The sequence below is a fragment of the Thermostichus sp. MS-CIW-40 genome (assembly GCF_054058315.1).
The window spans coordinates 54,181-105,182 of the sequence record NZ_JBSSAC010000005.1; the positions used below are offsets into that span (position 1 = coordinate 54,181).

Annotated in this window: 44 protein-coding genes and 1 tRNA gene; 20 read left to right on the forward strand and 25 right to left on the reverse strand. The window is 59.8% G+C overall.

Annotated features, from left to right (window positions below; translation table 11 throughout):
* Window positions 1-128: 128 nt before the first annotated feature.
* Window positions 129-677 (reverse strand): hypothetical protein, encoded by a 549-nt coding sequence (locus ACVWXF_RS03030; protein WP_457473592.1) that lies wholly within the window; start codon window positions 675-677, stop codon window positions 129-131.
* A gap of 555 nt (window positions 678-1,232) precedes the next feature.
* On the opposite strand from ACVWXF_RS03030, the gene ACVWXF_RS03035 reads away from it, so the two are divergent.
* Window positions 1,233-2,216: a PhoH family protein gene (locus tag ACVWXF_RS03035; RefSeq protein WP_011433889.1), complete on the forward strand. Its 984-nt coding sequence runs from the start codon at window positions 1,233-1,235 to the stop codon at window positions 2,214-2,216.
* Window positions 2,213-2,938 (forward strand): HAD-IA family hydrolase, encoded by a 726-nt coding sequence (locus tag ACVWXF_RS03040; RefSeq protein WP_457443925.1) that lies wholly within the window; start codon window positions 2,213-2,215, stop codon window positions 2,936-2,938. The genes ACVWXF_RS03035 and ACVWXF_RS03040 overlap by 4 nt, the downstream gene beginning before the upstream one ends.
* On the opposite strand, the gene ACVWXF_RS03045 is transcribed toward ACVWXF_RS03040, so the two are convergent.
* Genes ACVWXF_RS03045 through ACVWXF_RS03055 form a run of 3 tightly spaced genes read right to left on the reverse strand, consistent with a single transcriptional unit; the run spans window position 2,916 to window position 5,625 of the window.
* A complete protein-coding gene (locus ACVWXF_RS03045; protein WP_457443927.1) occupies window positions 2,916-3,731 on the reverse strand; it encodes an alpha/beta fold hydrolase in 816 nt (271 codons plus the stop codon). The two genes, ACVWXF_RS03040 and ACVWXF_RS03045, sit on opposite strands and share 23 nt — an antisense overlap.
* Window positions 3,728-4,477: a lysophospholipid acyltransferase family protein gene (locus ACVWXF_RS03050; protein WP_414413352.1), complete on the reverse strand. Its 750-nt coding sequence runs from the start codon at window positions 4,475-4,477 to the stop codon at window positions 3,728-3,730. The genes ACVWXF_RS03045 and ACVWXF_RS03050 overlap by 4 nt, the downstream gene beginning before the upstream one ends.
* Complete coding sequence (locus ACVWXF_RS03055) at window positions 4,477-5,625, reverse strand: cob(I)yrinic acid a,c-diamide adenosyltransferase (protein ID WP_041436711.1); 1,149 nt, start codon at window positions 5,623-5,625, stop codon at window positions 4,477-4,479. Before ACVWXF_RS03055 ends, ACVWXF_RS03050 begins: the two co-directional genes overlap by 1 nt.
* Window positions 5,626-5,835: 210 nt before the next feature.
* On the opposite strand from ACVWXF_RS03055, the gene ACVWXF_RS03060 reads away from it, so the two are divergent.
* The 5 genes from ACVWXF_RS03060 (at window position 5,836) to ACVWXF_RS03080 (ending at window position 10,902) form a co-directional block, all read left to right on the forward strand.
* Entirely contained in the window at window positions 5,836-6,738 is a 903-nt protein-coding gene (locus ACVWXF_RS03060) for a PLP-dependent cysteine synthase family protein (protein ID WP_011433884.1), read from the forward strand.
* A 168-nt stretch (window positions 6,739-6,906) separates the two neighbouring features.
* Window positions 6,907-7,677, forward strand: a complete 771-nt coding sequence (locus ACVWXF_RS03065; RefSeq protein WP_457473593.1) for a hypothetical protein — start codon at window positions 6,907-6,909, stop codon at window positions 7,675-7,677.
* 210 nt (window positions 7,678-7,887) lie between these two features.
* Entirely contained in the window at window positions 7,888-9,006 is a 1,119-nt protein-coding gene (cax, locus tag ACVWXF_RS03070) for a calcium/proton exchanger (protein WP_414351337.1), read from the forward strand.
* A 38-nt stretch (window positions 9,007-9,044) separates the two neighbouring features.
* On the forward strand, window positions 9,045-10,262 hold the full coding sequence (locus ACVWXF_RS03075) for a hypothetical protein (RefSeq protein WP_457473594.1): 1,218 nt from the start codon (window positions 9,045-9,047) through the stop codon (window positions 10,260-10,262).
* 130 nt (window positions 10,263-10,392) lie between these two features.
* A complete protein-coding gene (locus ACVWXF_RS03080; RefSeq protein WP_457440702.1) occupies window positions 10,393-10,902 on the forward strand; it encodes a mechanosensitive ion channel family protein in 510 nt (169 codons plus the stop codon).
* A gap of 96 nt (window positions 10,903-10,998) precedes the next feature.
* On the opposite strand, the gene ACVWXF_RS03085 is transcribed toward ACVWXF_RS03080, so the two are convergent.
* Both ACVWXF_RS03085 and ACVWXF_RS03090 read right to left on the reverse strand, forming a co-directional pair.
* Window positions 10,999-11,238 (reverse strand): DNA-directed RNA polymerase subunit omega, encoded by a 240-nt coding sequence (locus ACVWXF_RS03085; RefSeq protein WP_011433877.1) that lies wholly within the window; start codon window positions 11,236-11,238, stop codon window positions 10,999-11,001.
* 242 nt (window positions 11,239-11,480) lie between these two features.
* Complete coding sequence (locus ACVWXF_RS03090; protein WP_414409010.1) at window positions 11,481-12,164, reverse strand: DUF2232 domain-containing protein; 684 nt, start codon at window positions 12,162-12,164, stop codon at window positions 11,481-11,483.
* Window positions 12,165-12,751: 587 nt separating this feature from the next.
* On the opposite strand from ACVWXF_RS03090, the gene ACVWXF_RS03095 reads away from it, so the two are divergent.
* The 3 genes from ACVWXF_RS03095 (at window position 12,752) to ACVWXF_RS03105 (ending at window position 16,845) form a co-directional block, all read left to right on the forward strand.
* Window positions 12,752-13,762 (forward strand): ArsJ-associated glyceraldehyde-3-phosphate dehydrogenase, encoded by a 1,011-nt coding sequence (locus tag ACVWXF_RS03095; RefSeq protein ID WP_457473595.1) that lies wholly within the window; start codon window positions 12,752-12,754, stop codon window positions 13,760-13,762.
* Window positions 13,763-13,787: 25 nt separating this feature from the next.
* Window positions 13,788-15,074, forward strand: a complete 1,287-nt coding sequence (gene arsJ / locus ACVWXF_RS03100) for an organoarsenical effux MFS transporter ArsJ (RefSeq protein ID WP_457384258.1) — start codon at window positions 13,788-13,790, stop codon at window positions 15,072-15,074.
* A 139-nt stretch (window positions 15,075-15,213) separates the two neighbouring features.
* On the forward strand, window positions 15,214-16,845 hold the full coding sequence (locus ACVWXF_RS03105) for an alpha-D-glucose phosphate-specific phosphoglucomutase (RefSeq protein ID WP_457473596.1): 1,632 nt from the start codon (window positions 15,214-15,216) through the stop codon (window positions 16,843-16,845).
* Window positions 16,846-16,889: 44 nt separating this feature from the next.
* Here ACVWXF_RS03105 and ACVWXF_RS03110 read toward each other — a convergent pair whose 3' ends face one another.
* From ACVWXF_RS03110 to menA, 4 genes are all read right to left on the reverse strand, one after another.
* Window positions 16,890-20,339 carry a hypothetical protein gene (locus tag ACVWXF_RS03110; protein ID WP_457473597.1) on the reverse strand — a complete coding sequence of 1,150 codons (3,450 nt, stop codon included), beginning with the start codon at window positions 20,337-20,339 and terminating at the stop codon, window positions 16,890-16,892.
* Window positions 20,321-21,499, reverse strand: coding sequence for an LptF/LptG family permease (locus ACVWXF_RS03115; protein WP_457473598.1), 1,179 nt, complete (start codon window positions 21,497-21,499; stop codon window positions 20,321-20,323). The genes ACVWXF_RS03110 and ACVWXF_RS03115 overlap by 19 nt, the downstream gene beginning before the upstream one ends.
* Window positions 21,500-21,576: 77 nt before the next feature.
* Window positions 21,577-23,370 carry an LptA/OstA family protein gene (locus ACVWXF_RS03120; RefSeq protein WP_457473599.1) on the reverse strand — a complete coding sequence of 598 codons (1,794 nt, stop codon included), beginning with the start codon at window positions 23,368-23,370 and terminating at the stop codon, window positions 21,577-21,579.
* Between the two features lie 154 nt (window positions 23,371-23,524).
* Entirely contained in the window at window positions 23,525-24,466 is a 942-nt protein-coding gene (gene menA, locus ACVWXF_RS03125; RefSeq protein WP_457473600.1) for a 2-carboxy-1,4-naphthoquinone phytyltransferase, read from the reverse strand.
* Between the two features lie 343 nt (window positions 24,467-24,809).
* Between menA and ACVWXF_RS03130 the strand changes: the two genes are divergently transcribed.
* Both ACVWXF_RS03130 and thrC read left to right on the forward strand, forming a co-directional pair.
* Window positions 24,810-26,381 (forward strand): isochorismate synthase, encoded by a 1,572-nt coding sequence (locus ACVWXF_RS03130; protein ID WP_457473601.1) that lies wholly within the window; start codon window positions 24,810-24,812, stop codon window positions 26,379-26,381.
* A 116-nt stretch (window positions 26,382-26,497) separates the two neighbouring features.
* The gene (thrC, locus tag ACVWXF_RS03135) at window positions 26,498-27,610 is read left to right on the forward strand and encodes a threonine synthase (protein WP_457384265.1); all 1,113 of its coding nucleotides are present in this window, start codon (window positions 26,498-26,500) and stop codon (window positions 27,608-27,610) included.
* Between the two features lie 117 nt (window positions 27,611-27,727).
* On the opposite strand, the gene ACVWXF_RS03140 is transcribed toward thrC, so the two are convergent.
* The 10 genes from ACVWXF_RS03140 to ACVWXF_RS03185 form a co-directional block, all read right to left on the reverse strand.
* On the reverse strand, window positions 27,728-28,642 hold the full coding sequence (locus ACVWXF_RS03140; RefSeq protein ID WP_457473602.1) for an alpha/beta fold hydrolase: 915 nt from the start codon (window positions 28,640-28,642) through the stop codon (window positions 27,728-27,730).
* Window positions 28,643-28,826: 184 nt separating this feature from the next.
* Window positions 28,827-29,777, reverse strand: coding sequence for a LysR substrate-binding domain-containing protein (locus tag ACVWXF_RS03145; RefSeq protein ID WP_011433865.1), 951 nt, complete (start codon window positions 29,775-29,777; stop codon window positions 28,827-28,829).
* 597 nt (window positions 29,778-30,374) lie between these two features.
* Complete coding sequence (locus ACVWXF_RS03150) at window positions 30,375-31,022, reverse strand: thermonuclease family protein (protein ID WP_457473603.1); 648 nt, start codon at window positions 31,020-31,022, stop codon at window positions 30,375-30,377.
* 450 nt (window positions 31,023-31,472) lie between these two features.
* Complete coding sequence (locus ACVWXF_RS03155) at window positions 31,473-31,946, reverse strand: YqeG family HAD IIIA-type phosphatase (protein ID WP_414329713.1); 474 nt, start codon at window positions 31,944-31,946, stop codon at window positions 31,473-31,475.
* Between the two features lie 24 nt (window positions 31,947-31,970).
* Complete coding sequence (locus tag ACVWXF_RS03160) at window positions 31,971-33,224, reverse strand: RNA-guided endonuclease InsQ/TnpB family protein (RefSeq protein ID WP_457473604.1); 1,254 nt, start codon at window positions 33,222-33,224, stop codon at window positions 31,971-31,973.
* Window positions 33,225-33,356: 132 nt separating this feature from the next.
* A complete protein-coding gene (gene mltG, locus ACVWXF_RS03165) occupies window positions 33,357-34,541 on the reverse strand; it encodes an endolytic transglycosylase MltG (protein WP_457473605.1) in 1,185 nt (394 codons plus the stop codon).
* 102 nt (window positions 34,542-34,643) lie between these two features.
* Entirely contained in the window at window positions 34,644-35,405 is a 762-nt protein-coding gene (gene pyrH / locus ACVWXF_RS03170) for a UMP kinase (protein WP_011433861.1), read from the reverse strand.
* 98 nt (window positions 35,406-35,503) lie between these two features.
* Entirely contained in the window at window positions 35,504-35,653 is a 150-nt protein-coding gene (locus ACVWXF_RS03175; protein ID WP_011433860.1) for a hypothetical protein, read from the reverse strand.
* A 115-nt stretch (window positions 35,654-35,768) separates the two neighbouring features.
* Window positions 35,769-36,104, reverse strand: coding sequence for a TMEM165/GDT1 family protein (locus ACVWXF_RS03180; protein ID WP_011433859.1), 336 nt, complete (start codon window positions 36,102-36,104; stop codon window positions 35,769-35,771).
* 57 nt (window positions 36,105-36,161) lie between these two features.
* Window positions 36,162-36,701, reverse strand: a complete 540-nt coding sequence (locus tag ACVWXF_RS03185) for a TMEM165/GDT1 family protein (protein WP_457473606.1) — start codon at window positions 36,699-36,701, stop codon at window positions 36,162-36,164.
* Window positions 36,702-36,787: 86 nt separating this feature from the next.
* Here ACVWXF_RS03185 and ACVWXF_RS03190 point away from each other — a divergent pair.
* Window positions 36,788-36,860: transfer RNA gene (locus ACVWXF_RS03190), tRNA-Ile, on the forward strand.
* 154 nt (window positions 36,861-37,014) lie between these two features.
* Here ACVWXF_RS03190 and ACVWXF_RS03195 read toward each other — a convergent pair.
* Together ACVWXF_RS03195 and ACVWXF_RS03200 are read right to left on the reverse strand one after the other, a co-directional pair.
* Window positions 37,015-38,220, reverse strand: coding sequence for a D-alanyl-D-alanine carboxypeptidase (locus ACVWXF_RS03195; protein WP_457473607.1), 1,206 nt, complete (start codon window positions 38,218-38,220; stop codon window positions 37,015-37,017).
* Between the two features lie 198 nt (window positions 38,221-38,418).
* Window positions 38,419-38,799: a hypothetical protein gene (locus ACVWXF_RS03200; RefSeq protein ID WP_457473608.1), complete on the reverse strand. Its 381-nt coding sequence runs from the start codon at window positions 38,797-38,799 to the stop codon at window positions 38,419-38,421.
* Between the two features lie 399 nt (window positions 38,800-39,198).
* Here ACVWXF_RS03200 and ACVWXF_RS03205 point away from each other — a divergent pair, with 399 nt between their 5' ends.
* Complete coding sequence (locus ACVWXF_RS03205; RefSeq protein ID WP_011433855.1) at window positions 39,199-39,645, forward strand: Fur family transcriptional regulator; 447 nt, start codon at window positions 39,199-39,201, stop codon at window positions 39,643-39,645.
* Between the two features lie 201 nt (window positions 39,646-39,846).
* Window positions 39,847-42,228 (forward strand): M48 family metalloprotease, encoded by a 2,382-nt coding sequence (locus tag ACVWXF_RS03210; RefSeq protein WP_457473609.1) that lies wholly within the window; start codon window positions 39,847-39,849, stop codon window positions 42,226-42,228.
* Between the two features lie 50 nt (window positions 42,229-42,278).
* Here ACVWXF_RS03210 and ACVWXF_RS03215 read toward each other — a convergent pair whose 3' ends face one another.
* On the reverse strand, window positions 42,279-42,722 hold the full coding sequence (locus ACVWXF_RS03215; RefSeq protein WP_414350977.1) for a phosphomannose isomerase type II C-terminal cupin domain: 444 nt from the start codon (window positions 42,720-42,722) through the stop codon (window positions 42,279-42,281).
* Between the two features lie 197 nt (window positions 42,723-42,919).
* Here ACVWXF_RS03215 and ACVWXF_RS03220 point away from each other — a divergent pair, with 197 nt between their 5' ends.
* The 5 genes from ACVWXF_RS03220 (at window position 42,920) to ACVWXF_RS03240 (ending at window position 47,938) form a co-directional block, all read left to right on the forward strand.
* Window positions 42,920-43,303, forward strand: coding sequence for a 2Fe-2S iron-sulfur cluster-binding protein (locus ACVWXF_RS03220; protein WP_457473618.1), 384 nt, complete (start codon window positions 42,920-42,922; stop codon window positions 43,301-43,303).
* Window positions 43,303-44,616, forward strand: coding sequence for an O-antigen ligase family protein (locus tag ACVWXF_RS03225; RefSeq protein ID WP_457473610.1), 1,314 nt, complete (start codon window positions 43,303-43,305; stop codon window positions 44,614-44,616). The genes ACVWXF_RS03220 and ACVWXF_RS03225 overlap by 1 nt, the downstream gene beginning before the upstream one ends.
* Before the next feature lie 122 nt (window positions 44,617-44,738).
* A complete protein-coding gene (locus tag ACVWXF_RS03230; RefSeq protein ID WP_457473611.1) occupies window positions 44,739-45,884 on the forward strand; it encodes a quinone-dependent dihydroorotate dehydrogenase in 1,146 nt (381 codons plus the stop codon).
* 31 nt (window positions 45,885-45,915) lie between these two features.
* A complete protein-coding gene (btpA, locus tag ACVWXF_RS03235; protein WP_457473612.1) occupies window positions 45,916-46,803 on the forward strand; it encodes a photosystem I biogenesis protein BtpA in 888 nt (295 codons plus the stop codon).
* Between the two features lie 76 nt (window positions 46,804-46,879).
* Entirely contained in the window at window positions 46,880-47,938 is a 1,059-nt protein-coding gene (locus ACVWXF_RS03240; protein WP_457473613.1) for a diguanylate cyclase, read from the forward strand.
* Here the strand turns inward: ACVWXF_RS03240 and ACVWXF_RS03245 are convergent.
* Window positions 47,914-48,765: a vitamin K epoxide reductase family protein gene (locus ACVWXF_RS03245; RefSeq protein ID WP_457473614.1), complete on the reverse strand. Its 852-nt coding sequence runs from the start codon at window positions 48,763-48,765 to the stop codon at window positions 47,914-47,916. The genes ACVWXF_RS03240 and ACVWXF_RS03245 overlap by 25 nt on opposite strands.
* Window positions 48,766-48,801: 36 nt before the next feature.
* Window positions 48,802-50,550 carry a DNA mismatch repair endonuclease MutL gene (gene mutL, locus ACVWXF_RS03250; RefSeq protein ID WP_457473615.1) on the reverse strand — a complete coding sequence of 583 codons (1,749 nt, stop codon included), beginning with the start codon at window positions 50,548-50,550 and terminating at the stop codon, window positions 48,802-48,804.
* Window positions 50,551-51,002 lie beyond the last annotated feature (452 nt).

Sequence of the window (51,002 nt, forward strand, 5' to 3'; positions counted from 1 at the left end):
GGATCCAGCCACCAGTTCACTCATTGTAGGGGATGGGATCCCACCCGGCAACTGCCCCCTGACCCGCCCTGCAAAGACTCCGTCCCGCTATCGCGATCAGCCGGGATCCCTCCTGGGGTTGGGTGAGTCTAGCTCACCACCTGCAGGTAAATATCGAAGCTGCCGCTATTGTCGCCGTAGCTGCCCTTGGCGTCATTGATGTTGAAGGCAATATCCAGGTTGGGATCCAGATCCACCTCTTGGGGCTGCTCTGGCGAGGACTCGAAAACCTGATGGGCCACCAGTTGGGCGTTGGGTTGAAACAGCACAATCCCGTAGCGGCAGAGGCCCGGGTAGCGCCACTCCTCAGGGGTCGGGATCCCTTTGCCAAGGGGCGAGCGGATGCTGGTGGAAAACGAGAAGCCATAGCGCCAAGCCACATTCCTGGGGAAAAAGCGGATACGGCTGGCCCGCAACGGACGCCCTTGCCAGCGTAAAATGTTGCCCGCCTCTTGGTTCACCCGCAGGTCACGGAAAGCCATCCAAGCCTGTAAAGCTTCTTCTTCAGGTTGGATCCCTTCGATGGCCAGGGCCTGGCTCCAATCCAAGTCACTGCCATCGCAGGTGATCTGCCGCGGAATTTGCGCCAAATCCAGTTTTGCCAACCCCAGAGTATCAGACGCAGATTGGGTAAACATCTATCTCTCCTTTTTCCATCTGATTTTTCAAAGTGACTCCAGAAGGGATGAGCCTCTTGCTCAGAAATTGAGGAGTCACAGGGATCCCCAAGAGGAGCCTGGGGAAAGGTTGTAAGAGACCCCCATCCACATCCCTGCTGCTGGATGGAGAATGTCAGATGCACGATGACCAACGGAGTTGAAAACCTCAAGCTCTTGCCCGACCGACGAGAGACTGGGAGTTCAAGCTCCTTTAGCAGATAGATCAACGTTACTTGATGAATAAAAGCTATTCCCGAAAAGATAGCCCTTTGCAATACTTTTTTAGGGAACCTTAGGGAGTTGTTAATTCCCTGTGACTCGGCTGCCAATGAAGGCCGGAACCCAAATCCAGGTTTGCTGCAGATCTTCCAGAAGCTTGTATTTTGGAACACATTAATAGTGTAATCCCCTGTTAAGCACTCTTGCGCTCGACCCCTGGGCTCTGCAGCGGCTTTCCACAGCCCAGAGCGCCCTGACAAGCGTTTTTGGTAAGATCACCCCTACAGGTCTCCCAGGGTGCCCGGCGCCCACGGCATGCACGACAACCCTACTTCCCTCTCTTCTGATTTCGAAGTCATCTCTCTGTCCAATCCTCAACAGGCCATGTCTTTGGCGGGCACTCAGGAGGCCAACCTGAGGTGGATCAGTCGCTCCAGCGGTGCTTCTGTAACGCTGCGCGGACAAGACCTGTACCTGAAAGGCACTCCCCAACAGCGGCAGCAGGTGCGGCAATGGCTAGAATTGCTGAGGCCGCTTTGGCAAACTGGGCACCCCGTCACTGTGATCGATGCAGAGCAAGCTTTTCGCGCCCTCTCCGGACAAGAGGTTGCCGCCTACCAGCAAGCACAAGCAGGGATTTTGGCCCGCACCCGCAAAGGGGAGCTTATCCGACCGAAAACGCCCCGCCAACAGGAGTACGTGCGAGCCATTCGCACCCACGACCTCTGCTTTGGCATTGGACCGGCGGGCACAGGAAAAACCTATCTGGCTGCCGTTGTGGCCATTGCTGCCCTACAAAACCGGGAGTACGAGCGTTTGATCTTGACTCGCCCGGCTGTGGAGGCGGGAGAAAAACTGGGGTTTTTGCCGGGGGATCTGGTGGAAAAGGTGGATCCCTATCTGCGGCCCCTTTACGATGCCCTGTTCGAGTTTATCGACCCGGCCAAGCTACCGCAGTTGATGGAGCAGGGGGTGATCGAGGTGGCGCCGCTGGCCTACATGCGAGGCCGTACTTTGAGCAATGCCTTCATCATTTTGGACGAAGCCCAGAACACCACCCCCGAGCAGATGAAGATGGCCCTCACGCGGCTGGGGTTCCGGTCGCGTATGGTGGTTACCGGGGATCTCACCCAAACGGATCTGGGCAAACATCGCATGTCCGGCCTGGCAGCGGCAGAGCGTATTCTGACAGGGGTAGAGGGGGTTGCCTTTTGCTACTTCGACCAGCGGGATGTGGTGCGCCACCCTCTGGTGCAGCGGATTGTCGATGCCTACGCCCGCTACGAGGGGCAGTCGTGAAGCTGAGGGTGCTCTTTTTCGACGCTGTGGGCACTTTGTTTCGGGTGCGGGGCAGCGTGGGCCAGGTTTACAGCCAGGTGGCAGCGGAGTATGGGGTAAGGGTGGATCCCCAGGCCTTGGATCGCGCTTTTGGCCAAGTTTTTGCCCAGGCTCCAGCCCCGGCCTGCCCAGGATTGACGGGATCCCCTTTGCGGGAGTGGGAGCGGACCTGGTGGCGCCAGGTGGTGCGGGAGACTTTTGCCCGGGTGGGATCCCTGGCTGCCTTCGGAGAGCACCGGTTTGAAGACTTTTTCGCCCAATTGTTTGAGCACTTTGCCGGGGCGGATCCCTGGGAGCTGTATCCCGAGACGCTGCCGGCTTTGCGGGCCCTGCAGCAGGAAGGGATCCGGTTGGGGGTGATCTCCAACTTCGACAGCCGCTTGCCCAGGGTGCTGCAGCAGTTGCAGTTGGATCCCTACTTTTCCACCCTCACCCTCTCCACCCAAGTGGGCTATGCCAAGCCCGATCCCCGCATCTTCCAAGCTGCCCTGGCAGCCCACGGGATCCCCCCCGCAGCCGCCGGCCACATCGGCGACAGCCACCGCGAAGACTACCAGGGGGCAAAAGCAGCAGGCTTGCGAGCCCTTTGGCTGGATCGAGAGGGGAAGGAGAGCTCCTGCCCAGAGCGGATAGAAGATCTGTGGGGATCCCTGTCCATGCTCAATGGGCCGAAGCAGAATTGAGCAGCAGGGGGGTGAAAAGGCCATCCGGCTTGAGCAGGTAACGCCGCAGGTTCATCCGCCGCTCCAGCAGGCAAGCGTGGCCGCTCTGGGGCGAGATTTCTACCTGCGCCTGGGGCAGCCGTTCCGCCAGCCAGCCCACCTCCTGCACCGAGGGCAACAGGCGATCCCGCCCCCCCGCCACCAGCAAAGTTGGCAGGGTCATCGACTCCAGGGGCAGCTTCTCCACAACAAAGGATCCCAGCAAAGCCAAGCGCTGGGCAGCCACTGTGGGCTCAACACTGTGAACCGCCTGGCGCAGCCGCTCCCGATCCGGCGGCTCCATTTGGCTGAGCTCCGCCAAAACCCCCAACCCCCGCTCCGACAACTGGTGATAGAGCCCCGGTGGCAAAAAAGGCAGGAGAACATGCCCTGCCCACCACCAGGGCCTACGTCGCAGCGACGAGGCTGGATTGACCAAAATGAGGCCGCGGCACCGTTCCGGCCATTGGGCGGCCACCAGCAAGGCCAGGCAGGCCCCAAAGGATTCTCCACACAAGTACGCCCCCGCTTCTAGCTGGGATCCCACCCAATCGGCCAGGGTTTCCCAGCTATCCCCCGCTTCCGGGTGGTTCAAACTCAGGGGGCGAATGCGAAACTCCCGCTGCAGAGCCTGCGCCTGCCGGTAAAACAACGTACCTGTGCCATCCATACCGGGCAAATACAGCAGCAGGGGCCGCTCCTGACCGACCGCTCCCGTTGCCGGGCTGACCAAGCTAGAGGCAGATGCTACCGGCTCGCCACTCAACTTTCTCATCTCTCTGCCAATCCCAATCGCACCTGTTCTCGGGCCGCTGCAGTTAGCTCTTGAATGACCTGCATTCGCTCGCGTCGGGATCCCTGGCGCTGCTTCCTGCCCACCCAAAGGGGGGATCCCACCCTGAGCACCACCCGCCGATACAACACCACCGGATGTCCCCCTTCCTGTTGAAATCGGGGTTCAGTGGGGTCAAACCAGCGGAAAAAAGCCATAGGAATATCTACTCCCCGCCATTCTTCCTGCGCCCACACCGCCACCGGCAGAATCGGCAAGGGATCCACCGCTGCCGCCAGCGCCAGGTGGGCAAAACCTGGCTGAAACCGCCCCACCTCCCCAGGCGAGGTCTCACGGGTGATCTGCTCCGCCCCTTCTGGGAAGATCCCCACACCCACCCCCGCTGCCAAACTGGCCTGCGCCTGGCGAAAAAAATGGATTTGCTGTCGGGATCCCTGCTTGAGGGGAATGCAGTCCAAAGCCAGGGCGATTTCCCGCAGCAGCGGCACCTGAGCCAGGTAGTAATGGCAGGCAAAGCGAATCGGTCGGTCCAACCCCGCGATCAGCACCGGCGCATCCAGAAAACTGCGGTGATTGCTCACCACCACCAGCGGGCCGGCGGGAACGTGCTCCTTGCCCTCCACCCACACTTCCGTCTGGAAAAGGGTGAGCAACAACTGGGCCAGAGTCCTGGGGTCTGGAGGCCAAGAGAGAGCAGAATTGGCTGAGAACGCTGCGAAGGATCCCATCAATAGTCCACCCCGCGCCGCAGATCGGCCCCCTGCTCGGCATAGTGCTTGTGGCTCACCATTTCCGAGTGGACAGAGGCCAGCTCAAAGTAAGGTAAGGGGGCATGGCACCGCCCCGTGATGATGATCTCCGTGTCCCGCGGCTTGCGCAGCAAAGCCTGGACAATCGGCTCCACGTCCAGCAGCTCCAGATCCACCGTCGGGTTCAACTCATCCAAGATGATGGTTTTGTACAGGCCAGAAGCGATGGCCGCCCGTGCCAACTCCCAGCCCCGCTCCGCTTCTACATAGTCGATTTCCTGTTGTTTGCCCCGCCAGACAATGGCGTCCCGACCGCAACGCTGGTGATCCACCAAATCGGGGTAGCTTTCCCGCAGGGCCCGAATGGCTGCATCCTCGGTGTAGCCCGTTCCCCCCTTCAGCCATTGCATGATCAGTACACGATGGGAGAGATCCTTACTGATGCCGCGTCCAATCGCCTGCAGAGCCCGCCCCAGAGCGCTGGTGGATTTTCCCTTGCCGTTGCCGGTGTAGATCTCGATGCCGCTGCAAGGGGGTTGGCCGTTTTGGGGATCCGTCGCCCGCCGGACACTGCGCATTTCCGAGTGCAAATCCGCCAGGTCGATAATTTCCTTGGGAGCGCCGCGCCCGGTGATGATCACCTCCATGGCCTCCGGCTTTTGCTTGAGGGTACTGACCACCTCCTCCACAGGCAACAGGCCCAGATCCAGCACCGGGTTGAGCTCATCCAGCACCACCACCGAGTAAAACCCCGACGCCAAAGCCCCTTTGGCCACATCCCAACCGCGGCGGGCCTCCTGACGGTCAAACTTGGTGATCTCATCTGGGCCGAAAAACTCTCCCCGCCCGGTGCGCAATTGATCGATGAGATGGGGGAAGCCTCGCTGCAGAGCCGCAATGGCCGCATCCTCAGCATAGGTTCGGCCTGGCCCCTTGAGAAACCGCACCAGCAACACCCGGCTGGGGGCCGCCTTTTCGATCCCCAAGCCAATGGAACGCAGCACAACCCCTAGGGCCGCCTGGGACTTGCCTTTGCCCTCGCCGTCGTAGACATGGATCTGGCCCCGTCGCCGATCAAACTGCTGGGCAGTCACAATCCCAATTTCTGCCATGCCCCTCCGCGTCATCCTGCTGTGGGAAAATCCCACTTTTCTACCCCCATCTTAGAGCCTACTTGGAGCCTAGCCAGAACTTGGGCAGGAGGGGGAAACTAAAAAGCTCCCAAGAGGCCGGAAAGACCGGGGTAAGATGAGCAATGGTTGTCCAGCCGATGCCTGTCTAGCGAGGGATCCCCCTTGTATCCGACTGCATTTTCTTCTCGCCCGTTACTCCCTGCTGTGGATAGCCCTATTGAGCTGGTGGGGGGGACGCCGCTGATCCGTCTGCGGCGGGTTGCTGCCGATTTGCCCGAATCGGTACGGGTATACGGCAAGGCAGAGTGGTACAACCCTGGGGGTTCAGTCAAGGATCGCCCGGCCCTCAACATGATTCGCGCTGGCGAACGCCAGGGCAAGCTTACCCCCGGCAAGATCATCCTCGATGCCACCAGCGGTAACACCGGCATCGCCTATGCCTGGATCGGGGCCGCCTTGGGCTACAAGGTCAAGCTGGCTCTTCCCGCCAACGCCAGCCCGGAGCGCAAGAAGATCCTGGCTGCCTATGGCGTGGACTTGGTTCTGACGGATCCCGCTCTGGGATCCGATGGGGCCATCGAGAAAGCCCGCGCCCTCTATGCGGAAAACCCCGAGCTTTATTTCTACCCTGACCAGTACAGCAACCCCGCCAACTGGCAAGCCCACTACGAAACCACTGGGGTGGAGATTTGGGAGCAAACCCAGGGGCAGGTCACCCATTTTGTTACCGGGCTAGGCACCAGCGGCACCTGTATGGGGGTGGGGCGGCGCCTGCGAGAGTATCGCCCGGATATCCAAATCATTGCCATGCAGCCCGACTCTCCCTTCCATGGCCTGGAAGGGCTCAAGCACATGGCCACAGCTCTAAAACCCGAGATTTACGATCCCACCCTGCCTGACCAGCACATTGAGATCTCCACAGAAGCAGCCCAGAAAATGGTCAAGCGCTTGGCGTTGGAAGAAGGCCTGCTGGTGGGCATCTCTGCCGGCGCCAATGTGGTGGCAGCCCTAGAGGTGGCCCGTCAGCTCTCCTCTGGAGTGGTGGTGACCATCTTTTGCGACGGGGCTGACAAATATCTTTCCGAGCGTTTCTGGACAGAGGAGTGACATCCTCCCGGCGCTCGTCCTGTGGACAGGGCGCGGGCCACTCTTCCTGTCAGCGGGACGGAGTCCTTGAAGCCTGCACTCTCTCGCTTTGGCGGCGCGGAGCGCTTTGCGTCAGCATGAGTGTGGGAGTATGTCACGTACCTTTAAGGCTGAGCGCAGAGGGATCCCATGGCGATCATCGTCCTGAAAGCCTGGTATTTGGATTCGGTGTTGTCTGCTTCCCAAGTCCAACAGAGGGCCCCCGACCTGCGCCTAAGCCGTACCGGCCTCTTGAAGACGGCAATGCGGGCCGACTTTCTCGACGATGTGGAGCAGGTGAAGGCTTCCGTATGGTGGCAGCGCTACCTGGAAGGAGAGCTGGTGGAGTTTTACATCGAAGGCAGCGGCGCCTACAGCATCTCCAACCTCGATTTGATCAGCCGTGAGATCTACTTTAATAAGCGGGCCACCCTGAACATGACCGAGCCGGTCATCTACTTCTGCGGCCAATCGGATTACCCCGACTCCAGCGCCACTCTGCACCGGGCATTGCAAGCCGTGGTAGAGACCCTCAATCGCAACCACGGGCCGGTTGTGCCCCTACAGCTTCAGGGATCCCTTCCCGCTGAGGCTGAGACCCCGCTCATCGATGCGGCCTTGATTCGCAAGCTCAAGCACGCGCTGCTGGTGGTGGCCGATGTAACCCCTGTGCAGGTGAATGGCCGGGGGCGTCCCCTACCCAGCCCTCAGGTCTGTCTGGAGTTGGGCTATGCCCTGCAATCGAAGCGCCCCGAACAATTGCTGCTGGTACAACTCCCCCGCGACGGCATCGAGGGATCCTTTCCCTTTGAGGTAGAGGGCAGCAGTTTTTTGAAAATCACCGATCCCCAGCGTCTGGTCGATCACCTGGGAGCCGAGATCGCCCGGCAGTTGCAGCGCAACCGGGTTATCTCCCTCTAGCCAGCAGCACCTATCCAACCTCCCCTCGCAGCCGCTAGACTCTTGGAGATGGTCACTCCTGGCCATGGGGGATCTGGCTCCCCGAAACCCAAACAGCCTCCATCGTCGCTACCTTTTCTCCCCTTGTGAACCATGACCCTGGCTAATGCAAATCCTTTGATTTCCCTGGATCGCTCTGCATCAGGTTGGCAGAGAGGTCTGAACAGCATAATGTTCCTGCTGCTGTTGGGGGTTCCCCTATCTTGGGTGGGGCACTTCCGGGGCTGGGATCCCAACCTGGTCTTCCTCTGTGCGGCTTTGGCGGTGGTGGCCTTGGCAAAGTTTATGGGTCAGGCCACGGAAGAGATTGCAGCCTTGACAGGGCCGACAGTCGGGGGGCTGATCAACGCCACCTTTGGCAATGCGGCGGAGTTAATCATCGGCTTGGTGGCACTGCGGGCGGGGCTGGTGGATGTGGTAAAAGCCTCCATCACCGGCGCGATCATCAGTAACCTGCTCCTGGTGGCCGGCTTGGCCATGTTTTTGGGCGGGATCAAGTTTCGAGAGCAGAGCTTTCGACCCGAGGTGGCCCGCATGAATGCCTCGGTGATGAACCTGGCGGTGGTGGCCTTGATCTTGCCCAGCGTGGTCACCTATGCCGATGCCAACTTGGGGGAGATCTCCATCCAAGAGCTATCCACGGCGGTAGCCCTGGTGCTGATCGGGGTTTACGGTCTCACTTTGCTGTTTTCCCTCAAAACCCACAGTTACCTCTACACCCTTCACGAAGCGGAAGCCGCAGAAGATGAGGCGGCCAGTCGCCTGGCCCCCAATCCGGTTTTGCAGGCGGAGGGATCCATTCCCCAAGTGCTGACGGCTCCGCCCGAGGGAGCCGGTTTGGGGTTTTGGGTGCTGGCCCTCTTGGGGTTGACGGTGTTGGTGGCGCTGGAGTCGGAACTGTTGGTGAGCACTCTAGAGGATACGCTGGAACACTTTCACATGACGCCGCTGTTTATGGGGGTGATTTTGTTGCCGATCATCGGCAACGCGGCAGAGCATGCGACGGCGATCACGGTGGCCATGAAAGACAAGATGGATCTCTCCTTCTCGGTGGCGCTGGGCTCGACGATGCAAATTGCCCTGTTTGTGGCACCTCTGCTGGTGCTGGCCGGGGATGTGCTGCATCAGCCCATGAACTTCAACTTCGGCATGGTGGAGTTGGTGGCCATTGCCGTCTCGGTGCTGCTGATCAATTCCGTCAGCAGCGATGGGCGCTCCAACTGGCTGGAAGGGCTACTGCTCTTGGCCACCTATGCCATCCTCGGGATTGCCTTCTTCTTTCTGGAGTGAGGCGTTAAAGTGTTCTGCACCGCTGACGCAAACGGCTCATGCTGCGAAGCTGCGAATGGTGCCCCGCACCGCTGACGGGAACGGTAGGCAGGCCGAAGCCGAGGAAAACGGGATCCCTGTTGTGGCCTCTCCTTTTCGGTGCATCTTTTGCCCTATCCCCCATAGGCGGGCCCGCATGGGGGCAGGAAACTGCCGAAAACAACGGCACCGCCCCCAACCTGCCTTTGCTCAACCGTTTGGATGCCCTAGAAGAGCTGCGGCAAGCGCTTAGCCTCCCCACCTCTTCTATCCAGGCGGAGGCCGTGACGCTGGATGGGCGGCGTTTGTTCGTGTTTACCGCACCGCAGGGGGATCCCGGCAGCCTGCCTCCGGTGTTGCAGCGGGTGCGCTCCATTGAACAAACCCTGCACCAGTTGGCCAGCGCCGGATTCGATCCAGAGGCGCTGCAGGTTGAAGTCACCCTGGACGGCCAGACCAACCAGCCTGTTATCCGGGTGAATGGGCGACATTTGCTAACCATCACCTCCCTCGATGCTCAATTCCAGGGCGCCCAACCCATGGACTGGGCTGAGCAAGTAGCCGGCATTGTCGAGGAAGCGCTGCGCACCTCGCAACGGGAACGGCAGCCTCAATTTTTGCGCCGCCAAGCGGTGATTGCCCTCGGCATCTTGGCTGTGGTAGGGAGCCTGAGCCAGCTCTGCCAGCGAAAACGGCGACGGCTGCAGCAAAAACGCGATGCCCTGCAGACGGAATACCAGGCCATCCAAGCAGAGATTCAGGAGCGCCTAGCGGGGGAAGAGCAGCCGGGCGTGGATCCCGTCTTGGTCGAACAACAGGCCGGACGCAAACGGCAGGAATCCTACTTGGAGCTGCAAATTCGCCTGCTACGCCTGGTGCAAATTAGCCTGTGGGTGGGCGGAGTCGGGGTGAGCTTGGGCCTTTTCCCACAAACGCGACCCCTGCAAACGTTTTTCCTGGTTTCGCTGCGCGGCCCTCTGTTGCGGTTGACAGGGGTGGGCCTGGCCACCTATGGCAGTGTTTGGCTGAGTGGACTGGTACTGGATAACCTCTTTGCTGCCCTGCGCCAAGAGCAAAATGCCCCCACCTATCGCCTCAGCAAACGCCTCAGCACCTTTGCCAGCGTCTGTGACATACTCCCATCACTAACCCTACAGGTACAGCGTGGGCTTCGCGCTTCATCGGGGAGCTACTGCAAGAACCCTCCACGCGCAGACACGGGATGTCCCACCGCGTAGCTGTACCAGATTCCGGCAACGCCGTTTTGTACAGCCATGTTGATTATGGCACAGGATATATACGCCTTTCATCCCGACCCTCCTGCTGTTGCAGAGAGTGCGGGGCTTCCCGGCGGTTTAGCTAACCCAGTTGCGCAACACCGAAGGCAGCTTGATCTCCATTCCCAACAGTGCCATCCGGGTGGTGGAGAACCTCTCCAACGGCTGGTCACGGGTGGATCTGGGGATTGTGATCGCCTATGAAAACGATCTGGAACAGGCAATACGCATCACCGAGCAGGTGGCTCTGCAGATGTACCGGGAGCCAGCTTGGCGGGAAAAAATCCTCGAGCCCCCCGAAATGCACGGTGTCGATGATCTGGGGGAGCGGGGGATCACGTTGCGCATTTGGATCAAGGTGCAGCCCCTGCAGCAGTGGAGGGTGGCGCGGGAATACCGCCGTCGCCTCAAGCACGCCTTCGATCAAGCAGGGATCCAGATTCCTTTCCCGCAGCAGACCCTCTGGTTCCACAGCCCCTTGGAGATGCGCATCCAGGGTCTCAGCCCAGAGGAGACCCACCGCCTGCTGCACCTAATGGAATCGCGGCTCGAGGCTCGCCTGCGGGAAAGGGATCCCGTTGCAAACGACTTGACAAATTGACAAAATAGGCGGCTGCCGAAAGCTTCTACCCTTAGCCGCTCAGCCGGCTAGCAGTTTCAACAGGGCGGTCGCGCCAGCAGGCCGCAAGTCTAGTGACTACTCATCGCCGATGATTTCCGGCTCAGTCAGTTCATCCGACATTTCGATGACAGCGCGGCGGATTGGCTTCATCCAGCCATCTTCTATATCATCCGGATCCTCGTAGCGGCGGCGCTTGGCGCGGTTGGCCACCTGTACCGTGATGCGATAGCGATTTTTGGAAGCGTTGATCAGAGCCTCTACCCGACGCATCAGCTCGTCATTGTCAATAGCCAGTTGATTCTTGCGGGAAGCCATAATCGCAGTCTTAAATCTTGATATCTTGTTGCCACCAGGATCCCAACGAGACTCCGTCCCGCTAACGCGAAAGGACTCCGTCCCGCTACCGCGATCCTAGCAGAGAACCTTCCAGTTCTTGCATTCCTGTAGCGTTGCATGGCAATAGGGTGGGACTTTTGCCAAGAACTCATTTGTCAAGATTTGTCAAGAACTCATTTGTAGAGCAGCTTGCTCTGCTCTTGTACAACTCACAGGGGCTGCTAATCCAGCAAAAACTGTACCCACTTCGGCGGGGGTGGCAGCGGGCAACGAAAGTGCTCCATCACCAGGGCGGCCACCAAATGCACCGTGAATACGTAGATGAGGGAATTGAAGGCAATAAATCCCACCACCACCACCTGAACCATCCAGGGTTCTGCCACCCAGTAGACGCCCCATCGGCTGAGGGACACATCCAGGAGCCAGTTGGTTAGGCCGGTAAGTTGAATGGTTACGTAGATCCAGAGGTTTTCCCCCACCAGTAGGGAGGAAAGCACCAACTGAAAGATCAAGCCCAGGGCGCTGAGCACAGCCCCGCTCACCACCGAGACGTACCAGGAAAGACGCTGCTGCCACAGGCGGGCACACCAATAGCCCAGCAGACCATAGGGAATGACATAGAGAATGCTGCGCGTGGGCCCTATCAGCACCGTCAGCAACAGGCCGGAGACTGCCAGGGCCATTGCCCCTGTGCGGGGATCCCAGCGCATCACCGCCAGCGCCACCGGAATGGGGAAAAACAGGCGCATGAAAGGAGCTAGCGGCGTGTAGCTCAGGATCCAGATCAAGGCTGCCGTACTGGCCAAAAAAGCCGTTTCCACCACCCTCAAAGCCGGAGAACGGGGAGGTGGGGGGGGTAAGGGAGGAAAGTCATCCTGCACAGAAGGCTGAGGCGGCGGGGGCACATCCAGAAAAGCACAACTTTTCCCAGCTTAGCTTGTCGGGGTGTGGGGGTAGCTAAGCCCCGCACTGTACTCGTAGAGTCAGTGTCGAGATACAGATACCCCCACATGGTGTATGGTGGGAGTACTTGCACAAAACGGCTTTTGCCGGAATCTGGTGCAACTACGCGGTAGGGCATTCCGTGTCTGCTCGTGGAGGGTTCTTGCGTAGGCTCCCCGTTCGCGTCAGCGGTGCGTAGCACTTTGAAGCGAGAAGCCCACGCTGTACCCGTAGGGTCAGCGATGGGAGTATGTCACGCCACCGGTTGCCGGGTTGGGCGAATTGTTGCCCAGAGGTGTGGATCTGGACTGCAAATCGGCTACAGGATAGGCCCTGTTGTCGATTGGGGCTGCCTCAGCGGATCCCTTTTGGATTTCAGGACATTCGGCAACATTTCCCAAGGCCAACCGTGAACCGACCCCCATCGGCCAGTCTCTCCTGACCCTACCCATCAACTTGTCTTGAAACGACTAGGGCGTTCTGATAAAGTCGAGGCGGGATTTGCCCTGAGAGAGCGGGATCCCTTCTGGACAAGTCTAGGGTCAATGCTATGGCAGTGCGGGTGGGCATCAACGGTTTTGGCCGCATTGGACGGCTGGTGTTGCGGGCTGCTTGGGGCTGGAAAGATCTGGAATTCGCCCACATCAACGAGATCAAAGGGGGAGCGGCGACGGCAGCCCACCTGTTGAAGTTTGACTCGGTGCAGGGCCGCTGGGCTATCGACATTGAGGGATCCGATAACCGGCTGCGCATCCAAGAGAAAACCCTCACCTTCAGCGAACACAAATCCCCCGGTGAAGTGCCCTGGGCAGAGTTGGGGATCGAGCTAGTGCTGGAATGCTCGGGCAAATTTGTCAAGGCAGCGGAGCTGGATGCCTACTTCAAAGCGGGGGTGCGCAAGGTGATTGTGGCTGCCCCTGTCAAGGACGAAGAGGCCCTCAACATTGTTATGGGCGTCAACGATCACCTGTACGACCCGGCCCGGCACCATTTGCTCACGGCGGCTTCCTGCACCACCAACTGCCTGGCTCCTTTGGTGAAGGTCATCCACGAGGGAATCGGCATTGTTCACGGGGTGATCACCACCATCCATGACGTCACCAATACCCAAACCATGGTGGATGCCCCCCACAAAGACCTGCGGCGGGCCCGCTCCGCTCTGCTGTCTTTGGTGCCCACCACCACCGGCTCTGCTACGGCCATTGGGCTGATTTACCCCGAACTCAACGGCAAGTTGAACGGCATTGCGGTGCGTGTTCCTCTCTTGAACGCTTCCCTAACCGATGCCGTGTTTGAGGTCAGGCGGCCCACCACTGTGGAGGAGGTTAATCACCTTTTAAAAACGGCAGCCGAGGGCCCACTCAAAGGCATCCTTGGCTATGAGGAGCTGCCCTTGGTCTCGGTGGATTTCAAAGGGGATCCCCGTTCCAGCATTGTGGATGCGCCCTCGACGATGGTGGTGGATGGCGCCCAGGTGAAGATCCTGGCCTGGTACGACAACGAATGGGGCTACGCCAACCGCATGGCGGAACTGGCCCGCAAAGTGGCCCGCAGTCTATAGAAACATCTCCCTTGGAGACCTGCCCATGACTTCTGTTTCGACGGCTCAAGCCTCTGCGGTTCGCAACTACGCCCTGGTTACAGCGGCCTATTGGGGGTTCACCATCACCGATGGCGCCATCCGCATGTTGGTGCTGCTGCACTTCCACAAGTTGGGCTTTACCCCGATCCAAATTGCCATGCTGTTTCTCTTCTACGAGATCTTCGGGGTTATTACCAACTTCCTGGGCGGCTGGATTGGATCCCTGTTTGGCCTGCGGCTGACCCTGTATGGGGGCATTGCCATCCAGATCTTCGGTTTGGTGATGCTGGGCGTGTTGAACATGCAGTGGCCGGTCTGGGGCCAGGTGGCCTACGTGATGACGGCCCAAGCTCTGGCCGGGATCGCCAAAGACCTCACCAAGATGAGCTCCAAAAGCGCCATCCGCCTGGTGGTGCCCAAAGAAGCGGAATCCCGCCTGTTTCGTTGGGTGGCTATGCTCACCGGATCCAAAAACGCCCTCAAGGGGGTGGGGTTCTTTGTGGGAGCGGCCCTGCTGCAGATCTTCACCGAAATCTACGGGGATCCCATGGGCTTCCGCATGGCCAACTTTGTCCAGGCGGGGGCGTTGGCTTTGATCTTCTGTTCGGGGGCACTGCTGCCTGCAGACATGGGCAAAATCAAGGCCAAGATCCCCTTCAAGCGGCTGTTTTCCAAGAGCAGAGAGATCAACATCCTCTCGGCAGCTCGCTTTTTCCTGTTTGGGTCGCGGGATGTGTGGTTTGTGGTGGCCCTGCCGGTGTTTCTCTACGACGAACTGGGCTGGACTTTTATGCAGGTGGGCAGTTACATGGCCATCTGGGTGATTGGCTATGGGTTCATTCAGTTTGTAGCACCGCAACTGCTGAGCGGGGGTCGCCCTGGCCGTGCTCCCAAGGCCCGCACCATCCAGATTTGGACCTTCGTGCTGACGGCGGTGCCGGCGATCATTGCCACAGCCTTCATGGCCGGGCTGGCACCGGAGCTGGTGATCACCGGCGGCTTGATCCTGTTCGGGATCGTCTTTGCCTTCAATTCGGCAGTGCATTCCTACCTGGTGCTGGCCTACACGGAAGACGACGACGTAGCCCTCAATGTGGGCTTTTATTACATGGCTAATTCCGGCGGGCGGCTGTTGGGGACGGTAACTTCTGGGATCCTCTTCCAGTTCTACGGATTGGAGGGCTGTCTTTGGTTTTCCACCCTCTTGATCTTGGCGGCGGGGCTGTTCTCGTTGAAATTGCCGGATCCCAGCAAAACCCCGGTGGAGTGGGTGGTTAAGCCAGGGGATTGAGGATGGAGGGCTACCAGCGGAGATCGATGCATCCATTCAACCCATCCACAAATGGGTGGAGGGGAAAGAACTCTGCTCAGCACAAACGAGAGGCCCAACGATGAGATAGTAAAGGAGCAAACAGCTTTTCCGGCAGCCTATGAGCCTGCGCATTGTTCCCACGACGCCCTTCCCTGGCCAGAGACCCGGCACCTCTGGCCTGCGCAAGCCGGTATCGGTGTTTCAGCAGCCCCACTACCTGGAAAACTTCGTCCAATCCATTTTTGATGTCCTAGAGGGATCCGCCGGCCAAACCCTGGTGGTGGGGGGAGATGGCCGCTACTACAACCGCGAGGCCATTCAGATCCTGCTCAAGATGGCGGCGGCCAACGGCATCGGGCGAGTCCTGGTGGGCCAAGGAGGGATCCTCTCCACGCCGGCGGTTTCCTGTCTCATCCGCAAGTACGGCGCCTACGGGGGGATCATCTTCTCTGCCAGCCACAACCCCGGCGGCCCCCAGGGGGATTTCGGCATTAAGTACAACATCGGCAACGGCGGCCCTGCCCCGGAGAAGGTGACTGAGGCCATTTACGCCGGCACCCAGCAGATCCGGGAGTACCGCATCCTGGAAGCTCCCGATGTCGATCTGGATCGCTTGGGCGAGCAACGGCTGGAATCCCTGACGGTGTCCGTCATTGACCCGGTGGCCGATTACTTGAGCCTGATGCAGCGCCTGTTCGATTTCGAGGCCATCCGCGACTACCTGGCTTCCGGGATCCGCATTGCCTTCGACGCCATGCACGCCGTCACCGGCCCCTATGCCCACGCCATTTTGCAGGGATCCCTGGGAGCGCCAGAGGGCAGTGTGCTCAACGGGCAGCCCCTGCCGGATTTTGGCGGCGGACACCCGGATCCCAACCTGGTGCATGCCCGCTCATTGGTGGAACTGTTGTTTCGGGAAGATGGGCCGGACTTTGGGGCCGCTTCCGATGGGGATGGGGATCGCAACCTGATCCTGGGCCGCCAATTTTACGTGACCCCCAGCGACAGCTTGGCAGTCTTGGCTGCCAATGCCCACCGGGTACCCGGCTACCGAGAAGGTCTGGCGGGAATTGCCCGCTCCATGCCCACCAGCCAGGCAGCAGATCGGGTGGCGGCCAAGTTGGGGATCCCTTGCTACGAGACCCCCACCGGCTGGAAATTCTTCGGCAACCTGCTGGATGCCGGCAAGGTCACCCTCTGCGGGGAAGAGAGCTTCGGTACCGGATCCCACCACATCCGGGAAAAAGACGGGCTCTGGGCCGTCCTGTTTTGGCTGAACATTTTGGCCGTTCGACGGCAGCCGGTGCGGCAGATCGTGGAAGAGCACTGGCGCACCTATGGGCGCAACGTCTACTCCCGTCACGACTACGAGGGACTGCCGGTGGAGGTGGCCGAGGCGCTGATGGAAGACTTGCGACGCTCCCTGCCCGGGTGGGTGGGCCAGCGCTTGGGATCCCACACAGTGGCTTATGCCGATGACTTCAGCTACACCGATCCCGTGGACGGCAGCACCACCAGCCACCAAGGGATCCGCATTGGCTTTGAGGATGGATCCCGCATCATCTACCGGCTTTCGGGAACCGGCACCCACGGAGCCACCCTGCGGGTGTACCTGGAGCGATTGGAGCTGGATCCCGCCCGGCATGGCCTGGATCCCCAAGTGGCCTTGGCCGAACAGATTCAACTGGCCGATCACCTTGCCCAGATTCGCGCCCGCACCGGTCGGCAGCAGCCAGACGTCATCACCTAGCCCGTCGCAACAGTGGACAGGGAGCCTTCCCAGGGAAGCGGGGATCAGGGCCTGAGGCCATCCCAGCCGGTCGCGTCGGCGTCGCGGAGCAAAAAGGTGCCGATAGGGGAGGTGATGGGAGAGGTCAGTTGAAAATCTCCCCGCTCTTGGGTGAGGCCCACCGGGCGACTGGGGAAAGCCACCAGGATCCCTTCCAAGCGCAGTGACTCTGCCACCGGATCGTAGGCAAAGCGCAGCTCAAAATCCCGCAGGTCACGGCGGACTTCCACCCGGCGGATCCCTGCTTCCGTCAGGCCCAGGCGGAGCCGCCAGTGGTTTTGCCACTGCGTGCCGAGAGTGGCATCCAGCTCCAGACCATAGGTAGAGATCTGGCCCAACCGGGGATCGTAAACCGCCTGCAGCGCATAGCTGATCCCCGGCTCATACACATCCAGGCCAGAGCGTTGATCCCGGTTAAACGTGGTGCTGCTGCGCCCCCGATATTCCAGACGGATCGGTTGCAACTGCCCTTCGTTGAGGTCGTAGGCCGTCTGCAACTGAATGTTGAACAGATCAGGAGCGGTGTTCCAGGTGAAGTTGGCGTTGAGGGTATCCCACTTCTGGGTGATGAAGTCGTAGCCAAGGCTGGTGTCCAGGCGCACCAGGTTTTTCACCTCTGCCTGCAGCTCCTGCAAGTTGCGGGAGGCAATCGCTGCCAAATCCTCCGGGGTATCGTCGGGGAAGGTCAGGGCTATCGGCAGCTCGCCGGGCAGGTCATCTTCAAAGGCAATGTAGCCTGGGGGCACATCGGGTAGGGGATCGCGGGGCGTAAAGAAGCTGATGTTGGCATTGATGCGATCCACATCTTTAGGGCTGGTGGAGAGGGTTTGGAAGGGCACAGAATTGTTGCCGTAGAAGGTGCGGCTGTAGCGCAGGTCGATGGTATTCCAGTCGGCAGGTCTGAGACTGAGGCGAGGGTTGAGGCTGACGGTAGACTCCTGGTCGGGAGTGGAGTAGAGAACTTGGGTGTAATCGATAGAACCCGGCATGAAGGTGATCCAGGGAGCCGGTTGAATATCGTTGAACTGAAGGCTGGAGCGCAGCTCGTAGCGATTGAAAAAGTGGAGGCCCGCCCCCACCTCCTGATCCGGCTGTTGCTCTTGAGTCAGGGTGAGGGCGCTGCTGAGGGCAATATCGGGCGTGATGCGAATGAGGTCGGGGTTAAAGGCCAGCTCGAAGTTGCGACGCGGCTCGTTGTCGCCATTGGAACTGCTGTAGGCACGGTAGGCCAGGCGATAGGTACCTCCCCAACCGGGTGGGGTCAGTTGAGTGCCCAGCGTCAACCGCGCATCGGCAAAGTCGGGGCCATCTTTGACGCTCACCCGCTGGTTGTAGTCCAAGCGCAGATCCGATTGCAGCCAATGCACGCCCCCGTAGCGCTGAGTGTGGCTGAGGGTGAGGGGGAAGCTGTAGATGCCCCGCTCCTGGGATCCGGTGCGGCTGATGTTGAGGGTGGTGGTGGAGAGATCCCCCTGAAAGGTGGCGTTGAGACGCAGATCGGCGTTGTCGTTGCGCCCGCCGGCAGGACGGTAGGTGTTGTCCAGGTTGAGGTTGAGCTGTCCCCGCAGTTGGCCTTCCTGCCCAAAGAGGTTGGCAGCGTAGAAGTCGAAGTTGTGGTCGATGCGGAAACGGCTGGAGAAGCGCTGTTGGTCGGCTTCGGTCACCAAGTAAAACTGGGCTCGCCCGTAGTTGACACTGTCCGGGATGGGCAGGATGTAGTCCTGCAGGAAGCCGATGCCCAAGCCTTTTTTCTGCATGACATCCAGCCGCAGGCCGCCGAAGTTGTATTCGTCGAAGCGGTAGGCCCAACTGGATTTGACAAACACCCCCTCTGTCTCGCTGCGCCCCGGCAGCACCCACTGGTGATCCCGCAGGCTGTAGATGAACAGGGGGAAATAGGCAATCTGCAGGCCCGCCCGCAGATCCCCTGCTTCTGTGAGTTCGCCGCCGGCAAACACGCGGGCGTCGTAGACGATCACCCGGTCATCGGGAAACACCTCCACCCGATCCCCTTGCACGTAGTGGGTGATGGGCGGCTCTGGCGAGGTGGTGACGGTGGCTTTCTCGAAAAAGATCTGATCCCCCAAAATGGCGGTGGTCTCTTGGCTGCGCACAAAAACCTTGGTGCCCGGCTCCTCCCCCGGCAGAATGACCAGCGAGCTCTCAAATTGGGCGGTGCGACCGGGGATATCCAGATCCAAATTTCGCCCTTCGATTTGCCGGATCCCGCGCCCTTGGGGGCCAGGGGGCTGCTCCATGCGAAAAGGGCCCTCGCTGCGCAGGCGTCGCTCCCGCCGATAAAACAGCAGCCGGTCGCCGGTGATGCGGGTGCCGTCAGCCAGTTGGATCAAGGCGTTCCCCTCGGCAATGCCCAGGTCTTGTTCGGCGATGTAGCTGAGCACATCCCCACTCACGTTGATTTGATCCGGGTCAAGGGGAATTTGCCGCTGCGCGGTGGCCGAGAGCTGCTGGCGAATCTGGGATCCCTGGCTAACGTTCCCTGTCGCCGAGACGGCATCTGCCCCGGTGCCCAGATCCCGCAAAAGGGGGAACTGCTCCAGCAGTTGAGGAGCCAGGGGTGAGCCAGCGGTGGGGATAAAGGCTTCCGTTCCCCTTGGAGGGGATCCCGTCAGCCCCGACCCAGGGGTGGCCTCTGCCAACAGGACACCGCCCAAATCCAAGCTCCCACCGGCTTGGGAGATCAGGGGAGGAATGGTCTTGGGGGAAGCTGGGATCCGGTGCAACCTTGCCTCTGAACCGGCTCCACCTTGCAGTTGGGCCGTAGCCCGGTTTTCGCCATTGGATTCCGATCGCGTTAGCGGGACGGAGTCCTTGGTGGGGCGCAGCCAGGGTTGCTCTTCCACCTGCAGGGCTTCAGCCTGAGAAGTCATGGGCTGGGAAAGCCGAAGGGAGTTCAGGGTGGGAACTGCTGCAGTGGGCGTCGCCGGTGAAGGGGGTTGGGGAGAAGGTGTTGCCTGGGCCTGCTGCGCCTGTCGCCGAGCATGGGCTGCTGCCCCTTCGGCCAACAGCCGTTGTAGCCGCTGTCGGTTCAGTTCTTCTGGCGTGAGGGGCTTTTCAGGAGAGTTGGCAAGGGGAGGAGAGACCGGGGCCGTAGGGGGTGGGGTTGCCGCAGTCAAGGCTGTAGCAGGCAGAGAAGATTGCGCCTCGGCCAAGGTGATGGGCTCCTCGTCGGCGGCAGCCATCGGTTCTGGGCTGGAAGCCCGGCGGGCCAGTTGCAGGCGCTGAGCAAGTGTTTGCGCTGACCGAAAGCGCTGGTAGCCCTCCAGAGAGAACTCCGTCCTGCCGACGCCAACAGTGGGCAGGGGGTCCAACTGGGCGAAGACGGCCTCTCCTGTCCCCAACCACAGGGAGCCGCCCCAGCAAAGAGCCAACCACTTTGCCCAAGGGCTGAAGTCAGGGGGGAAGTTGCAGGATTTCACCGTAAAAACCGCCACAGTAAAGAAAGGCCTACCCCACCGAAAATCATATTCGGCAACCAGGAAGCCAGCCAGGGATCGATGTGCTCAACTCGACCCATCGCTCGTCCCAGGCTCATCAGTACATAGTAAATAAACACCAGAACAATCGCTAGCGCCACGCCGCCGTAGCGCCCCGTTTGCCGCACCGTTTGCAGGCCCAAGGGGGCAGCCACCAAGATGGCGAAAAAGCTGGCCAAAGGAATGGCGAACTTGAGGTGGTATTCCGTCAGGCAGCGAGCCACATCGGCAGAAGGACGTTGCTCCGCTCGATATCGCTGGCACTGCTCCCACAGCTCCCCCGCCCGTTGCTCTTGGGGCACCTTTTCCGCGTACACCAGGCCCACCAGTTTGTTGACGATGTTGAGCTGCATTTCTTCCACCTGGCCTTCATAGTAGGTGCGCCCCTGCTCGTCATAACGGCGGATCACCACATCTCGCAGTTGCCACGATTGGCCCACCTGCTGCGCGGTTTGGGCGGAGATCACTTGGGGATAGCGCAGGTGGCCGGTCTCGGCCTTGCGATCCAGGATCAGCAAATCCCGCATCAAGCCGGTCTTCGGGTCAATCGATCCGACATGAAACCAGAGATCATCATCCACCCGCACGATCTCTTCTGGATTAAACAAAAGAGCATCTTGAGCCAAGATGAGGTTCTTGTTCAGGATTTTCACCTTTTGGTTGGTTTCCGGCACAATCACTTCATTGGTCAACAGCGCCAAGCCGCTGATCAGCAGGCCAATACAGAGCACGGGAATAAACACCTTGCGGTAAGGGATCCCAGCAGCACGCAGGGCGGTGATCTCGCTGTCGGCTCCCATTTTGCCCAGGGTGAGCAAGGTGGCAAAGAGGCCGGCAATGGGAAAGGTGACCACCAAAATGGCGGGCAAATTGAGGAGGAGAATGTGCAAAATGGTCAGGGGAGGGGCGCCCTTTTTCACCAGCAGATCGGCGTAGATAAAGAGCTGGTTGCCCAGCATCAGCACCGTCCCCCCGGCCACTCCCAGAAAGAAGGGGCGGATCATCTCTTTGAAGAGATAAAACTCCAAAAAGGCAGCCCCCAATTTCAGGGATCCCCAAAAGCTGCCCGCTTGAGCAGGGGTTCTGCGCAGTTTGCCCTCGGCGAGTGGAGCCGTCATGACATCACCTCGGATCACAACCTCAGCCAAACCTGGACGATCAAAAACCACAGATGGCTCCCCGAGGGGGGATCCCATCAGAGGGCGTCGGTGATGCGAAACTGAAACATGCCCTGCTGTTGCCCGTCCCCTTCGACGGTGTATTCATCTTGTTTTATGTTCAGGGTAACCAGCTTGCCACTGAGGCGATTGGCGCCCCGGCACATCTGATCCAGCGCGTTGCGGCCCGGCAGAGCTTGGGTGCTCTCCCCGGGAAGGCGGCCGACCTCTCCCCGATCGCAGAGCACCACAGGAGCCTGTTCGGCGCTGATTTTGAAAATTTGTTCTCGGTCAAAGTAATCGGCGCGATCCCCTTCGATGGCGCGGTTGGCCTGCACAATAACCACATTGCCAAAGAAGCGGGCATCGCCGCTGGCTTGGTCGATCTCCACCCGGTCGGCGTAGATCACCGTCGGCTGATCCACATCGGCCTGGGTCTCCGGGTTTTGTAGCCGCCGCGCCAGCCACTCCCCCTCGATCTGCTCGATCACCACCTCTCCCCGCAGCTCCACCTTTTCAGGGGTGATGGTGGCTTGGTTGGCCTTGGCCCTACGTCCCCGCTGGATAAACTCGACGGCATCGCTAAACTCGGAAGTACCGGTGCGGGAGTTGTAAACCAGGCGGGCAGCCCGCACCTCGGTTTCGGCTTGGCGCAGCTCCTCTGTCAGGGATCCCTCGCTGGGCGCCGGAGTGGAGGTAGCCATCTGCCGGTAGAGGACGTTGTCTTCAAAGAGGAAGATCTTGTCGCGGTGGTTGCCCTCCAGGCGGGCGGAGGTGAGCACCCGTCCGGGTTCTTCCAGGGTAACTCCTCCCGTCAACAGACTTTGGGATTCGCGGCGGCGGTAGGTGCCCTGGGCCGCCTGGATGATGGTTTCCCCCTGGCGGATCTCCAGGTTGCCTTCCCCTTGGGCAATTTGTGTGTTGCGGTCGTAGGTGAGGCGGTCGGCAATGATGGTGACTTCTTGATCCTGTTGGTCTGGGGTCGCCTCCGGGCCGGGAGAGGCCTGGGCCAAGCGCAGATCGGCCAATAAGGGATCCCGGCTGCTGTCGCCGGCCACCTCCTGTAACACCACGCCGCCGGAGAGAATGCTTTGGGCCTGTTGCCGCAGGTAGGTGCCCTGGGGAGCGCGAATCTCGATGCCGCGTTCGCGAATGCGCAGGTTCCCTTTCCCCTCGGCCACCTGGTTGGTGCGGTCGTAGGTGATCTGGTCGGCGGTGATGGTGGTGGAGGTGGGTGCCGAGCCGTTTGGGGGCAACACTATCAGCTTGCCCTGCTCGGCCCTGAGAAGGGCAAACTGAAAGTTAAACGAACCGGAGCGGCCCTGCAACACCATTTCCCGGCCTTTGAGGGTGAACTCCGCGGGCACCTCGATGCGTTCTTCGGGGGTGACTCTCAGGGCGCTGGTCAAGAGCAAGCTGCCGTCGCTGCTCCTCACCTCCACCTCCTCATCCAAATACAGCTCATCGGCGGTGGCATTGTAGCGGGCTCGCTTGGCCCGCCAAGTCATCTGCTCGCTGCTATCAAAAAAGGGATCCGGCACCCCTTTTTGCCGGTCGGCACCTTCTCCGTAGAAGTAGCCGTGTGCCCCCTGTTCAAATACCTGTTGCCCAGCTGCCAGATCCACCTGCTCGGCGATCAGTCGCCACCGCTGATGGCCTCCCCGACGACCCAAGATATCTACCCTGCGGCTGACCGAGAGGGGCTGGTCGGGGGGAGGAGACTCCACCTTCACTTCTTCGATGTCGATCGACAAGGCCCAGCCCACCAAAGCAGCCAAGATGCTGCTCCCCAACAGCGCCACTCCCAGGTTGGAATTGAAGAATCGCCGCATCCTGTTTTCGCTGCCGCCTCACCTCGACCCGAACCGATGACTCACCTCAGAGGCCATGCTCTGACCTAGCGCACTAGGCTGTAGCTTATCTCATTTTGCCGGCTGCACCGGGGGGATCCCGCGCACACCTAGCCTTAAGCCGACTTTTCAGCCTTCAGCCATAGCGGCTGAGGATGAACCCTAGCCCCAGAAACAGCCCCAGCCAAAAATGGAGACTGACGGCGATGAACTTGGAATGGCTAATCCGCTGCGGCTGGTCATAGTAAGCCCCCAGCAGGCGGGAGAGCCGCACCGCAAACGGGATCCCCGCCAAACTCAGCAGGGTCCAAGCTGGAAAGATCCCCAGCCCCACAAACAGCAGCATCAGGCCAAAAAGGCTGCCGCAGAGCCAGGGGATGAGGCGGGCCGAGCGCAAAGTCCCCAGGCGGGCCACCGGCGAGCGCTTGCCGCAGGCTAGGTCATCCTGCACTTGATGGAAATGGGAACAAAACAAGATCAAGCTGGTCGCCATCCCCACCACCAGTGAGGCTGCCAACCCCGGCAGCGACCAGGTCTGGCTTTGGCTGTAGTGGGCGGCCAAAACCGCCAGCGGCCCAAAGCTGAAAAAGCAGAGGATCTCGCCCAGGCCCTGATAGCCCAGGCGCAGGGGCGGCCCCTGGTAGGCATAGCCCAGCCCGCAGGCCAGCAGCACCAACAGCAGCACCGTGGGATCCGATTGCCGCCAGCTCAGCCACAGGATCCCCAGCAGCCCCAGAGCCAAAAAGGCATTCCCCACCCAAAACACCCGCCCCGGCTTGCCTGTCAGGTTGACCAGCGAGTGGAGTTTGTTTTTGTCCACCCCTGTCTGGGCATCGAACACGTCGTTGCTGAGGTTGACCCAGGCCAAGATGCAGATGGCGGCTCCCCAAAACACCCCCAAAACCCCCAAATCCAGTACCCCTGACTGGGCATAGGCAATGGCGGATCCCACCCAGATGGGCATGATCGCCACACTGTACATGGGGGGCTTGAGGGCAGCCATCCACAATTGCCGGCGGGAGGGGTCACTCCATGCGACCTCTGCTGCTGGCTGCACTTGGCTGACATCTGGATTCATGGGAGTTCTCCTTGGGGAGCAAGCCTGCTCTGGGGCCCGTCTCCGGATCTGTCTATATCTGTTCTGTAAGGTAGAGCGCCTTAGGAAGCATTCTCCAGGATGCTAAGAAACTTTGCAGTCCGTGAAGAAGCTCCTCAGATCTGGCCCCCAGAAGCTCAGGCTGCCGGCCCTTCTCCTAATCTCTTATCCTAAAGTCATCTTCTGCCGGTCTCCATCGACAGGTGTCCTGTTTTCGGCCAAGGTGGGATCGTTCTCTTTGCTCTTTCGCATGACCTCTTCTCTTTCCCCTCGGAATGCCCACGGTACGCTTGAGTGCCTGGAGTGGCCGAGAGCATGGCCGCCGATGCGCACTTCTGCTTGGACAGGCGAGACGGGGAATCGGCGCTACTGGGATCCCTTCCTAGCCGCCTGCCAACAGATGGCGCGGGCGCGGGGCGTTCCCCAAATCCTCAGCTTGTCGCAGCCCATCCCAGAGCTGGATCCGCTGGCGGTGCTAGCCCAGAGGCTGGGTTCGCTCCCCACAAACCGATTCCCGAGCTACTGTTATTTCTCCCACAAGGCCCACGGGGAAAGGGTGCGGGTGTTGGGATGGGGATCCCTGCGGCGGGTCGATCTCTCGGGAGAAGGGGGCTTGCAGGCGGCGCGGATTTTTGTGGAAGAGCTGCAGCCCCATTTCCATACCGCTTGCGTCGGCAGAATGGAGCCCTCGGAAGTGGGAAGATTCCCAGACAGCCGGCAGGAACGCCCCCTGTGTTTCTGTCGCCTTGGTTTCAGCCCCAGGAGTGATGGGGGGGCGGCGCTGGTGCTGCCACGTTGGCAACTGTTGCAGGTACCAGGCTCCTGGAGATCTCTGGCGGTGGCGCGGCTCAATCTGGAAATCGACCCCGAGAGCGACCTAGCGGCTTTGGCCGGGCAGATCACCGCCTTTTTTGCCCAAATGGAGCGCCTTTCTCGATCCCCCTTGCCCTCGTGGGAATTGCAAGCTCCTGTGCCAGTGAACTTGGAGGAAGCCCCCCTCTTGGCGCGCATCCAAAAAGCCCTGCAGGTGATTCAGGCGGGATCCCTGGAGAAAGTGGTGCTGGCCGAAGCCGTGGATCTGCACTTGCCTGTCCCGCCGTCAATCCCGTCCCTGCTGGCCTACCTGGAAACAGATCATCCCGATTGCAGCATCTTTGCCTTTGCCGCTGGCGTCAGCGGGCCGAAGTCCTTGGAGGCAGATGCTCGGGGGAATTTGCCGGCCAGGCCTCTCCCCCTGGTCCAAGAGGGGGCCTTTCCCCAGGTTTTCTTGGGGGCCACCCCGGAGCGCTTGCTTTCCGTGTGGCAAGGCCGGGTGCAGATCGATGCCTTAGCCGGCTCCGCCGCCCGCGGCGCCACCCCTGTCCAGGATCGCCAGCTGGCCGAGGAGCTGCTCCGCAGCCCCAAAGACCGCCGCGAACACCAGTGGGTGGTGCGCTCGATCCGGGAGGCTCTGGGTCGGTTGGGGATGGATCCCTGCATTTCCCCTCAGCCTCGGCTGCTCCGTCTAGCCAACATCCAGCATCTGCAAACCTTGATCGAGGCGGAGCTCCCCGCCGATGTACATCTGTTCGATCTGCTGGCCCAGCTCCACCCGACGGCAGCGGTGGGAGGGTATCCCCAACAGGCGGCGCTGCAGTGGCTGGAGCGGTTGGAACCCTTTGATCGCTCCAGCTATGCCGCTCCCTTGGGCTGGGTAGACTTACAGGGCAATGGCGAGTTTGTGGTGGGGATCCGCTCCGCCCTAATTCGGGGGAATTGGGCCCGCTTGTATGCCGGTGCCGGGATTGTGGCTGACTCCAACCCAGAGCAAGAGCTGGCCGAGATTCGTCTGAAGTTGCGCTCTCTGGTGCAGGCTCTGGCCTTGCGACCTGCAGCTCCTCCGCTCCCCAGCTTCTGAAGAGAGGGGATCAGGAAGATGTTTCTGCCGCCGCTGCGGGAGGTGGATACGAACCCCTCCACGAACAGCTACAGTGAGAAAGCCGGTCTTTGATTAGCCTCGGTGTCCTCTGCGGCATGGCGACCCTGAATCCCACCCATCCCCCTCGTATAGCCGGATCCCGCGCGCAAGTGGGGCTTTGGCCCGGCCTGATCCAGCACTATCGGGAATGGCTCCCCGTCAGCGCCAGCACACCTGTGGTCACGCTACATGAGGGCAACACGCCTCTGGTGCCTTCCCCGGCTTTGAGCCAACGGCTGGGGCGAGACTGTCAAGTTTACCTGAAGTTGGAGGGCCTCAACCCCACCGGTAGTTTCAAGGATCGGGGTATGACGATGGCCGTGTCCAAGGCCAAAGAGGCAGGGGCAGAGGCGATCATCTGCGCCAGCACCGGCAACACCTCGGCGGCGGCTGCTGCCTTTGCGGCCAAAGGAGGTCTGCGGGCCTATGTGCTGATCCCCGATGGCTACGTGGCCAAAGGCAAACTGGCCCAAACCCTGATGTACGGGGCGGAGATCATCGCCGTTCAAGGCAACTTCGACCAAGCGCTGGCTATGGTGCGGCAGCTGGCGGAAACCTACCCGGTGGCCCTGGTGAACTCGGTCAACCGCTTCCGCTTGGAAGGGCAGAAAACCGCCGCCTTCGAGGTGGTGGATGCTTTGGGGGATGCCCCCGATTGGCTCTGTATTCCGGTGGGCAACGCGGGCAACATCACGGCTTATTGGATGGGGTTTTGCCAGTACCGCCAGCAGGGCAAGGCTACCCGTCGCCCTCGTCTCTACGGCTTCGAGGCTGCCGGTGCTGCCCCCATGGTGTTGAACCGGGTGGTGGAACACCCAGAGACGGTGGCCACGGCCATTCGCATCGGCAATCCTGCCAGTTGGGTGAAGGCCAAGGCGGCAGTGCAGGTGAGCGGCGGTCAGGTGGATAGCGTCACCGACGAGGAGATTCTGGCAGCCTATCGTCTCCTGGCATCCGAAGAAGGGATCTTTTGCGAGCCGGCCAGCGCGGCCTCGGTGGCAGGATTGCTGAAATGGCGAGAGCAGGTGCCTGCTGGAGCACAGGTGGTGTGCGTGCTGACGGGCAATGGCCTTAAGGATCCGGACACGGCCAGCCACCAGGGATCCGCTCCTATCCACACCGGCGTTGTCCCTGAGCTGTCCGCTGTTGCTCGTCTGATGGGTTTCTAGCAGAAACCGCCCGCTGGTTAGGGTCAGGCGTTCCCCTTGGGCGGCGCTCCGTCGCCTATCGGGCATCGCCATCTGGCAAGCGGCATTCCTCTCTCGGCCATACGCTACAGCCCCAGCTCAAAGCCCGCATTGTGCGGAAAGGGCTGTGTCGAGAAATTCCCGAATTAGGGGCAGCACTTGTTCCCCATGCAAGGCAGGGATGGCGTGGCCGGCCCCGGCCAGGATCTTGAGCTGAGCCCCAGGGATCCCTTCGGCATAGGTTTGGCAGTGCCAGAGGGGAATGGTGTCGTCCTGTTCAGCGGCGATCACCAGGGTGGGGGCCTGAATGTAGTTGAGATAACGTTCAACCGTATCGACGGCAGCTTGTGGGCGCAGACGTTGTCGGAGAAATTGCCGAGCGACCGGCTGCTGACGCAGGGATCCCCGCAACCACAAGAGCTGGGCCAGCTTGTCTTCCCAATGCCACCAGCGGGCCAGCGGAGCGATCGCCCGCAACAGCCAATCCACCCAAGCGCTTTCCCAGAGCAAGGGCCGCAAATGGTTGTAGCGTCTCACAAAGCTGTCGTCGCGGATCCCGGCAGGAGCCAACAAAACCAACCCCCGCAGCGGATACCGCACGGCGTAAGCTGCCGCCACCCATCCCCCAAAGGAATGGCCCACCAAAACCGGAGCAGCTAGGCCCAGCCTTTGGACAAATCCGCGCACAAACTCTACTTCTGCAGCGATGTCGTAGTGCAAGGCCGGTTGGCCAGACTGCCCGAACCCCAGCAAATCTAAGGCAATGCAGCGATATTCGTCTCCCAACCCTTGCATCAGCGGCCACCAGTTGGCATGAGTGGCCATAAAGCCATGCAGAAACAGCAGTGGGATCCCCTTTCCCCAGTCTCGATAGGCAGCCCAACAGGACTCTGCCCCTGCGATGCTCAGCCCTTTCAATTCCACCCTGTGCAGCGGGATCTCTTGAACGCGGGCCTGTAACTCCGCCAAGCGCTGGGCCAGGGGGAGTCGTTCCAACAGCGTTTGCCTGGTCATCGGCTTGGGGTCAGTAGACACAGACAGATTCAGCAGATGCAGTTTCTTCCGGAGCAGCATTGGCTACAGCGAATGCACCTATACGGAAATATCTCTCGTATCTCTTTGAACAGGGATCCTGCTCAATCCACCGGAATCTACCTGGGATCCCATCAACTCGGAAAAGGCCGTAACGCATCGCAACTTAGCCGATCAACTGCAAATGGGGCGGGGGAGTTTTCAGCCAGTCTTGGCGGGTCAGCAGCCCTTGGAGGAAGCGGGTGGCTGCCTGCGATTGATAGCGCTCCGGGTTAAAAGCCAGCCAGAGGGTACGCCGTATCTGTAGCCCTTCCACCGCCAGCTTCCGGAACCGCCCCTGTTCCACATCGGATCCCACTGCCACCGTAGACAAAAAGGCCACCCCCAAACCCGCCTGGACAGCATTTTTGATCGCTTCAATCGAGCTGAGTTCCAGCCGCACGTTCAATTGGGCCGGGTTAATGCCGTGGCGGTTCAGTACCCGATCGATGGTTTGCCGGGTGGACGACTGGGGATCCAAGGTGATGAAGGGCAAAGCCAGCAGATCCACAAGCGCAGGAGAGTCGATGGCACAGCCGGGGGCACCGACCAACACATATTCATCTTCCGCCAGAGCCATCACCTTCAAGTGCCGCTGCAGCTCAAAGGGGATCTCCCCGCCAACAATGGCCACGTCCAATTGGCCGTCCACCAACTTCTGGGCAATTCGCCGCGTGGATTGCACCAAGAGCTGCACGGAAATTTGTGGGTAGCGGCGGTGATATTGCGCGATCAAAGAAGGCATGACATAGGTGCCCACCGTTTGGCTGGCCCCCAGAACCAGATGCCCCCCCTCCATTTTCTGCAAATCCGCTAGGGCCTCGACGGCCTCACGGCACAGCTTGAGGATGCGCTCGCTGTACTGCAGCACCACTTTCCCGGCATCCGTCAGCTCCACCTTGCGCCCACTGCGGTCGAACAGCACCACTCCCAACTGTCGCTCCAGGTTCTGTACTTGCAAGCTGACGGCAGGCTGGGAGACAAACAGGCTATCGGCAGCACGGCGAAAACTACCCTGCTGGGCAATTGCCCGCACGATGAGGAGCTGATCTAGAGTAAACGGCAACTCATCCGCCATAGGGAACTCCAAACCCCACAGTGGGATCCCTTACGTTTCCCTGAAAAGCTGGGCAGCCCGCGTTTGGAAACCCACACGAGATCATCATAAACAAGCGAGAAATCCCAAGAGAACGGTTCAACCCTTTCCCGGCAGCTCGGCTCTGGGGGGTGACCAGCCAAGAGTGGAGAGGAGAGCTCAGAATCTTCGGGCTGTTTCTCTGCCATTCGGAGCAGCTATGCCCACAATACCTACCTGATACATTTACGCTGAACACTGCTGAACATCACTGTTCAACTATGCAGCGATAGCATTCTGTTTGTTTCCAAACAGAATGGCGGTATCCCGCAAAGCTTTGAGTAGAATACCCAAAGCGCAGTTTCCGTGTCGTCTTACTACCAATTTTCTGCTTTGCTTTGGCTACCATGTTGGCAGACTCGAAAGTAAACAGAAAGATCAACTGGTAGTAATCCGTACTGAACATATTATACATTATTTCCAGTATAGTTGAGCTTATTATTGACTAGAGTCATGCTCTCACCGACCGGCGGAAGATGGCTGTTGAGATTATTCTCAACAAACAGGCCGGCAATTCCAGCTCTGGGTTTGGCTTGGTCTCTAGCGAGGGCCGTAGGTTGTCCAATAGCCGCGTCCTTGTCTTTTGGCTGCATCGGCAGCTTCAGTAAGAATGGGGCCGTACTTCAAGCCATCGGTTTGTGGCGACAACAGGCCATGCCCCAAAAACAGCATTTCCTGGTTGATGAGGGTATTGGCTTGCCAAACGTAGGCAGGCAAGGTGGGAGCAGGGGCTAGGGCAGGATCCAACTCCAAAAACACCTCACGTCCCAGCAGAGCAGTCTGCAGATATTGGCCGGCATTGTAAACTGCCAGAGGGGTTTGTCCGCGCAACTCTGTCCAGTTGGGGTTGATCGGGTCAGGCAAGGGATCGATCCCGATCAGTTGCACCAGCCGCAAATCCAAATCCCCTTCAAGCTGAACAACCAGGGTGTTGTAGTTGACCACCCGAAACACGGTTGCACGTTTGAGGTCGCGCAGATCCGGACGCGCCACCAATGTTAAAGCCCAAGCGGGTGATGTCGAGAATATCAAAGGCAAGGCCAGAAAGCTGCCCAGCTTGATCAGGCTCCGTCCATTGGGTGCCAGCAGGGATCTGGAGCGGGGGGAAGTCGGAGCAGAACGCAGGGATTTTTGCAGCATGGACTTTAGCCGTTGCATGGCGGACTTGACAATAGGGATGGTTCGCATGCTTGACCTTTGGATCTCACACCGCCCTCACACCGCCGCCTACTGGGCTTCAACGCGGGATCCGGCTCACCTGCCGTCACTCTACAAAAAATTGGGGCAGATGGGTCAGGTCTGGAAAATCTCTCTCGATTTTTGTCTTGATTTTTAGATGTGCTACCCATCCGGTCAGCAGTTGTCAGCGCTGACAACCTGTGGTTGGTCATTTCGATTCAAACTGGGACACTGTACCCACACCTAAAACATGCATGAAACATGCATGGGGCCACAGGGCTTTTCTCAGCTGCCCAGGCGTCTCACCCTAAACTGAAGTGACTAAGTCCTTCCGAGCAGCAGGATTGTCTTTTGGTCTTCTCTCTTTGCGAAGGAAAGGGGGAGTGCTTGGAAACCTTTTCAATTCAGTTTGAAACAATTACAGTTGTCCAACTCTCAAATCTCTCAAAAGCGCAGCCCCTAGAGGGTAGCAGGGTTCTTTTCGACTGCTTCGGACAAGAGGGAGTTGACCAGCACGGTTACCAACCCCAGTCGATTGCCCGCCAAAATATCCGTCAACAGGCGGTCTCCCACCATAGCCACTGCTTCTACCGGCAAGCCCATCTGGGCTACGGCCCGCCGCAAGGCCCGCCGTGAGGGTTTCCCAGCGCGGTGAATGTAGGGCAGGTTCAGGCTTTCTCCGATTTGTTGGATGCGGCTGCGATTGAGGTTGTTGCTCACCAGCCAAATTTGAAAGTGCGGACGCAACTGCTCCAGCCAAGCAGCCACAGCGGGATCCACCTCAACCTGTCGGCTCGGCACCAGTGTACCGTCTACGTCAAAGATGATGCCTTTTACCTGCCAGGCCCACAGGTCTTCTGCCCGCAACTTTAAGACAGTGCCGGCCACCACCAGATCCGGTTGCAGGAGCTTGAACCAAGGTTTGTGTACCATCCGCTCCGAAAGACCTACGAAACGCTAACAAACACTGCCAGAGTGTTCAGTGCCTGCCGCGCTTCTGCTTCCTTCCTGCTTCAGCGACCCATGACTAGCGGCAGAGTTCACCCCCACCACCCCGCCAGAGGAGTCTCCACAGGCGTCACTTCCCCCAGAGCTTGGGGTAGTTCTGTACCACCGCAACAGGTTTAGGGCTGCATTCAAGTCGCGGTCTAGCTCCAGACCACAACACGGGCAGCAAAACACCCTTTCCTGCAGTGGCATCTTCTGTCGGTGCCCACACCCTGAACACAGTTGGCTGGACGGATAAAACCTATCCGCCACCACCACCTGACAGCCGTAGAGCCGGGCCTTGTACTCTAGCTGTCGCCGTTCGCGATAGCGGGACGGAGTCCTCAACTCGTAGAACCCACAGTCTGACAGGGATCCCGCCAGTTTGCGGTTCTTGAGCAGGTTCCTCACCTGCAAGTCCTCTATCACCACCACTCGGTATTTCTTGGCCAGGTAAGTCGTCAGCTTGTGCAGACTGTCTTGCCGATCGCGTAAGCGGGACGGAGTCCTTATGTCTGCCACCCGCTTGTGAGCTTTGCCCAACTGCACCACTGCCTTCTTGCGGTTGGCAGAGCCTTTCTGCTTGCGGCTCAGCCGCCGTTGTAGCCTAACCAAACGCTTCCTCGCCTTGCGGTAGGGCTTTGGATTTGCGAATACTTCCCCGTCGGAGCAGGTGGCCAGGTGATGGATACCTAAGTCCACTCCCACCACCTCTCCGGTCTTCTCCGCCTGGAGTGTTGGAGCTTCGTACTTGAAGGAGATGTACCAATATCCGGCTCTCAAGCTGACAACCACATTCTTGGGCGTGGTCGCCGGAAGCAGCTCTGCACAGCGCAGCCAACCAAATATGGGCACCTTGATGCGGTTGCCAGAAATGCGGATGCTGCCTTCTAGGTAAAAGCTGTCCTGCACCCCCTTGCGCTTGAAGCGGGGAAACTGACCTAGCCCCTTGCGCCAGCGCTTAAGGGCCTGCTCCAGGTTGCGGAGTGCCTGCTGAGGGGCGCATTTGGAGACCTGGTAGTACCAGGGATGCGCTTGCTTCACTTCAGCTACCAGGCGCTTGTGCAGGTCAATGGCGGTGGGGAGTTTTTGCTGGTTCTCCAGGGCTTGCCGACAGACCTCTAGGCCCCAGTTGTAGGCGTGGCGGGCTACCCCAGCATGTTGAGCTGCTAGAGTTGTTTGCTTGTGGTTGAGGATGAGTTGTGTTTGGAAGCCCAGTAACATGTCCGCCACACCGCAAAGCGTCCATGAGTTTCGTGCAACTTTTGGCTTGGCGCTCACCAGCCTCTTCCAGCTTTAGGTAGCCAATGTTGACTACTGTAAGGTTTTCGGCCTACTGCTGTCAGCCCTCCTCGGCTAAGGACTTGGTTGAGGACTATGGTGGGATCCCTGGGCAGCTTGCCGACGCTCTTGAATAATTTGCAATTGGGCTGCCTCGTGCTCTGCTAGGGTTTTGCTGAAAACGTGGGTGCCATCGTAGCGGGCCACAAAGTAGAGATAGTCGGTTTGCTCAGGCTGCAAAACGGCTTTTAAGCTGGCCAAGCCCGGGCTGGCGATGGGGCCGGGGGGCAAACCCGGGTTGAGGTAGGTGTTGTAGGGAGAGGGGGTACGCACCTCCGCAAGGGTGAGGCGGCGATCTGGGGTTTGCCGGATATTCAAGGCATATTCCACCGTCGGATCGGCTCCCAGGGGGATCCCTTTCTTAAGCCGGTTCAGAAAGACACCTGCAATCAAAGCGCGTTCTTCCGGCACCACGGCCTCCCGCTCCACAATGCTGGCCAAGGTGACCCACTCGTGCAGAGACAGGGAAGGGGTATGTTGGCGGAACAGGGGCAGGGCCACCGCGACAAATCGCTGCAGCATGGCGTTGACCACTATTTGGGCCTTTTCTTGATCCGGCAGGGATCCCTCCACCTGTTCGATGGGGAAAAGATAGGTGTCTGGGAACAGGTAGCCTTCTAGAGAGCTCAAGTGGGGGGGCAGCCAATCGAGGGGGGGAATCACCCGGGTCACGGCAATGAAGGCATCGGCTGCCAGCCAGTTGCGCTGGGCCAGAGCCTCTGCCATTTGCTCGATGCGCCAACCCTCCGGGATGGTCAGACGTCTTTGCAGGATCCTTCCCTGCCGCAGTTGCTGGGCCACGGCCAGCATGTCCTGGTTGGGATCCAAAGCGTAGGTGCCCGCCTGAAACACCCAGTCGCGCCCGAAGGTGCGGCTCCACAGCTCCCAAGCCAGAGCTGAGCGAATCACCCCTGCTTGGCGCAGTTTTTGCCCGATCAGACGGTTGCTGCTGCCCGGCTGGATTGTTACTTGGATCGGTTCTGGGCCGCCCACCGGCTGGAGCCAGGTCTGCCACTGCCAGTAGCCCAATCCCCCGACCAGAACCAACAGGAAAATCAAGCTCTGCAAAAGACGCCGACCCCAGCGTTCGCGTAAGCGTTGCGTAGCAACATGGGGTGACCTGGGTATAGCGCCTTGGGCAGCAGAGCATTTGGGCAAGACGGGATCCTTTTGGGCCGAATGCTGAACCTGATCTGTCATTGCCTTTCCCTCCAAACGGCCTGAGCACACCCTTGAGCCAGGCTATCCTTCGGACTCAATCCTGGCTGGGGCGTCGCCGGACTCTCAAGGCCGATTTCCCCCCTAACTTGGGATCAACTCTCCTGGGCTGGGGATCCCGTTGTTCTCGACCGTCCGCTGTCCGATCCAAGTGCCGATGGGTTCTCCCTGCACCACTCGATAAATATTGCCAGGGGTAGTCAGGTCAAAGACCACGATGGGCAATTGATTTTCCTTGCAGAGGGCGATGGCGGTGCTGTCCATAACCCGCAGATCGCGGTTCAGCACATCCTGATAGCTGAGGACATCGTAGCGGCGGGCCTGAGGGTGAGTCTTGGGATCCGCATCGTAAACTCCGTCCACCTTGGTGGCTTTGAAAATCACCTCGGCATCGATCTCCGCCGCCCGCAAGGCCGCAGTGGTATCGGTGGTGAAGAAGGGGTTGCCAGATCCTGCCCCAAAAATCACCACCCGCCCCTTTTCCAGGTGACGAATGGCGCGGCGACGAATGTAGGGCTCTGCCACCTCTTGCATGGCGATGGCCGTCTGCACCCGGGTGGGGATCCCGGCTCGCTCGATGGCATCCTGCAGGGTTAAGGCGTTGATGACGGTGGCCAGCATCCCTACGTAGTCGGCAGAAGCCTGATCCATCCCTTGGGCAGCCGCCTCTTTGCGCCCGCGCCAGATGTTACCCCCTCCCACCACAATCGCCACTTGCACACCGGCCCGTACCACTGAGGCCACTTCGCCGGCAATGGACTTCAAGACCTCGGGGTCGATCCCGTAGGGGCGCTCCCCCATCAGGGCTTCACCACTCAACTTCAGTAGAATCCGTCGATATTTCATGCTTATCCGCTCCGGCCCACCCCTGCATACGATAGCAGGTTTGTTGAACTAGCTCCGCTCACAGGATTGACCGACAGAGCATCTCGACAAAAACAACCTTACTGCTGTTCTTCGCCAGCGCTGGCCTCGTTGTCGCGGGGGGCAGAACGGAAGCGGCGGCCATTGCGAGCACGACTCTTTTGGAACTGTTTGGCATATTCGCGGTTGCGCTCGGCTTTTTCCCGCTTCAGATTGCGTTTTTTGGCCATGCTGGTTTTCCTGACCGGTTGTCCGGACTCAAGTGAAGGTCCTCAGTTTGAAGTGTCAAAGTGAGGCGCTCTTAATCCTATCACGCTTTGCCGAAGCCATCCTGAAGCCCTCTGCTCAGCCGGCTATGGGCAGGGATCCCCACAACAAGACTAGGCCCATCACAACAAACCCCACGCCTGCCAGGGTTTTGATCCAGCGAGGTGGGATCAGGCGGGCCACCCAAGCTCCTGCCCACACCCCAATTAGGCTGGTGCTGATCAAAGCAGCAGCAGCGCCCAAAAAGATTACCCCAGCGTTTTGCGAGCGGGCACTGAGGAGCAGGGTCGCCAATTGGGTTTTATCGCCCATTTCGGCCAGCAGAATCGAGCCAAAGCTCACTAGGGCGGCCCGTCCGGCCATTTGCCGCAGCAAAAAAGACGGGGTTCGGCTGTCGTTGTCTTGGATCAACACGTTCCTCGGTTGTTCTCCACTCTGTCCTGCCGGGTTGGCATCGGCTGCTCAGGGAGGCTAGCCCTCTGGGAGCTTGTTCCCCCGCCACTCCTGCCATAATACATAGCCCCCGATCATCAGGAACCCTGCACCCGCCAACCATTGTAGCCAGCCCGGGGGAATGACTTGGCCCAGACCTTCTCCCAGCACCACGCTGAAAAAACTGGCGGTCACCAAGGCACTGGCGGAACCGAAAAAGATCGCCCAAGGCGATTGGGATTGGGCACTCATGAGCAAGGTTGCCAACTGGGTTTTGTCGCCCATTTCCGCCACAAACACGGTTAAAAAAGTAACAAGCCAGAGCTGCAGCGGGGATCCCTCTGGGAGATTGCCGTCGGAAGAGGGGGGGTTAGGGAGGGGCGGTGTCGTCGGAAGTCCAATCTCGGGGGCGGAAGACAAGGCCAAACTCTCCCCGGCAGGCTGGAAATCCACAGCGGATCCATCCCCGTAGAGATAGTGCTGCCCAACGGCCAAGAAACCGAAACAGAGAGCCGAGGACAAAACAATCAGCCCCAAGCCCAGGGCCATTTGCCCCTGCCAAGAACGCGGCGAAGCCATGGCGTCAGACCCTAACCACCGACATGCAGCTTATCCTGTTTTCAGCCGCTTCTGGAGGAGACAAGGGCGCTAGAGTAAAAGAATCAGGGGCGTTGGCCGAGCGGTTTAGGCAGCAAACTCATAATTTGCCTTACACAGGTTCGATCCCTGTACGCCCCATCGGGAATTGCTGGACGAGGTTTCTGGGTTGAGGGCTGTTGACAGCGGGCCAAGTCGATCTCAATTCCCAAACTGGGAGGGCGGACATAGGACTGCGTTCCGCTAACGCGACCGAGGTCACTCTGGGCTGAGAGAGAACCGGTTGGGCACAGTTTCAAAGACGGGGGTTCAGCTCCGTGCGGGATCCCGTATCCCCAGAGCGAGGGATCCAACGCTCAGGCAAGGTGGCAGGGGATCCCCATTGGGATTGGAGGCGGCTGAGGAATTGTCCCTGCTGGGTGCGAAAGCCGACCAGATCGGATCCGACATTCATCAGGGCAAACCAGATGTCCCCCTGCTCGGTTGGCAATACACCCGCCAAGGTGCTGACGCTCCTCAAGGTGCCCGACTTGGCAATTAGGATCCCCGGTAACAGCCGCCGTTCCAACACCCCCACATCCTGGCCGACGACGGCAAAAGCATCGGCAAGAGAGAGCCCCTGCTCCTCCAGAAGAGATTGGATCGCTCGAAGCAAAGCTACATTGGCCCGCGGAGAAATGCGGTTTTCCACCCCCAACCCGGAGCCGTTGATCAGTTGCAGCTCTTCGGGCGGGATCCCGGCGATGGCCCGGGCGATTTGGGCCACTTGGTCTGCTCCCCCCACCGCATCGGCCAACATCTCGGCCATGGAGTTGTTGCTGTAGAGGTTCATCAGCTTGACCAGGTGAATGAGGGGGGGGGACTCATGTCTGAGCAAAACCTGGGCGGCAGGCGGGATCTGCTGGGCAACCCGCACCGAACCCAAGATCTCCACCTGCGGTCTGGGTGTGCCGGGGGGCAGGGTTGAAAATTGGACCTCCGCTTCTGGTGGCCAACGCCGCCCATCCAGCCCCTGCCGCAACAGGGATCCCGATTGCGCCACATCCCGGGAAAAGTTCATGTAAAAGCGGCCCACCACCACCAGATCCCCGCGCACCTGGCGGATCCCATAGGCATTGAGCAGGTTGCCGACGGAGAAGGCTTCCTCCCAGACGAACAAGGGATCCTCCCCCCCCAGAACCCAGAGATCCCCCTGTAGAACTCCCTCAGCAGTTAAGGGGCCAGTGGCCAGCCAGGTGGTAACAAAGCGGTGCTGCGGGCCAAAGTGCTGCAAAGCGGCCAGGGTCGTTGCCACCTTGGTCAAAGAAGCAGCCGGCAAGGGTGTGGATCCCTGATGCTGTCCCAAAACAAGGATTCTGTCCCGCTGAGGCGAAGGATCCTCCATCTGCAGCCAAACCCCCTGAGCTGTGGGCGAAAACCCCCGACCGGCCAACTGAGCCAGATAAGTTTCCACCTGAGGTTGCAGGGATCCCTGCTCCGTCGCCTGAGAAGTGGGAGACAAACCCAGCAACAGAATTGCCGCCGAGAACAGCCCAACCCAGCTCGAAACCAGCCGCCTACCGGGCCAGCCCCACAGATGTTGTTCGTGCCGTGGCGTCAGCGTTGCGGAGCAACAGTGTTGTGTAGCACCATGGGGTGCCGCAGGCATAGCACTTTTCACGGAAAACACCCTCTAAACATCCCGGCAACCGAGGGGGCATCAGCTCGTCAATTCCCAGCCACCCTCTTCCACAGGCTCTACATCGATGGTGCCGGGGGGCGTTTGCCGATAAAAACGTCCGTCTGCAACAAACAGCGGCTCTCCACAATTGGGGCAAAAGAAATGGCTGCCCTCAATGGCTTGCGATTCTGACCCACACACCGGGCAGCGATCGGTGGTAATCCAGCGGCGCGCCCACCAGCGAAAGGCCAGGAGCACCAACACCGGCAAGGACAGCAAAAGCAGCAACAGGGCCACCAATCCGGCGACCAGCCACCCCAGCCCGATACTGGTCAGCAAAGCTGCCAACGCCAGGGATCCCAGCCAGAACCCCCAGCCACCCAGAGAAATGGAATAGGTTTTGGGCTGCTCAAACCGCATTTTCGTTTTCCTTCCCCGATCACTACGCTTGCCAACGCTGTCAGGATGCCGCGGGCCTTTTCTTGAGTATGTTAGCCTAGGCGCGCCCGAACACCAGAAACAGTCCGCCACATGGCTCTGCTCTGTAGGCTAGCTCATCCCGGATGGATGAGGGATTGGGTTTCCCGCACCCTTCCCGAGGCTCTCCCGGCAGCCCATGCGCCTCAGTTGCGTCCCTGTTCTATTGGGCCTCTCCTATTGAGCCTGTCCATTGAGCCTGTCCATTGAGCCTGAACAATGTCTTCAGCAACCAGTCTTCAGCAACCAAGTCGGGTGGTGTCGTCATAAATGAAGTTATTATCAATTACAGAACTTATTGACTGTTACGGCGACGTTGCCCAACAGCGGAGGGGCGGCATCATGGTCTACACCGAAGAGGCGTTCAAGGCAGAGCTCAATGCCAAAGGCTGGCGAGCCACTCGGCAGCGGGAGATCATCCTGCAAACGTTTCAAAACTTGCCTGAGGGCACGCATCTGAGCGCGGAGGAGTTGCACAAAAAGTTGCGGGAAGAAGGCCACAACATTAGCCTTTCCACCATTTACCGCACCGTCAAGCTGATGTCCCGCATGGGCATTTTGCGAGAACTGGAACTGACCGAAGGGCACAAACATTACGAGATCAACCAGCCGGCCCCCCACCACCACCACCATCTGGTGTGCGTCAAGACCAACAAGGTGATCGAGTTCAAAAACAACGCCATTCTTAACATCACCCAGAAGGTGGCAGAAAAGTACGGTTTCAAAGTGTTGGATTGCCAGCTCACCATTATTGGTATCAGCCCAGAAGGGCAGCGCTCGATTTTGTAGCCAAAAATTCCCAAAGCTCAGGTTCTCATGCTTTCCCAGCAGGGGAACCGTACTGGGCTGGGGAAGGATGGGGATCCCGTCAACGGGAGGAAATGCCAGAATAGCTCCCGTGAGGCCAATCGGCAGTCGGCAACCGAGGCAACAGTTGAATGATTGATGAATAGTTGATCTTCTTCACCCCACTAGATCCGGGAGAGGGCCATGAACGAACAGGAAGTGGTGCAGTGGCTGGAGCAGGCGCTGGCCAATCCCCGCCTTAGGTTACAGGCCAAAGCCCAACCGCTCCAGGAGAGTCCCAAGGCTTATGCCCTCGTCATTATGATCAACCGCCCTGCCGGCCTTGCTCTCAACTATGAGGAGTTGACGGCCTGGTTCCAGAAGGCGATTCCCACTCGCTACCCCCAAGTCAAACGGTTGGCCCTCTACAGCCGCCCCATGGGCCAGCAGGCTGCCGACTGGAAAACTCAGGTGAGGCTGGATCCGGAGCCGGCGACAGACAAGGTGGATCCCGGGATGGAGTTCTCAGAGAGTCTGGATCTAAGCCGCTACTGCTTTGTCAGCGATCGCCAGTTGCTTACTGCCGACCTTCCTCAGCCGCCTGGTTTGCTCCGCCAGGCGGTTTTGGGTTTTCACAGCCTCACTTCTGGGCAAAAACAGGAGGTTCTGCCCCTCTTGCCCACCTTGTTTCGCAATCCCAGCACCGTCTCGACGGTGATGCTGTCGGTGGAGGCAGCCCTGTGGCTGGAGCCTCTGAAAAGCCTGAATCCCCACGAGCTGCGTCTACTGAGCGTTTGGCTGAGCCGCTATTGCTTCAACCCCAGCCGCACCCTAGCGGAATTGGATCCCGCCACCTCAGGTCTCAAAACCGGACAAACCAAGCGCAGCTACCGCGCGCCTCAGGTGGGGGTCTCGCTAATGTTGGCCAGCTTTGCCGGCAACCTGACGGCGGCCTCAGGTGTGACCCTGAGCCTGCTGTTCGGTATGGTGTTTGTGCTTTTCCTGACCGTCTTGGGCAGCTTAGAGGGGGGATTCTCTCTGGGCTCTTTCATCTTCGCCATTCTGCTCACCCTCGCCTTCAATGCCCTGATCTTCTTTTTGTCCCCTTGGCTGATGGACTGGATCCAGCACAGCCTCTATGGCACCGAGTGGGTGAGCTTGGCGGAAATTGGGCGTCGCAGCCCAGAGAGTGCAGAGGTGATTCAACGGGTCTGCCGCCAGTACAAGCTGAAGCAGCCGAAGCTGGGGCTGATCCGCGACCAAAACCCCACCGCCTTCACCTACGGCAGCCTGCCGGATACGGCCCGCATCGTCGTCAGCGAAGGGTTGTTCACCTACTTGGAAGATGAAGAGGTGGCTACGGTCTATGCCCACGAGCTGGGGCATGTGATCCACTGGGATTTCGCCGTCATGACCCTGGCTTCCACGCTGGTGCAGATTCTCTACCTTCTTTACGTCTACATGCGGGATGCGCGCGACAACGGCAAAAGGGGCAGCCTCCGCTCCCTGGCCTTGGTCGCCTACTTTTTCTATGTGGCCGGCTCCTACTTGTTGCTGTATCTGTCGCGGGTGCGGGAGTACTTTGCCGACCACTTTGCTGCCGAAACCACCGGCAACCCCAATGGGCTCTCGCGGGCTTTGGTGAAAATTGCCTACGGCATTGTGCAAGAGGGAGAGCGGGAGCGGGATGAGGAAACCCGACAGCGCAGTGCTCGCCTGCTGGAAGGAACGCGGGCTTTGGGGATCTACGATGCCAAGGCGGCTGTTACGGCGGGGACGGCCTACCGGGTTGCCTCGGATCCCGGCCAGGTGGGCAGGGTATTTTTGTGGGATCTGTTTAACCCTTGGGCCTGGTGGATGGAGCTGAACTCCACCCATCCCCTCACGGGCAAACGGGTGCGGGCGCTGAGCACCTATGCGGAGCAACTGGATCTGCCGGTGGAATTCGACATGGCCAGCGTGGTTGCCCAGGGCAAGCAGCTCAACCGGCAACAGCTCTACGGGAACTTTCTGCTGGATATACTGCTGTTGAACGCCGAGTGGCTGGGGGCAATCGCGGGGGCGCTGCTCGGGATCCCGACTTTGCGGATGGGCTTCTATGAAATGTTTGCCGGGCTGATCCTGATGGGGGTGGGCTTGGGCCTGCTGCTGAAGATGACAGTGATGTACCCCAGCTTAGAAAACCCGCCAGCGTTGACCGTGTTGAAGGCCATGAGCAATCCCTACGCCAGCCCCTTGCGCGGGTTGCCGATGCAGTTGGAGGGGCGGGTGATCGGGCGGGGGGATCCGGGCTATCGCTTTGGCTCCGATCTCAAGTTCCAGGATGAGACAGGGATGATCTTCCTGCGCTATGCTTCCCGCTTTGGGCCGCTGGGCAACTTCCTGTTTGGAGCGCGCCAGGCAGGGGGGGTAATCGGCCAAGAGGGATCCGCGGTGGGGTGGTTCCGACGAGGGGTGGCCCCTTACCTGGATCTGGCCCGCTTTCAAAGCCGCCATGGCCAGCTCATCACCAGCTACCATCCCTTCTGGCAGGCTATGTGGGCTGTGCTGTTGTTAGTGGTTGCCCTGCTGGTGATGCTGTTCTAGAGGATCGCGATCCTCAGCAGCGAAGAGCTCGCCTAGGCCATTGGGATTGGCTACTTTTGCCCACCGTTAACCCGGGCGTAGTCGTCGCTGAAGCGGACAATGTCGTCTTCGCCCAAGTACTGGCCGTTTTGCACCTCGATAATCACCAGAGGGATGACGCCAGGGTTCTCCAGGCGATGCTTGGTGCAAGGGGGCACGTAGGTGGATTGGTTGGCCGTGATGAGCTTTTCTTCATCTCCGCAGGTGACCTTGGCGGTGCCGGCAACGACGATCCAGTGTTCGCTGCGATGGTAGTGCAACTGCAGGCTGAGGCGATGCTTGGGCAGCACCACGATCCGCTTGATTTTGTAGCCAGGGCCCTCTTCCAGCACTGTAAAGCTGCCCCAAGGCCGACTTTCAGCATTGCTCTCGATCAGCTTGTTGAGGGTTTCGGCAGAGAGGGAAGGCGAAGGTTTTTCCAGTGAAGCCAGATTGGCATTGGGGGTTTCCAGCATGGGATGCTCTCCTTGGGAGGCCTACCTGTAGCTTATCTCAACAACCAACTCGGGGTCTGTTTGTTTATCTTTAGACCCACCAACAGATCGGCTTCAGCTCCTGGGGATCCCCAGCCGGTTCAGGTTTGGTGGGGTAGTGGTTAAAATCCTGTGGAATCATGAAAAAGATTTCTGCTCTGCAAAAAGGCCACTTCCCCATGCATTCTTCCTCTTCTGTCCCTTCTTACCCGGTTCACATCCATGACCGCCAACGGGACACTCACTATCTAATCCAGGTGCCGGCGGATCAATACATTTTGGCCAGCGCCGAGGCCCAAGGGATCCAACTGCCCTTTGCCTGTCGCAATGGCGCCTGTACCACCTGTGCGGTGCGGGTACGGCGGGGATCCCTGTATCAGCCGGAAGCCATGGGCATCTCGCGGGAGCTGAAGGAGCAGGGGTATGGGCTGTTGTGCGTGGGCTATGCCCGCTCGGAGCTCTGGGTAGAAACCCAAGATGAAGATGAGGTGTACGAGCTGCAATTTGGGCGCTACTTCGGCCAGGGGCAGGTCAGGCCAGGGATCCCCATCGAGGATGAGTGATGTCTTCTTCGGCACCGGTTTCGTCTCAACAACTGTCGCCGGATCCCTTGCCCTCTCAACCGCGGGGCTGGCTGCTGGCAGCAGCGGCGCTGATCCCGGTGAATCTGGCCCCCAGCTTGCTGTTGGCTTTGGTGGGGACGATCCAGGGTTATACCCGCTATGGTGGGGCGATCCTGCGGGATCCTCTATTTGGACTGGCGGCTCTCCTGAGCCTGGCTGCGGTGGGAGTGGCCTTTTGGGGGGAGGATTGGCGACTGAGCCTGCCGGGGATGTTCAACTACTGGCCTTTTTTGTTGATGCTGCCGGCCTTTGCCGATGCGCTGGCCTCTCGCGGTAGCGGGACGGAGTTCCATCCTGTAGGCCGTCGGCGGTTGGCCCAGGTGTTGGTGCTGGGCAGCGGGCTGATGCTGCTTTTGGGTTGGGGAGAAGTGCTGTGGGGATGGCAGGGGCACTTCTTCTTGGGGCCGGTTTGGATCACGGGGGTTGCCGGGGGAGAGCGACCGGCGGCAGCCTTCACTTCCCCCAATACGCTGGCCATCTACCTGGTGATCCACCTGTGTTTGGCGGCAGGGCTGTGGCTGGATCGAGCCGATAGAGACTGGCCACAGGCAGTAGGGCTGGGAGCTGTGCTGGGGCTGGGATCCCTCTTGTTGCTGCTGACAGCCTCTCGCAACGGCTGGGGAGCGGGGGGGCTGGCGCTGATGATGGGGCTGGCCCTGCGGCGCTGTTGGTGGGGGATCGGGATCTTGGTCGGCATAGGGTTGGCTGGTTTGGCTGCTGCTTGGGATTGGCCGGGCTGGCGGGCCGTAGTGCCCCGATTGATTTGGAGCCGTCTGGCAGACACCTTCGATCCCCAGGCGCTCCATTTTAGTTCCACCGCTAACCGTCTGGATGCCTGGCACTTTGCCCTGCAGATGGCGCGAGAGCGGCCTTTGACGGGCTGGGGCTGGCAGAGCTTTGCCGCCCTTTATAATGCTCAGGAGCCGCCGGAGCTGCTGGGCCATTGCCACAATCTGTACCTACACCTGGCAGCCGAGGGTGGGATCCCGCTGTTGCTGGGCCATCTGATCCTGTGGGGCTGGATTTTGGCGCGGGGATGGCAAGCTTGGCGGCGCTCGCAAGAAAGCGTCCTGTTGGGGATGCTGCTGGCCTTGACGGCGTTTTTTGCCTCAGGGCTTTTGGATGTGGTGATGTTGGATGGCCGCATCCACCTGTTGGTAACCTTGCTGTTGGGGGCAGTTTGGGGAGCCAGCCTTGAGCGGCAAAGGGACTCCATCTCCGGCAAAGAGCAAGCCCAGAGAGGTTACCGTTGAGTGCTGCAATGGGATATCCCTTAGCTGGCAGTGAGCCCGGAGTCCATCAGTTGCTCACCGATTTTTGCGACGCGGAAGCAAGCTACAGCCAAGGGGCAGTTTACCTGTAGAGGGTCTTTGCGGTGAACCTGTACCGAGATGTGCTGTGGCCTCTTCTTTTTTCTGGGCTGAGAGCTGATCCAGAAACGGTCAAGATGGCCCTGCTGCGCGCCTTGCACTGGATCGATACCACCCAGGCCACTGGGATCCTATCGGCTCTGGAGCGACTGTTTTGCTACCGGGATCCCCGGCTAGCGGTGTCGCTGTGGGGCCTTACCTTTCCCAATCCCCTTGGGTTGGCTGCGGGCTTCGACAAAGATGGCCTGGCTCTGGGCGTCTGGCCCAGCCTAGGATTTGGTTTTGTAGAGGTGGGCACCGTCACTCCTCAGCCCCAACCGGGCAACCCCAAACCTCGCCTGTTTCAACTGCCCCAAGATCGCGCTGCCCTCAATCGCATGGGCTTTAACAGTCAAGGGGCGGCGGCTCTAGCCGAACGGTTGCGTCGGCTACAGCAACGTCCCATCCCCATCGGAATCAACCTGGGCAAAGCCAAAATCACCCCCCTAGAAGAAGCGGCTGCCGATTACCTGGCCAGCTTCCGGCTGCTCCAGGAGCTGGGGGACTACTTTGTGGTCAACGTCAGCTCCCCCAACACGCCGGGGCTGCGATCCCTGCAGGCTGCTGAGCAACTGGAGCCCATCCTGTCTGCCTTACAGCAGGAAAATCAGAAGCGAAAACCCCTCCTGGTGAAGATCGCCCCCGATCTGGACTGGCCCGACATTGACAGCATCCTGGAGCTGGCCCAAGACCATCAACTGGCCGGGATTGTGGCCACCAACACCACCCTGCGCCGCGATAACCTGAAGACCCGTTTCCTACCTGGCCACGGGATCCCCTTCGCACCAGCGGAGTCTAGGCCAATCCTTGCAGAAGCCGGCGGGATCAGCGGTGCCCCCTTGCGGGAGCGTTCCACCCAAGTCATCCGCTACATCCACCGCTCCACCCAAGGAAAATTGCCCATCATCGGAGTGGGGGGCATCTTCACCTTGGCCGACGCCTTGGAGAAACTGGAAGCGGGGGCCAGCTTGCTGCAGATCTATACCGGCTGGGTTTACGAAGGGCCGGGGATGGTGCCACAACTGCTCCGAGGCTTGGCCCGCTCTTCTCCCCCCAGCCCTGATGTTACACTTCCCCCAGAGAATACCCCTGTGGGTCAGATCCAGGCGTAAGATCGTTAGGGATCCCTGAGGAAGCTTGCCGGTGAACCTGCTGCAACACCTCTTCAAAACCCCCCATCCGGTCATTGGGGTGGTTCATTTGTTGCCGCTGCCCACCTCACCCCGTTGGGGGGGGGACTTGGAATGGGTGATCGCTCAGGCAGAACAGGCAGCTACTGCCCTGGCTGCAGGAGGGGTAGACGGGATCCTTGTCGAGAACTTTTACGATGCCCCCTTTGCCAAGGATCGGGTGGACGCAGCGGTGGTCAGCGCCATGACCGTCATCGTCCAGCGGCTGAAAACCCTGGTCTCGCTGCCGGTTGGGATCAATGTCTTGCGCAACGATGGCTGCAGTGCTCTGGCAATTGCCGCCTGCGTGGGGGCGCAGTTCATCCGGGTGAATGTGCTCTGCGGGGCGATGGTGACCGACCAAGGCATTATCGAGGGGAATGCCCACCGCCTGCTGCGCTATCGCCGGGAGCTGGGGGCTAATATCAAGATTTTTGCCGATGTGCTGGTGAAACACGCTCAACCCCTAAGTCCCATCAGCCTGGATGCGGCTATTACCGACACGGTGGAACGTGGCCTGGCCGATGCCATCATCCTTTCCGGCTGGGCCACCGGCAAGCCACCCCTTCTGGAGGAGCTGGAGCTGGCCCGCAAAGTTGCTCCTCAGGTGCCGCTGCTCATCGGCTCGGGGGCTACTGCTGAAAACATCGGCAGCCTGATCCGGCGGGCAGATGGAGTAATTGTGGCCAGTTCTCTGAAGCGGTCTTCCCGTTCCGCAGGCATGCCGGCAGGCTATTCGGATCCCTTTCCCATGATCGACCCGATTCGGGTGCGGCAGTTTGTGGAAGCACTGCACCTTGCGCTCCGTGAGCGGGCCTCCAACCATGCTTGTCTGGCCGCTCCCGGTTCTGGTTCCAACTAGCTGTTGGCGCTAAGATTGGGATCCGACTACAATGGGCGATTCCTCTTTAGCTATGCCATCCCTTGATCTGGAGGGCTTGGATTCTGCGTACCACCCTTCTGGTTCAGCAGAAGAAACCTTTTGGAGCTCTGTTCCGGCCCGGACTCCCCGCATTTGGGTTGTCGATGATGACCCAGTAGTCCGTCGCTATATTGTCGATGCTCTCAAAGGCTCTCAGTACTACGTGGAAAGCTGGGAAAGCGCCCGAGCAGCTTGGGATCCCTTGCAAAGCTTGGAAGAGAGCGAGTGGCCCGACATGGTGATCTGCGACTGGGTCATGCCTGAGATGTCGGGGGTAGAGTTCTGTCGCCGTCTCAAGGGATCCGCCGCAGGGCAGTTTGTCTATTTCATTTTGCTCACGTCCCGTTCTGAAGTTGAGGCTCGGGTAGAGGGGCTGGATGCGGGGGCGGATGAATTCATCACCAAGCCGGTCGATCCCGAGGAGCTGCGAGCGCGGGTGCGGGCAGGGCTGCGCCTCCAGCGGCTCACCCAAGCTTTGGCCCAGGCCAACCGGCAGTTGCGAGCCCGCAACGAGCTGTTGGAGTCTTTGTCTTTGACGGATCCCTTGACCGGGGCGTTGAACCGGCGAGCTCTGGATCAGGCGCTGCCCCATTTGCTCAAGCAGGTGGGAGCCCGCGGGGAAGCTCGCTACCGCTATCTCTGCCTGCTGATGATGGATGTAGATCACTTTAAGCAAATCAACGACAGCCACGGCCACTACATTGGCGACTGTGTGCTGCAGGCCATCGTCGGGCGGCTGCAAAATCAACTGCGGCCCTCCAGCCTGCTCTACCGCTATGGTGGGGAAGAATTTGTTTGCCTTACGCCCGGACTTAGCCCCTCTCGCTGTGGTCGCTACGCAGAGTCTCTGCGGCAGGCTATCGCCAAACGGCCCATTGACATCTCCCCCAAGCGCAGCCTGCCTGTTACCATCAGCATCGGTGGGGTCGTGCTCAGCGAAGACTACCGCCTGGAGCCGGAAGCTGCCTTGCAGCAGGCGGATAGCGCGCTCTACCAGGCCAAGCAGGCAGGGCGCAACCGAGTTCACATCCTCATCCCGACTCCAGGGGTTTATCTGCCCTCTTCCAGCGGATAGCCAGAGGCCACCGCCAAGGCTTCCAGAGAGCGAACGCCTGTGTAGGTGCGGCCATTGATGATCCAGGTGGGATAGCTGGTGATCCCCGCTTCTGTACATTCTCGAGCCTGTGGAGTGCCGGGGCCGTTGGGGGAGCACTCCACGTAGGGCACTTGCTCAAAAGCCGATCCGAACAGCTCCTTTTGGTCTTGACAATGGGGGCACCAATAGGCCCCGTACATAGTGCCGCCGATCTGCCGCAGGTGGGCTGCTAACCCTACCGCCAGGGGGCTAGGCGGGGGAACTTGGTTGGCGTACACCCCAATCGTGGTCACCAACGTGAGAAAGCCTATGAGAATGTAGCTGAAGGCCAGCTTGCCCCCATCCAGCCAGCGGTGGCCCAGCACGGTCACCAGCCCCAGCCCCGCCACCAAGATGATCGCGGTGGTGCAGTACATGCAGAATTGCCGTAGCACTGCCACCATCAGGTAAAGCATGTACATCTCAAAGGCGGTCATGGCGGAAACCAAGCCAAACAGGGCCGGCCAGCGCCACCGCTTCACCAATGGGAGCCCATCCGGCAGCACCGCCAGCGCCAAGACTCCCAGAAACCCCAGCAAGCCAACAGCCGCTGTCGGGATCCCCAAAAACTCTGCCCAACGGCTGGAGAGTACCAGGTCACACCCTCCATCCCCAGTGCAGAAGGCGGCGGGCTGCTCCGTCAGCTTGGTGTAGGTGAGATAGGCCGTCAGCAGGGATCCCAGGCCGGCCAGGATCGCCAAGATCAGACGGGAATGGCGCTGCAGCCAGGTCTCTTCTTGGGCTTTGAGTTTGAGATAAGAAGCCATGGCGTTTCAGGGGTTTCAGCAGTTGGACACCCCCGATTATAGTGGGGCAGAACTGGCCTCGTCCGTGGGCTCCGACGCAGAAGAGCCGCTTGAGCGCCGCACCTGGGCGGCAAACCTGTCTCCCAGCGGATCCAGCTCCCCCAGGGATCCCAGTTTGGACTCGGAGATAGGCCGGTCGCAGAGGCCCCAACGGCGGCGGAAGTAACGGGCCAGATCTTTTTCTGCCAGGGCCAGGTAGACCGGGCGACCATGAGGGCAAGTGTGGGGATTGGCGGTGCGCTGCCAAGCTTCCAACAGCTTTTGCATCTGCTCCAAGGTCAGCGGGATCCCATTGCGCAAGGCCCCTCGACAGGCCACCGCCACCTGGGCTGCTTGCACATCTTGACAACGGCTGAGCTCTAGCAGGGATCCCTGCACCTCTTCTGGATCTTCCGACTCCAAAGCCAAAGGGAGGCGTCGAATGAGATGGGTATTGGGGCCGAAGGGTTCCGGCTCCAGCCCCAACTGCTCCAACCGCTCCAGGGCTTGGGGCGATAGTCCTTGCAGCGTTACGGGCGTCGCCGGTGCCACCAGTTGCCAATGCTGCTGGATGTACTCATAGCGAACTCGCTCGTGGGCCAGGTGTTGCTCCACCAGCCATAACCCCTGGGGGTGCTCTGCCAAGATGTAGGTCCGATGCAGTTGGGCCAGCGCCTTGAGGGGGGGCAGGAGAGAAGTTGGGCGGTCAGAGGGAGGAAAACGGCTCTGGAGATCGGGCGAGACTCGATAGACCACCTTGGCCTCGCTGGCCCGGATCAGATGCACAGAGCGGCGGCTGGCTTGCCCGGATCCCAATTGCAGAAGGGAGTGCAGGTGTTGGCGCAACTGCTCCTGGCGGGCCGTCAGATTCTCCAGGTAGAGCTCGCTTTTGGCAGGATGACGGTTCCAATCCACCTGCTCTGGGGGCAGGCGCAGGTGAACAACCACCAGTGGATGACGGTGGCGAGGCAACGCGTGGTGAAAAACCGACTGGATCAGCCGTTGCCAGTCGGGCATCTGCACAAACCGTCCGTTTACGGCCACACGGATCCAATCGGGGTGGGGGCGATGCAGGCGATCCGGCAGGCCCAGCACCACTTCCCAATCGCTATCCCCATCCTGGATCCGCCGATAGCGCAGATCCGTGGGATCCAACTGCGGCAACACCTGCAGCAGCAGATCTTGCAGAGATTTTCCCGGCCAGAGGCTGAGCAGCAATTGCCCTTCCTGATGCACCTGCCAACTGACCCAGGGATGGGCTAGGGCTGCATTCTGCACCAGGGTCAGGAGCGGGCGAGTTTGGGGCAAGGCCCGACGGCGCAGAGGCCAGTCGGCAAACAAATCCGCAACCGTGACCACCGTTCCCAAGGCAGTGGCTGCCGGCTGCTTGTGGATCAGCTCCCCCTGTCGGTCGTAGGCGGCCAGCCAGCCGTGAGCATCGTCAGCGTGGCGGGTTTGGATAGCCAGGGATCCCAAGCGGGCCAGGCTGTGCAAGGCTTCCCCACGAAATCCCAGGCTGCGACCGTCCCACTTGCTGGTGGTGTGGCGACGGGCCACCTGCTCCAGCTCCGAAGCCGGGATCCCGTGGCCGTTATCCCCCACCCGCACCTGCCAGCGGCTGGGCCAGATCTCCACCTGAATGCGGGTGGCCTGAGCATCGAGGGCATTTTCCAGCAATTCTCGCAGAGCAGCCCCCAGCGAGTCGATCACCTCTCCCGCGGCCATCTGGGCGATCCGCTCTGGGTTCAGGGGTTGGATTTTGGACATGGAGTGAGTTGAGAAAGCAGACTCTCTTCCTGCCAGCTTGTCGCCAAAAGGCCAACAGCGCCGAGCTTTAGCTTAGCTCTCTCCCTCTGTTGCCAGTGGACAGCGCCTTGCCAATGGTTTTCATTAACTTCAAGGCTCCCCTCAGGCCAAGTGAAGGATTGAGGTTCCGCCTTCCTGCCCATCGGTAACCGCCAAGAACTTCGAGAAACTTCGAGAACAAGAGAGCTGAGCGGGTGGCCAGTCATAAGGAAACCTTAAAATCCCAAGGCCAGCCATCAGCCTCTACTATGATTTAAATAGTAAAATTTCTCATTAAGGAGGAGATTATGGCAGCACAGCAAGCTCCGGCCCGAGAGCTACAGCCTGTTAAGGGCTCAAGGGGTACAATAGCAGCACTTAGCAAACCAACTTCGGAAGGAGGATGGATTGATCAGTAGTAAAGAAGTCTTCAC

Coding starts and splice junctions, on each gene's coding strand:
- ACVWXF_RS03045 (WP_457443927.1), bottom strand. CDS start 3,731: ATGAGAAAGTTGAGTGGCGAGCCGGTAGCATCTGCCTCTAGCTTGGTC.
- ACVWXF_RS03205 (WP_011433855.1), top strand. CDS start 39,199: ATGGTCTACACCGAAGAGGCGTTCAAGGCAGAGCTCAATGCCAAAGGC.
- ACVWXF_RS03085 (WP_011433877.1), bottom strand. CDS start 11,238: ATGGCTTCCCGCAAGAATCAACTGGCTATTGACAATGACGAGCTGATG.
- ACVWXF_RS03215 (WP_414350977.1), bottom strand. CDS start 42,722: ATGCTGGAAACCCCCAATGCCAATCTGGCTTCACTGGAAAAACCTTCG.
- ACVWXF_RS03035 (WP_011433889.1), top strand. CDS start 1,233: ATGCACGACAACCCTACTTCCCTCTCTTCTGATTTCGAAGTCATCTCT.
- ACVWXF_RS03185 (WP_457473606.1), bottom strand. CDS start 36,701: ATGGCTTCGCCGCGTTCTTGGCAGGGGCAAATGGCCCTGGGCTTGGGG.
- ACVWXF_RS03150 (WP_457473603.1), bottom strand. CDS start 31,022: ATGCGAACCATCCCTATTGTCAAGTCCGCCATGCAACGGCTAAAGTCC.
- ACVWXF_RS03115 (WP_457473598.1), bottom strand. CDS start 21,499: ATGACGGCTCCACTCGCCGAGGGCAAACTGCGCAGAACCCCTGCTCAA.
- ACVWXF_RS03245 (WP_457473614.1), bottom strand. CDS start 48,765: ATGGCTTCTTATCTCAAACTCAAAGCCCAAGAAGAGACCTGGCTGCAG.
- menA (WP_457473600.1), bottom strand. CDS start 24,466: ATGAATCCAGATGTCAGCCAAGTGCAGCCAGCAGCAGAGGTCGCATGG.
- ACVWXF_RS03175 (WP_011433860.1), bottom strand. CDS start 35,653: ATGGCCAAAAAACGCAATCTGAAGCGGGAAAAAGCCGAGCGCAACCGC.
- cax (WP_414351337.1), top strand. CDS start 7,888: ATGTTCCTGCTGCTGTTGGGGGTTCCCCTATCTTGGGTGGGGCACTTC.
- ACVWXF_RS03105 (WP_457473596.1), top strand. CDS start 15,214: ATGAGCCTGCGCATTGTTCCCACGACGCCCTTCCCTGGCCAGAGACCC.
- ACVWXF_RS03055 (WP_041436711.1), bottom strand. CDS start 5,625: ATGACGCGGAGGGGCATGGCAGAAATTGGGATTGTGACTGCCCAGCAG.
- ACVWXF_RS03095 (WP_457473595.1), top strand. CDS start 12,752: ATGGCAGTGCGGGTGGGCATCAACGGTTTTGGCCGCATTGGACGGCTG.
- ACVWXF_RS03065 (WP_457473593.1), top strand. CDS start 6,907: ATGGCGATCATCGTCCTGAAAGCCTGGTATTTGGATTCGGTGTTGTCT.
- ACVWXF_RS03155 (WP_414329713.1), bottom strand. CDS start 31,946: ATGGTACACAAACCTTGGTTCAAGCTCCTGCAACCGGATCTGGTGGTG.
- pyrH (WP_011433861.1), bottom strand. CDS start 35,405: ATGAAATATCGACGGATTCTACTGAAGTTGAGTGGTGAAGCCCTGATG.
- arsJ (WP_457384258.1), top strand. CDS start 13,788: ATGACTTCTGTTTCGACGGCTCAAGCCTCTGCGGTTCGCAACTACGCC.
- ACVWXF_RS03030 (WP_457473592.1), bottom strand. CDS start 677: ATGTTTACCCAATCTGCGTCTGATACTCTGGGGTTGGCAAAACTGGAT.
- mltG (WP_457473605.1), bottom strand. CDS start 34,541: ATGACAGATCAGGTTCAGCATTCGGCCCAAAAGGATCCCGTCTTGCCC.
- ACVWXF_RS03210 (WP_457473609.1), top strand. CDS start 39,847: ATGAACGAACAGGAAGTGGTGCAGTGGCTGGAGCAGGCGCTGGCCAAT.
- thrC (WP_457384265.1), top strand. CDS start 26,498: ATGGCGACCCTGAATCCCACCCATCCCCCTCGTATAGCCGGATCCCGC.
- ACVWXF_RS03160 (WP_457473604.1), bottom strand. CDS start 33,224: ATGTTACTGGGCTTCCAAACACAACTCATCCTCAACCACAAGCAAACA.
- ACVWXF_RS03140 (WP_457473602.1), bottom strand. CDS start 28,642: ATGACCAGGCAAACGCTGTTGGAACGACTCCCCCTGGCCCAGCGCTTG.
- ACVWXF_RS03200 (WP_457473608.1), bottom strand. CDS start 38,799: ATGCGGTTTGAGCAGCCCAAAACCTATTCCATTTCTCTGGGTGGCTGG.
- ACVWXF_RS03075 (WP_457473594.1), top strand. CDS start 9,045: ATGCTGCGAAGCTGCGAATGGTGCCCCGCACCGCTGACGGGAACGGTA.
- ACVWXF_RS03225 (WP_457473610.1), top strand. CDS start 43,303: ATGTCTTCTTCGGCACCGGTTTCGTCTCAACAACTGTCGCCGGATCCC.
- ACVWXF_RS03120 (WP_457473599.1), bottom strand. CDS start 23,370: ATGCGGCGATTCTTCAATTCCAACCTGGGAGTGGCGCTGTTGGGGAGC.
- ACVWXF_RS03130 (WP_457473601.1), top strand. CDS start 24,810: ATGCGCACTTCTGCTTGGACAGGCGAGACGGGGAATCGGCGCTACTGG.
- mutL (WP_457473615.1), bottom strand. CDS start 50,550: ATGTCCAAAATCCAACCCCTGAACCCAGAGCGGATCGCCCAGATGGCC.
- ACVWXF_RS03050 (WP_414413352.1), bottom strand. CDS start 4,477: ATGGGATCCTTCGCAGCGTTCTCAGCCAATTCTGCTCTCTCTTGGCCT.
- ACVWXF_RS03220 (WP_457473618.1), top strand. CDS start 42,920: ATGCATTCTTCCTCTTCTGTCCCTTCTTACCCGGTTCACATCCATGAC.
- ACVWXF_RS03145 (WP_011433865.1), bottom strand. CDS start 29,777: ATGGCGGATGAGTTGCCGTTTACTCTAGATCAGCTCCTCATCGTGCGG.